Raw genomic sequence first — 55784 nt, forward strand, 5'->3', positions numbered from 1 at the left:
AAACTCGGTCCGCAGTAAGTGTGTAAATGGCTGACTGGTTTTAGTAGACCAGTCAGCCATTTTTGTTTTATTGTGTTCTGAAATGATTGCGCTATCATTTGGTTGTGTAAGCAAAGGCGATGTTCTCGCCTCGCTATAAAAGACTACCCGCGACAAGAATAACGAGTGGGGGCAGAGTGAATATCAACCGAGTCAGTGTGACATCGCTTGCCTTGTCAGGCACTTCATTGCTCGGTGCTCTTGGCATTCGCAGACCCCGCATTCTGCGCGCGATCAGCTTTTCTGAACGCTTATCTTTAGTCATCCCGCTTGCCATGGTCAGCTCCCTTATCGGAACGCTGAGGGTTGCCAGGACCTGTCATTTGTCCAGTGGTGAGTCGATCAGGTGCTCTTTATTGCAACCAGTGGCGAAGCGTGGAGAGGCGTCCGCGTGTGTATCGGTGACTCACCGCGCAGGTATGGAGATGGATGAGTTGACCGTCGGTTTACGTTGAATAACAGAACGCGGGCAGAGCATCGCTCTGTTCGCATGCCTTAGCCTGAGTGAGTATAAGAAGGAGTGAGTCATGCAGTTGATTGAACACCAGGACTCGCCTCGTTACATCCGACTTCATGCTGACGATAACGTCGCAATCGTTGTAAACGAGCAAGGTGTTGCAGCCGGTGGCCAGTTTCCAGACGGTCTCGTGACCATTGAGGCCGTTCCGCAAAGTCACAAGGTAACGCTGGTCGATATCCCTGAAGGCGGCGCTGTTCTGCGCTATGGCACAGTGATCGGGTATGCCTTGAAGCCCATTCCGCGTGGCTCCTGGGTGAAGGAAGAGCTGCTTAGCCTGCCTTCGCCGCCCCCGCTGGACAACCTGCCGCTGGCAACTGATGTACCGCCTACCCAGCCTCCGCTGGAAGGTTTTACCTTTGAGGGTTTCAGAAACCCGGACGGTAGCGTCGGGACGCGCAATATCCTGGGTGTGACCACCACGGTTCAATGTGTGACCGGTGTGCTTGATCATTGCATCGAGCGTGCCCGCAAGGAGCTGCTGCCCAAGTATCCGTATGTGGATGATGTCATCGCATTGACTCACAGCTATGGTTGCGGTGTAGCGATCAACGCCCCCGATGCTGTCGTACCCATTCGTACGCTGCGTAACATCAGTCGTAATCCCAACCTCGGTGGCCAGGCACTTGTCATCAGCCTGGGATGTGAAAAGCTTCAGGCCAGCCAGATCATGCCGGACGATGAATTGCCCTCTGGTATCGATGAAGAGGAATGGCTGTTCCGCCTCCAGGATTCCAATACCGGTTTCAGCGGTATGGTCGAGCAGATTCTTGGCATGATCGAGGATCGCCTGAAGGTACTCAATGAGCGCCGTCGTGAGCCATGTCCGGCTTCCGATCTGGTGGTTGGGATGCAATGCGGCGGCAGTGACGCGTTTTCCGGGGTAACAGCCAATCCGGCATTGGGTGTTGCGGCTGACCTGCTAGTGCGTGCAGGGGCTACCGTGATGTTCTCGGAAAACACCGAGGTGCGCGACGGTATCCATCTGCTGACCTCGCGGGCGGCTACACCTGAAGTCGCCAAGGCCTTGGTTCGTGAAATGGATTGGTACGACCGCTATCTGGATCGCGGTATGGCAGATCGCAGTGCGAACACCACGCCCGGTAACAAGAAGGGTGGCCTGAACAACATTGTGGAAAAAGCTATGGGCTCGATTGCCAAGTCGGGCTCCAGTGCCATTGCAGGCGTCGTATCACCCGGTGAGCGCGTTAAGGGCAAAGGACTTTATTACTGCGCAACACCTGCCAGTGACTTTATCTGCGGTACGCTTCAACTGGCTGCCGGTATGAACCTGCACATCTTTACTACAGGTCGCGGAACGCCTTATGGTCTGGCCATGGTGCCTGTCATCAAGGTAGCAACACGCACCCAGCTGGCCGAGCGCTGGCCGGATCTGATCGACGTAGACGCCGGTCGGGTGACATCGGGCCGAATGACACTGGAAGAATTGGGTTGGGAGATTTTCCATCTCTACTTGGATGTTGCCAGTGGCCGCAAAAAGACATGGGCTGAACACCACAAGCTGCATAACGATCTGACACTGTTCAATCCGGCTCCAGTGACCTGATGGCTAAGTGAAGTACAAAACAGCGGAGCTTGGTGCTCCGCTGTTTTTTGCCTATCAGGATAAGCGCCTGGTTCGGGACAGCGAATTGAAAGGGCGTCCCTCATGCCAGGACGCTAGCTAGGTATAAGGCAAGCTGACCTCTCTGCTCCAACGCATGACTAGCCCCGTCTAGTCAAATCAGTCCAAGGCCCTGATCTGGACTTTCGCAACGCCATCAGAAATCAAGCCGATTGAACTGGCCGCATTGCGTGACAGATCAATAATCCGTCCACGTACGTGAGGGCCACGGTCATTGATGCGTACGACTGCACGCTTTCCGTTGCTCAGGTTGGTCACCTCGACTCGCGTGCCGAAGGGCAGCGTACGATGAGCGGCTGTCATCTCCGAAGGATTGTAGCGTTCTCCGCTGGCAGTGCGGCGTCCGGCATGGCGTTTGGCGTAGTAAGAAGCGAGGCCGGAGTCCTGGTAACCATGAACAGCAGCAGGTGACATGGGTGAAGAATAAGGCTCTCGGTTGGCACACCCGGCAAACAGTATGGTGAGCGATAGAAGAGCAATGCGTAGGCTCCATGACATATCGAAAGCTTCCTGGCGATTTGATATCAGATTGGCTATATGACTCTCTTGAGTTCAAGCCGTTTCGCTGTAATTACGTGCTGAAACACATTCCAGGACTAGTCCGACATTCAGCCCTGAAGATTGTATAAGCGTGCGTAATCTATAGGCGCAGGCCAAGTCCATCGCTCAGAAAGCTCGACTGCTTCGCATCGGCTGAAAAAGAAAAATGAAGAAAGAAGAAGTAGATTCGTGAGTGGCATAGCCATGACGCAAGGTTGCGTCATGGCTATCGGAGGAGGTTAACCTTCCAGCTTTTTCTTCAGCAATTCGTTGACTTGCTGAGGATTGGCCTTGCCTTTGGAGGCCTTCATCGCCTGGCCTACGAAGAAGCCAAACATCTTTCCGCGCTTGGCCTCATCACTGGCACGGTACTGCTCGACCTGGGCGGCGTTGGCTGCCAGGACTTCATCTAGCATGGACTCAATAGCGCCGGTGTCGGTTACCTGCTTGAGCCCCTTCTTTTCAATGATCTCATCGGCAGAACCTTCGCCAGCGGCCATGGCTTCGAACACCATCTTGGCGATCTTGCCGGAAATGGTGTTGTCCTTGATACGCAGGATCATGCCGCCCAAATGCTCAGCGGAAACTGGCGAGTCGGCGATATCCAGATCCTGCTTGTTGAGCAGGCTGGAAAGCTCGCCCATGACCCAGTTGGCGGCCAATTTGGCATCGCCGCTGACCTGTTGGACCTGCTCGAAATAATCGGCCATTTCACGGCTGGAGGAGAGGACCGTCGCGTCATACGTAGATAGGCCAAAGTCACGCTCGAAGCGCTCACGCTTCTGCTGCGGCAGCTCTGGCAGCAGGCTGCGGGTCTCTTCAAGGAAGCTTTCTTCGATCACCACGGGCAGCAGGTCGGGATCAGGGAAGTAGCGGTAGTCATTTGCCTCTTCCTTGCTGCGCATGGAGCGAGTCTGGTCTTTATTCGGGTCATACAGGCGGGTTTCCTGAACAACCTTGCCACCATCTTCGATGAGCTCGATCTGGCGCTGGACCTCATAGTTGATCGCCTTCTCGATGAAGCGGAAGGAGTTGACATTCTTGATCTCGGCGCGCGTCCCGAACTCGGCCTGGCCTTTCGGGCGAACCGAAACGTTACAGTCGCAACGCAGCGAGCCTTCGTTCATGTTGCCATCACAAATGCCCAGGTAACGCACCAGTGCATGAATAGCCTTTACATAGGCGACGGCCTCCTTGGCGCTGCGGATATCCGGCTCGGAAACAATCTCCAGAAGCGGCGTGCCGGCGCGGTTCAGGTCGATGCCCGTCATGCCCTGGAAGTCCTCGTGCAGGCTCTTGCCGGCGTCTTCTTCCAAGTGTGCACGGGTGATGCCGATGCGCTTGACGGTACCGTCGTCCAACGTAATGTCTAGGTGGCCCTTGCCTACGATAGGCAATTCCATCTGGCTGATCTGATAGCCCTTGGGCAGGTCAGGGTAGAAGTAGTTCTTGCGCGCAAAAACGTTACGCTGGCCAATATGTGCGTCGATGGCCAGGCCAAACTTGACGGCCATGCGCACTGCTTCCTGGTTGACTACCGGCAGTACGCCGGGCATGCCCAGGTCGATCAGGCTGGCCTGGGTATTGGGTTCGGCACCAAAGGTGGTGGAGCTGCCAGAAAATATCTTCGATTTCGTGGAGAGCTGTGCGTGAATTTCCAGCCCGATCACGGTTTCCCATTGCATGTGAGTCGTCCTCTGCCTTCTATTCCAGGAACCCAGTCGGGGCTTTCGTATGCCAATCAGTCGTTTTTTGGAACTGGTGGGCAATATTGAGCAGGCGGCCTTCCTGGAAGTAGGGGGCCAGCAGCTGTACGCCAACGGGCAGGCCGTCGACAAAGCCGGCCGGCATCGAAAGACCAGGAACGCCAGCAAGGTTGGCGGTGATGGTATAGATATCCATCAGGTATTCAGCCACGGGATCGTTGTTCTTCTCGCCGAGTTTCCACGCCACGCTGGGCGTCGTCGGGCCGAGAATGACGTCCACATCATTGAAGGCGGTCATGAAGTCGTTCTTAATCAGGCGGCGGATACGCTGTGCCTTCAGGTAGTAGGCATCATAGTAACCGGCAGAAAGTGCATAAGTGCCCACCATGATCCGGCGGCGAACCTCATCACCAAAGCCTTCTGCGCGGGAGCGTTTGTACAGATCGGTCAGGTCTGCCGGGTCTTCACAGCGATAACCGAAACGTACACCGTCATAGCGCGACAGGTTGGAAGACGCTTCCGCCGGTGCGATCACGTAATAGGCAGGAATCGCGTGCTGCATGTTTGGCAGGCTGATGTCCTTGACGGTTGCGCCCAGCGCCTTCAACGCTTCTACAGCCTTGAGCGTAAGATCTGCGATACGGCTGTCCAAGCCCTCACCGAAATACTCTTTCGGCAGGCCAATGCGCAGGCCTGCAAGAGGCTTTTCCAGACTGGCCAGATAGTCATCGACCGGTTGGTCTACGCTGGTGGAATCCTTGGGGTCGAAGCCAGCCATCGCCTGCAGGAGCAGAGCGCAGTCTTCGGCGTTGCGGGCCAGCATGCCGCCCTGATCGAGGCTGGAGGCATATGCAATCATGCCCCAGCGGGAGACGCGCCCATAGGTGGGCTTGAGGCCAGTCAGGTTGGTCAGCGCCGCAGGCTGGCGGATCGAGCCGCCGGTATCGGTACCGGTTGCAGCCGGGACGAGGCGAGCCGCTACTGCCGCCGATGAGCCACCTGAAGAACCGCCTGGAATACGAGAGGTATCCCAGGGATTCTTGACCGGGCCGTAGTGGCTGGATTCGTTGGCCGAGCCCATCGCGAACTCGTCCATGTTCAATTTACCCAGGCTCACAACGCCTGCATCGGCCAGCTTTTGAACCACGGTAGCGTTATAGGGCGCGATGAAGTTGTCGAGCATCTTCGAACCACAGCTGGTGCGAATGCCCTGGGTGCAGAAGAGGTCTTTGTGTGCGATCGGTGCCCCTAGGAGCGCGCCGGTTTCGCCCGCTGATCGGCGCTGATCGGCGATTTTGGCCTGCTCAATGGCCTGTGTTTCCGTCACGGTGATAAAGCTGTTGAGCTGTGGATCAACCCGGGCGATGCGGTCCAGCAGGGTGCGAGTCAATTCCTCGGCAGAAAATTCCTTTGCCGATAGCGCACGGCTGATCTCGGCCAGGGTCAACGTATGCATAGGGGTGTCCTTCATTACTCAATCACCTTGGGTACCAGGAACAGGCCGTTTTCGACCGCCGGGGCGATAGTCTGGTAGGCGTCACGCTGATTGGTTTCGGTGACTTCGTCGGGTCGCAGGCGTTGTACGGCTTCCAGCGGATGCGCCAGAGGTTCGACGTTATCGGTATTGACGGCCTGCATGCGATCAATCAGGCCGAGGATGTCATTCAACGTCCCGGTGGTCCGTTCAATATCGGCATCGTTAAGGCCTAGTCTGGCCAGGTGAGCGATCTTTTCGACGTCGGAGCGTTCGAGCGCCATCGGATTCTCCAGCAATATCGGGGCTTGACCATGGCGAAAGTCATAAATCGAGAGATTTGCACGGTAGGCGGTCAAGCACCGCGTTAAGAAAGGCCTAAGAGGGCCGCAGAAACGAGCAATCTAGCACATCACCGCCTTGCTCAAAATCCCTGCCGTTGTTAGAGTCTGCCGCAATTTTTCCCACGCGTTTCATCTGCGTGCCTGACGCCACCGCCTAGGGTCACTTCATGTTCAAAAAGTTGCGTGGCATGTTTTCCAGCGATCTGTCGATCGACCTGGGTACAGCCAATACCCTCATTTATGTCCGGGATCGCGGTATTGTCCTTGACGAGCCATCCGTTGTTGCCATTCGTACGCATGGCAATCAGAAGAGTGTAGTTGCCGTCGGTACCGACGCCAAACGCATGCTGGGTCGTACGCCTGGCAATATTTCTGCGATCCGACCGATGAAGGATGGTGTGATTGCAGACTTCAGCGTTTGTGAAAAAATGTTGCAGTACTTCATCAACAAAGTGCACGAGAACAGCTTTCTCCAGCCAAGTCCCCGTGTACTTATCTGCGTACCGTGCAAGTCCACCCAAGTCGAGCGCCGTGCCATTCGCGAATCGGCTCTGGGCGCTGGCGCCCGTGAAGTCTTCCTGATCGAAGAGCCGATGGCAGCTGCCATTGGCGCAGGTCTTCCGGTTGAAGAAGCGCGTGGTTCGATGGTAGTGGACATCGGTGGCGGCACCAGCGAGATCGCCTTGATCTCCCTAAACGGTGTTGTCTATGCCGAGTCCGTACGCGTAGGCGGTGACCGCTTCGATGAAGCGATCGTGACCTATGTCCGCCGCAACTACGGCAGCCTGATCGGTGAATCTACCGCTGAGCGCATCAAGCAGGAAATCGGTACGGCCTACCCGGGCGGTGACCTGCGTGAAATCGACGTCCGCGGCCGCAATCTGGCTGAAGGCGTACCGCGCAGCTTTACGTTGAACTCCAACGAAGTGCTGGAAGCCCTGCAGGAATCGCTGGCGACCATCGTCCAGGCGGTCAAGAGCTGCCTGGAGCAGTCCCCGCCGGAGTTGGCTTCGGATATTGCCGAGCGCGGTCTGGTCCTGACCGGTGGTGGTGCTCTGCTACGTGATTTGGACAAGCTCCTGGCGCAGGAAACCGGCCTGCCGGTGATCGTGGCGGAAGATCCTCTGACGTGTGTTGCCCGCGGTGGCGGCAAGGCGTTGGAGATGATGGACCGTCACGCTATGGATCTTCTTTCCACCGAATAAGTCGCATGCATGAATATCAGGGCCTGCATGGCGGGCCTTGATGTTGTCATGATTGACGCTTCGAGGACGAGACCATCAAGCGTATATTTTCCAAGGGTCCTTCGCTTGGCGTCCGTCTGCTGGCTCTGGCTGTTCTGTCTGTCAGCCTGATGGTGGTAGATGCCCGCTTCGATTATCTGAAGCCGGTGCGCAGTGAAATGGGCCTGGTGCTTACACCATTCTATTGGGCAGCCGATCTTCCGGTTCGTGCCTGGCAAGCCGTGCGCGATCAGTTTTCCAGCCGTACTGAGATCATGGCTGAAAACGAGCGCCTCAAGGCTGAAGCACTGCTTATGCAGCGTCGCCTGCAAAAGCTGGCGGCTTTGACCGAGCAAAACGTACGACTTAGAGAATTGCTCAACTCTGCCGCCCTGGTAGACGACAAAGTGCTGGTCAGCGAGCTGATTGGCGTCGATCCGAATCCATTTACTCACCGTATCCTGATCGACAAAGGCGCGAAGGATGGGGTCTTTATCGGCCAGCCGGTGTTAGACGCCAGTGGGTTGATGGGGCAGGTGGTCGAAGTCATGCCCTATGCCGCCCGTGTCCTGCTGTTGACGGACGTCACCCATAGCATTCCTGTTCAGGTCAACCGCAATGGTTTGCGTGCTATCGCCATGGGAACTGGTAACCCTGAGCGTCTTGAACTGCGCCATGTGGCCGATACCGCCGATATCAAGGAAGGCGATCTACTGGTCAGCTCTGGCTTGGGGCAGCGGTTTCCTGCGGGGTACCCGGTCGCAACCGTGACTGAAGTAGTGCATGACTCAGGGCAACCGTTTGCCATCGTGCGAGCTGTACCCACTGCCAAGCTGAACCGCAGTCGCTATGTGCTATTGGTCTTCAGTGATCCACGTACACCTGAGGAACGGGCCTACGATGCTGCCCGGGCCCAGGAAGAAGCGGATCGCAAAGTGTCCCAGGAGCAGCAGGGAACAACGCCAGCGGCAACCTCGCCCGCCCAGGTTAATAATCCCGCTCAGCCAGCCAGTGGTAATAACAAGACACCGGCGACCAACGCGGCGGCTCCGGCTGCTCAGTCGGCTAAACCCCAGACTCAGCCCGCGAAGCCTGCCGCCAAGCCGCAGGCCAGCCAGGCCCCGGCTGCCTCGACACAACGCGCCCAGGAGGCCCGTTAATGGCCTTTCGGATCGGCCATAACGGCTGGGTTATCTGGCTGACATTGTTGGTGGGGCTGTTGCTTTCGGTTGCGCCAATGCCGGACTTCATGGAAATCGGGCGACCCTTATGGCTGTCCATGTTCTTGACGTTCTGGACGTTGGCGCTGCCTCACCGGGTAGGCCTGAGTACGGCCTGGGTTTTCGGATTGGCAGAGGACGTACTGTACGGAAATCTGCTTGGCCAGAATGCCCTGATTCTGAGTCTGGTAGTTTTTCTGGTGCAATCATTACAACAGCGGCTTCGCGTCTTTCCCATTTGGCAGCAGGGCTTTGTGCTGCTGGTCGTCTATGGCATCTCGCAGCTGGTTCAGCTCTGGCTGAACACGTTGACGGGTAATCGTCCACCCACACTGGTATTTCTTGCACCTTCCTTGGTCAGCGCCTTGCTCTGGCCTTGGGTATATCTGGTGCTACGTGATTTGCGAACGCGTTTCAATGTAAGTTGACGTGGCGTTGGCGGCTGATCTGCTGACGTGAGCGTTTCAAGGAGCCTTCTATGCCACGTCTGTATCTTGCTTCCGGATCTCCACGCCGTCGTGAGTTGCTTGAGCAAATCGGTGTGCCGTTCGAACGTCTTTCGGCCGAAATTGATGAGGCCGTGCTGCCTGGCGAGACGGCAGATGCCTATGTCGAACGTCTTGCCAGAAGCAAGGCACAGGCAGGTCTGGCACTTTTGTCTGGTGACACGGTTGATTGCGTCCTGGGAGCCGACACTAGCGTCGTGTTGGATGGGCATATTCTGGGCAAGCCGGAAAGCCGCGAGCATGGCATGGACATGTTGGTTCGCTTGAGCGGCAAGACGCATACCGTTCTGACCGCAGTTGCCGTAGCCAGTAAAAATCTGTGCCTAGCGCGCGTCGTGTCGAGCGAAGTAACGTTCAGGCCTATCAGTGAAGACGAGCGTCAAGCCTATTGGGCAAGCGGTGAGCCGGCCGACAAGGCAGGCGGTTACGGAATCCAGGGGCTAGGCGCTGTCTTTGTTCAACATATAGCGGGAAGCTATAGCAGCATCGTCGGACTCCCCCTTTGTGAAACAGCGGAGCTGTTATCAACGTTTGGCATACCATGCTGGCAGCCCAATGTACCTCGTTGAAAAGGTTAATACCCTAGATAGCGCCGATACCGATAAGCTGCAAGACACCTCGAATAATGGATAAGTCTATGAGCGAAGAAATCTTGATCAACATCACCCCGATGGAGTCTCGGGTGGCGGTTGTTGAAAACGGCGTTCTGCAAGAGGTTCATATCGAACGCACGATGCGCCGGGGCATTGTAGGCAATCTGTATCAAGGCAAGGTTGTCAGAGTCCTGCCTGGGATGCAGGCGGCCTTTGTGGATATTGGGCTGGCCAGGGCCGCCTTTATTCATGCTGCCGAGATTTCTACCCGCGAGGGCAGTGCTGTCGAAAGCATCAGTGCCCTGGTTCATGAGGGGCAAAGTCTGGTCGTTCAGGTCACGAAGGATCCGATCGGAACCAAGGGGGCGCGCCTGACGACGCACCTTTCAATTCCCTCACGCTATCTGGTGTACATGCCCAAGACCAATCATGTGGGCATCTCGCTGAAAATCGAGGATGAAGCCGAGCGTGAACGGCTCAAGAACATCGTTGAAAAGTGCATCGCCAACGAGTGTATCGAGGAAGCCGGTGGCTTTATTCTTCGTACGGCGGCGGAGGGCGCGCGTGAAGATGAAATCAAGGCGGATATCCGCTACTTGCGGCGGCTGTGGGCTCAGATTCATTCTCAGATGAACAAGGTGCCTGCGCCTACGACCATCTATGAAGACCTTGACCTTCCATTGCGTACCTTGCGGGATCTGGTCAGTCCGCGTAGCGAAAAGATTCGTGTGGACTCGCGGGAAAATTTCCAGCGAATTGGTCAGTTCGTGTCCGAGCTGATGCCTGAAGTATCTGATCGCCTGGAGCATTATCCTGGCGAGCGTCCAATTTTCGACTTGTATGGCGTCGAGGATGAAATCCAGAAGGCGCTTGAGCGAAAGGTCATGCTCAAGTCGGGCGGGTATCTGATCATCGATCAGACCGAGGCGATGACTACGATAGACGTGAATACAGGTGCATTCGTAGGGCACCGTAACCTGGAAGAGACGATCTTCAAGACCAATCTTGAGGCAGCTACGGCAATCGCCCGGCAGTTACGGCTGCGAAACCTGGGCGGCATCATCATTATCGATTTCATCGATATGGAAGATGAAGAACATCAGCGCCAAGTGCTTCGCAATCTGGAGAAGCAGCTGGAGCGCGATCACGCCAAAACCAACATCATTGGCATTACTGAGCTTGGTCTCGTCCAGATGACTCGCAAGCGCACACGTGAGAGCCTGTCGCAGGTCCTGTGTGAGCCTTGTCCGGCGTGCCAGGGACGTAGCATGCTGCGGACGGCTGAAACTATCTGCTACGAAATCTTCCGTGAAATTTTGCGCGAAGCACGCGCTTACCAGGCAAACTCCTATCTCGTGTTGGCCAATCAGAAGGTGGTAGACCGTCTTCTTGATGAGGAGTCAGGCAATGTAGCGGACCTGGAAGCTTTTATCGGTCGAACGATCAAGTTTCAAGTCGAACCTATGTACTCCCAGGAGCAATATGATGTTGTACTGCTGTAAGCCGCTGAGTTTAGGCTGATGGCAGGGTTGGGCCGCTTCATCGGAACACTCCTGCGCCTTGGTTTCGGTCTGTGTGCTCTGATCCTGATCTTGCTGGCGCTTTATGTCAGCGTAGGGCGCCAACTCATGCCGGGCGTTGCCGAGTATAGAGCCGACGTTGAGGTGCGCTTGAGCAGTGCCTTGAAGCAGCCTGTACGCCTGGGCGCCTTGAAGGGAAGCTGGCAAGGACTCAATCCTGTCATTGACCTGCAGGACCTGGAACTGGGTGAGGGCAGCCAGCCTCTGCATCTGGAGCGAATCAGGGTTGTGCCGAATATGTTCCAGAGCCTCCTGCACTGGCAGCCCATACTGAGTTATGCCAGCCTCGACGGTGTACGACTCGAGTTGCTGGAAGAAGCGGATGGGCGCTGGCGTATCGCAGGACTGCCCCAGCGTGATGATGAGCAAGAGCCTTTTGATCCCGCACCGCTTCTCAAGTGGCTGCCCTCGCTTGGGCGACTATCAGTACTCAATGGGCAGCTCAGCGTTTTATTCCATGAAGGAAAAGTGTTTACGCTGCGCTATGTCGAGGCAACGCTGTCTACGAGACGTAACGGCGATGTCCGTCTCGATGCGCGTTTGAATCTACCTGACGGGCAGCCCTTGGCCTTGGACGTCCAGGGGCAGGTCGATTCGGCGCATTGGCAGGACAGCCGATTCAAGAGCTATTTGAGCCTGCCCCAGACGGACTGGGCACAGTGGGTGCCACGTACTCTGACGCGGCAGTGGCAGCTGCATGAGTTACATGCAGGAGGAGAGGTCTGGCTTGACTGGGCTCATGGAGTGCCTCAAGACGCAGCCTTGCGACTCAATGCGGCTCGGCTGGTGGCTTCGTATGGTACCCGTGCGCCTGCTGGTCTTGATGACCTCGCCCTGAACCTTGCATTTACCCGCGAGAAAAACGGCTGGCGAGCCATCGGTTCCGATCTTGCGGTAAGCCTTGGGGAGAAGCGCTGGAGTGGTGTGACATTAGCGGTTCAGCGCAATGATGCAGCGGATCGCTGGCAGGTACGTGCCGACCGGCTCGATCTGGCACCATTGACGGCCGCCGTCCAGGCACTTGCGCCTTTACCTGAAAATGTGGCGTCAGCGTTATCGGCACTTAGTCCGCATGGTGCGCTACGTAACATCTCGCTGGACTACCAACCCCAGAAAAGTCTTGCTGATCGCCTCGCGTTTGCGGCCAACCTGGAAAAGGTAGGGTTCTCGGCCTATCACGGTGCGCCGGCTGTCGAGAATGCCAGTGGTAGTGCAACTGGCGGACTGCAGCATGGCGAATTGCGGCTGGATACCACCAACTTCTCGCTGCATCTGGCCACCCTGTTTCCTGAACCGTGGCAGTACCGTACAGCCAAAGCGCGCTTGAATTGGTCTTTAAGCGATGACAGCTTTACCTTGTCGAGTCCGTTGATGCGCGTCTCGGGTGAAGAGGGTGATGCCTCCGGTGACATGTTCATCCGGCTGGCGCGCAAGCCAGGCATTGAAAGCTACATGGACCTGCGTGTTGGGCTGCGCAATGGTGATGCGCGCTATACCGCCAAGTATCTGCCTACCCGGACACCTGCGATGAGTGGCCCTCTGGCTGACTGGCTCAAGACCGCGATCAAGGGTGGCCATATTGATGAAGGCATTTACCAGTATCAGGGCTCTCTGATGCACGATGCACCGCCGGGTGCACGTACCATGAGTCTTTTTTTTCGCGTCCACGACGCATTGCTTGCCTACCAGCCGGGTTGGCCAGAGTTGCGTGAGGCCAGCGGCGATATAGTCATTGAAGATGATGCCGTTCGCATTCAGGTACCGGAGGGGCGAATCCTGGATACCCAGGTCAGCAAGGCAAATGTCACCATCCCGCTGCGACATGATGGCAGTACGGTCCATCTGTATCTGAAAAGTGACTTGGACAGTAGTGTAAAGGACGGGCTCACGATCTTGCAGGAGACGCCGTTACCGACAGCCGAGACATTCAAGGGATGGCGGGGGGAAGGGGCTCTAAAGGGTAAGCTTGACCTGGATTTGCCTTTTGATCATGGGCTACCGCCCAAGGTGATTGTGGATTTCGTGGCTAATGGGGCCCGGTTACAGCTGGCAAATCCCATGCTCGATGTCACCAATATCCGCGGTGCGTTTCGCTATGACACGACACGAGGCTTGAGCGCACCGGATATCAAGGCGCAGGTATTGGGCAGTCAGGCCCACGGCAAGGCGTTCGCCGAAGGGAACCAGACCGATCCCAAGACCCGCCTCGTGGCTGAGGGCAAGGTAGCGCTCAGTCAGCTTACCCAATGGCTGGGTGTTGGAGGCCGGCCCTTGCCAGTGTCAGGCGATATTCCGTATCGCATGAGCCTGACCCTGGCAAACGAGGCCAGCGAAATCGTAGTAGCCTCGAATCTTCAAGGGGTAGCTATTGATCTGCCAGCACCGTTTGGCAAGGATCCGCAGACCGCCCATGACGGTTTTTTCAGTATGACACTCAATGGGCCCGAGCGTCGTTATGAGGCGACATATCAAGGCTTGGCGGATGCCGTTATCGTCGCACCGCCGGATCGCTTGACCGAGGCCCGTGGTGAGGTTGTTCTGGGAAATGGCACAGCCAATCTCGCGAGCGGTCAGGGAATCCGTGTTCGTGGCGTCCTGGATCGTCTCGTGCTGAGTGAATGGCAGGTCGCTATCGAAAAGTACGTTACGCCTGGTAAGGAACCGGCTACGCGCTCCGGTGGTGGGCCTGCCTCGCCCGACTCCATGCTCTCAATACTTGCGGGCGGGCAGCTCAAGGTAGTGCATTTCGAAGGTTTCGGTCAGACCGTCGAAAACCTCGCTGTTCAGCTGGAACCACAAAGTAATGTCTGGGTGCTTACGCTCGATAGCTCGGTCATTGCCGGCCAGGTACGGTTGCCGGAAGACCGCAAGGTACCCATTACGCTTGCGCTCAAACATTTGGACTTTCCCAGTCATGCGGCTCCGGCAGGGGGCGCCAAGCCCGTCGAAAGTCCTGATCCCCTGGCGAATATCGACCCGCATGGCCTGCCGGCAATGGACGTATCGATTGATACCCTTTCGCTGGGCGGTGAGCCTGTTGGCGCACAGCGACTCAGGATCCGGCCAACGACGGCAGGAGTGCGCTTTTCAGACCTGAACCTCTATCTGAAGGGGCTGAAGGTCGAAGGTACGATGGATTGGGAGGGGTTGCCGGGCACTACGCGTACACGGTATAGCGGTCGTCTCTCGGGTGACAACGTTGCCGATGTATTGCTGGCCTGGAAGTTTGCATCCAGTGTGACCAGTCGCGAGTTTCGTCTTGATGCCAACGTCAGCTGGCCTGGATCGCCAGCCTGGGCGGGGCTGAATCGTCTGTCCGGCACACTGGATGCCAGCCTGCGTAACGGACAGTTGCGTCAGGTTGAAGGCTCTGCATCAGCGCTCCGGGTGTTTGGCCTGCTCAATTTCGAGGCCATACGGCGGCGTCTGCGGCTGGACTTTTCCGATATTTTTGGCCGCGGCCTGAGTTACGACACGATTAGCGGGTTACTGGAGGCGCAAAACGGTGTTTTTCTAACCCGGAAACCCATCATTCTGGATGGTCCTTCTACCGATATGCAGATGCAGGGGACGCTGGACCTGGCTCATGATCAGGTCGATGCCCATTTGCAGGTTGGATTGCCCTTGACCAACTCGCTGCCTATCGCGGCATTGATTGCAGGAGCACCTGCCATAGGCGGAGCCCTGTTCATTGTGGATCGCTTGATTGGTGACAGGGTAACCCGCATGGCCAGTGTGAACTATCACATCCACGGGCCCTGGCAAAATCCACAGATGACACTGGGCAAGAAGTGAACCCTGCGCAAAGAAATGCGACTGTTCTGCCATGACAGAAGAAGTCGGTTGAGCGTAAGCGGATCCTCTGCGTAGCATAGACAAGTCAATACGAGGTGGGCTATGACGTTTACGGTAATCCAGATGGTCAGCCAAGACGACATAGAGGCCAATCTTGCTACGGCATACCGCCTGCTTGAGCAGGCGGCCAAGGCTGGAGCACAGCTGGCGGTCCTGCCCGAGAATTTCGTTGCGATCGGTCACTCCAATCCAGCCATGATCGGCCAGGCGGAGGCGCTAGGAGCAGGGCCAATCCTGCCTTGGTTAAGCTGTTCTGCTCGTGCATTGGGGCTCTGGATTGTCGCCGGGACATTACCGCTTCCTCCGGATGATCAGCCATATGCCAAGCCAAGGGCGTGCTGCCTGTTGATCAATGATCAAGGGGAGCGAGTAGCTCGTTATGACAAGCTGCATCTCTTCAATGCCCGTGTAGATGATCGGCAGGGTAGCTATAGAGAGGGTGATCACTATGCGGAAGGCCAGGATATCGTCGTGGCGGATACCCCTGTAGGGCGGCTTGGCTTGACGGTTTGCTATGACTTGCGTTTCCCTGAGTTGTACACCTCTCTACGTGAGGCCGGTGCCGAGTTGATTGCTGCGCCTTCGGCATTCACGGCTGTTACGGGAAAGGCTCATTGGGATATCTTGATACGTGCCCGGGCTATCGAAACGCAATGTTATATTCTGGCCGCTGCGCAGGGAGGTCTGCATCCACGAGGTCGGGAAACCTGGGGCCACTCCGCTATTATCGATCCTTGGGGGCGCGTCCTTGAAGAGTCGCCTACAGGGGAAGCTGTCATGATTGGACGGCGTGATATTGGCCAGCAACAAGCATTACGCGAACGGATGCCGATTGCTCAGCATCGTCGCTTTGGTTTTGCAACATCGCCCTTGCCAAGCCACGAATGACCACAATCGACTTGATTGGGCATTTCCATTAAGCACAACGCGCAAGACGCGCTAAGGTCAATAAAGAAGATCTGTGTTGTTTCAACGTGTTGTGCACGCCTTGCATAAGACCTTTCGGCTATTGGAGTAAGCATGAGCCAATACCTGACTTCTGTCAGTCAACATCTTCTCAATCCAGGTGGGCTTGAAATCGACAGCCTGCCAGTGGTTCTTCATCAACTGGCGGGACCAGGAATCGACGCCGCCGATCTGTATTTCCAGAGCATGATTTCCGAGTCTTGGCTGCTTGAGGACGGCATCGTCAAGGAAGGCGGCTTTCATATGGACCAAGGTGTTGGTGTCCGTGCTCAATCAGGTGAAAAGACCGGGTTTGCCTATAGTAACGCCATCACGCTGGATGCCTTGAGCCAGGCTGCCCAGGCTGCACGTTCCATCTCACGCAGTGGGGATAACGGCAAGGTTCAGGTATTCAGCCACATCGAGCCGGTACGGCTTTACCCCGAAGAAAACCCGCTGGATGTCTTGAGCCGTGCAGAGAAAGTCGAGCTGCTCAAAAATATTGACGTAGCCACGCGGGCTCTGGATCCCCGTATCCAACAGGTTACGGTCAGCCTTTCCGGTGTCTGGGAGCAGGTGCTTGTCGCCGCCAACGATGGAACGCTGGCGGCGGATGTACGCCCTCTGGTGCGCTTCAATGTCAACGTGGTCGTCGAGCAGAATGGTCGCCGGGAACGTGGCAACAACGGCGGTGGCGGACGCACGGATTATCGTTACTTTCTGCGTGAAGACCGTGCCATGAGCTACGCGCGCGAAGCGGTGCGGCAGGCCTTGGTAAATCTGGAGGCTGTTGCCGCTCCAGCGGGCACGCTACCGGTTGTGTTGGGCTCGGGATGGTCTGGCGTCCTGTTGCACGAAGCTGTAGGTCATGGCCTGGAAGGTGATTTCAACCGCAAGGGCAGTTCGGCTTATAGCGGACGTATGAACGAGCGTGTAGCTTCATCGCTATGCACCATTGTCGATGATGGCACTCTCCCTGATCGCCGTGGTTCGGTATCGGTCGATGATGAAGGCACGCCAGGTGCCTACAACGTGCTTATCGAGAATGGAATCCTCAAGGGATACATGCAGGACAAGCTCAATGCCCGGCTTATGGGAGTGGCACGTACCGGCAACGGGCGCCGTGAATCCTATGCACATCTACCCATGCCTCGCATGACTAACACCTATATGTTGGCGGGTGAAAGCGACCCGGCAGAAATCATCGCCTCGGTCGAGCATGGCCTGTATTGCGCCAGCCTGGGGGGCGGTCAGGTCGATATCACCAGCGGTAAATTCGTCTTTACGACCAATGAGGCTTACCTGATCGAGAACGGCAAGGTGACCCGGCCGGTGAAGGGCGCCACGCTGATAGGAAACGGTCCGGAAGTCATGACTCAGGTATCAATGGTCGGCAATGACCTGTCGCTGGACAACGGTGTTGGCACGTGCGGGAAGGAAGGTCAGTCAGTTCCGGTTGGCGTAGGCCAGCCAACTCTGAAAATTGATGCCATCACAGTAGGAGGAACGGGTGCCTGACAGGCAGGCAAGGGCCGCGTATTAACGCAGGCCCCGCTTGGTATCATCCAGTTCACGGATGTACTTGAACAGTTTACGTGCCGCTGACGGCGGCTTGTTATGCGACTGCTCGTGTTGGGCGTGACGGATCAACTGGCGCAGGTGCTGGCGGTCAGCGTCCGGGTAGTCTTCGACAAAAGCCTGCAGGACCTCGTCGCTACCACCCAGCAGACGATCCCGCCAGCGTTCAAGGGCGTGAAAGCGCTCGTTGTACTGGCGGGTCGAGGAATCGACTTGTTCGATCATGGCCATGATCGCATCAAGATCCTGATCGCGCATCAGTTTGCCCAGGTACTGGGTATGTCGCTTCCGGGCGACGTTGGCTTTGTGCTTGGGAGCCTCGGCCAAAGCGCGGCGCAAAGGCTCGGTCAAGGGGAGGCGGTCAAGCAGGTCAGGGCTCATCCCGGCGAGGCGCGCGCCAAGGTCCTGCAGGGCATGCAATTCGCGCTTGATCTGCGATTTGCTCTTCTCTCCGGAGAAGGAGTCGTCGTCAAGAAAATCAGACATGAGGGTGGTCCATAACTAAAGGTCGCCATCATAACGAGTTGAAGGTCGGTTGTCCGGTCCGCCGGGCTGCCAACGCTGTATAGGAGAGAAGCATGAATCAATCCGTGGAAGCTGTCGGCCCGGCTGCCTTACCTGCCTTGCGTGAACAGGTCGAGCGCATTTTGGCGGAGGCGCGTCAGCAGGGTGCCACTGCTTGTGAGGTCTCGGTATCTGTTGAGCAGGGGTTATCTACAACCGTTCGCAAGGGCGAGGTTGAAACGGTTGAGTTCAATCGTGATGAGGGCTTCGGTATTACCTTGTACGTAGGACACCGCAAGGGCTCGGCCAGTACGTCCGCAGCGGGCGAAAATGCTATCCGTGAGACCGTAGCCGCGGCTCTTGCCATTGCCCAGCACGCTTCCGAAGACGAATATTCAGGCTTGGCCGATCCGGAAAAAATGGCCAAGAGCCTACCTGACCTGGACCTGTTCCATCCCTGGAGCATTACGCCTGACGAGGCGATCGAGAAAGCGCTTATTTGCGAGTCAGCGGCCTTTGCAGCCAATCCCAAAATCACCAATGCTGATGGGACAAGCCTCAACACTCATCAGGGTTGCCGTATCTATGGCAACAGCCATGGCTTTATCGGTGGGTATGCCAGCAGTCGACACAGCCTGAGCTGCGTCATGATTGCGGAAAGTAATGGCCATATGCAGCGCGATTATTTTTACGACGTCAATCGTGTGGCTGAAGAGCTGATGGACCCTGTCTATATTGGTCAGCGCGCAGCAGAACGGGCGGTGAGTCGCTTGGGGGCTCGTCCGGTTCCGACGGCCCAGGTTCCTGTGCTGTTTGCGCCTGAACTGGCCTCAGGATTGTTCAGTAATTTCCTGGCCGCTATTTCTGGCAGCAACCTCTATCGGAAGACGACCTTCCTGGAAGGCGCAATGGGGCAGCAGCTCTTCCCTGAGTGGTTATCTGTCGATGAGCGTCCACTAATTCCTAGGGCATTGGGTAGTGCATCGTTCGACAATGAAGGACTGGCGACCTATGCCAAGCCCTTTATCGATAAGGGTGAGTTGGTTTCCTATTTGCTGGGCACCTATTCCGCCCGCAAACTGGGGATGCAAAGTACAGCCAATGCCGGAGGCGTGCATAACCTGTTTGTCAGTCACGGCAGTGATGACCAGGCGGCCCTGATCCGTCGCATGGGCAAAGGACTTCTCGTAACCGAACTCATGGGGCAGGGGGTCAATCTGGTAACAGGCGACTACTCACGGGGCGCTGCCGGTTATTGGGTCGAAAACGGCGAAATACAGTTTCCGGTGCAGGAAGTCACTATTGCGGGGCGTCTTCAGGATATGTTTCGCAACATCGTTGCGATCGGTTCGGATGTAGATCATCGCGGTGGTATTCGAACCGGATCGGTGCTGATTGAGTCCATGACTCTGGCCGGACGTTGATTCAAACTTTTGCGCCTGCCAAACAAACTACTGTAGGCAGGCGTAAAACGTCGCTTTCGTTTGTCGAATCTGTTAGATATGTTATTGATAAAGAATCTCATTTCTTATGAAGTCTGGTTTTATGGGGTGACAGGTCTTTAATTCTGTCCAGTTAACCCATAGCTAATAACTTTCAGCGTCAAGCCTCACTGGCGCGCTTCACTCAGCAGTAAACACGTGAACGTTCGAGCAACACGGGTCTGCCCTTAGGCAGACGATAGTTATTCTCACATCAGGAGACGACATCATGCCTCATACGCTTCCAGCTTTACCCTATGCCTACGATGCACTGGAACCTCACATCGATGCGCAGACAATGGAAATTCACCATACCAAGCATCATCAGACCTACATCAATAATCTGAATGCTGCGCTCGAGGGGACCGGCCTTGAGTCCTTGCCGGTAGAAGAACTGCTGACTCAACTGGACAAGCTGCCTCAAGATAAGCGTGGTGTGGTAGTAAACAACGGCGGCGGACATGCCAACCACTCTCTGTTCTGGACCGTTATGACTCCGCAAGGCGGTGGTAACCCGGAAGGTGAATTGGCTCAGGCGATCGATTCCCAGTTGGGCGGTATGGACGCATTCAAAGAAGCCTTCACCAAGGCTGCGGTGTCTCGCTTTGGCAGTGGCTGGGCATGGTTGAGCGTGACGCCTGAAAAGAAACTGGTTGTTGAAAGTACACTCAACCAGGACAGCCCCATCATGAATGGCAATACGCCTATTCTGGGCCTGGACGTATGGGAGCACGCATACTACCTGCGTTATCAGAACCGTCGTCCGGAATACATTGGTGCCTTTTACAACGTAGTCAATTGGCCTGAAGTTGCTCGTCGCTATCAGGCAGCAATGGCCTAACTGGGTACAAGCGTCGTGATCTTCGCGGTGTAAGGGATTCTTGCACCGCGTCTTCCAGTCCTGTCTTTCTTACCTTGGCAGGTTTATGCGCTCAATACAGGCCTTTCTCTCAAGCTATCTCGGATTGACGTTGTGTCTTATCCTGCTTTGCATTGGGATCACATTTCATCAACTTGATGCACTCCAAGCGTTATTTCAAACATCGTCCATGCAGAATGCGCTCAAAGGCGGCATGCTTTGCGCATTAGGGACTGCACTCGGGGCGCTTCCTGTCCTTGCGCTTTCCCGTATCTCCGAGCGTCTATCCAATACCATGTTGGGCTTTGGCGCAGGCGTCATGCTTGCGGCTACTGCCTTTTCCCTTCTATTGCCTGCATTGGATGCAGGGGGCTCGCTAGGGTATTCCAAGTGGGGCAGTGGAGCGGTAGTCAGCTGTGGAATCATGCTAGGCGTGCTTGGCATGCTAGGGTTGGAGCGTGTCATGCCGGAGCAGGAGTTAGAGCAGCGTGATTCTATTTCCGCCGTAGAGCCGCGAATCCTACTGTTCGTTGCAGCCATTATTCTTCATAACATTCCCGAAGGGATGGCTGTCGGTGTAGCCGCAGGTGGTGCTGTTGAAGGGGCAGAGAGTCTGGCGCTTGGGATCGCCCTGCAGGACTTTCCGGAAGGGATGGTGATTGCGCTGGTGTTGGCTGGAGCGGGCGTAAACCGGTATAAAGCGGTGGGCATTGGCGCAGCCTCAGGGCTGGTTGAGCCGCTTTTCGCAGTCATTAGCGCTTGGCTGGTCAATTTCAGTCAGATGATGCTGCCTTGGGGGCTGTCGCTGGCAGCAGGTGCCATGTTGTTTGCCGTAACCCACGAAGTCATTCCTGAGGCGCACCTTAAAAAGGGTCACCGCAGTGCTGCCACCGTCGGGCTCGGCATTGGTTTTTGTCTGATGATGGTAATGGATACCGCATTAGGGTAGGGGAGCGTAGGCGATCATTCGCCTTCGTCGAACCGGTTGTTGATCAATTCAATCAATGCCTGCAAGGCTTCTTCGCTCTGTTCGCCTTCCGTTGCCAAGTGAAGCATCGTGCCTTTGCCAGCAGCCAGCATCATGACAGACATGATGCTTTTCCCATCGATTGTGCTTTCAGGGCTTCTACCGACTCTGACTTCGCACGGAAAGCGCCCAGCCACACCGACGAACTTGGCCGCTGCGCGTGCATGCAGCCCTAGCTTATTGATGATGGTGATTTCTTGGGCGGGCATTACGTTGAGTGTCCTTAATCGCTATTGTCCAGGTAGGTCGCGGTGGCGAATCTGGACTTTTTTCAGTTTTGATTTGAGAGCTGTTCCCAGTCGCTGGGCAATGTAAACCGAGCGGTGGTGGCCTCCCGTACAGCCAATCGCAATCGTTACATAAGAGCGATTGTTAGCGGCGAAATTGGGCAGCCATTTAGACAGGTAATTATAGATGTCTTGGTAGAGCTCTTCGACCTCGGTTTGCTCCTCCAGATACTCGATCACGGGTTGATCCAGACCTGAAAGCTCCCTGAGCTCTGCTTTCCAATAGGGATTGGGCAGGAAGCGGATATCGAAAACCATATCTGCATCAACCGGGAGGCCCCGTTTGAAACCGAACGACTCGATTAGAAACGCAGTGCCAGGCTCGGGTGCATTGAGCAAGCGTAGCTTGATCATGTCCTTGAGCTGATAAAGATTCAGATGAGTGGTGTCGATCTTCAGGTCAGCCAGATCGGCAATAGGCATCAGCAGCTGACGCTCATCCTCGATGGCTTCAGCCAGCGAACGATACTCGCTCGTAAGCGGATGACGACGGCGGGTTTCCGAGAACCGTTTGAGCAGTGTCTGATCATCTGCATCCAGATACAGCACATCGCAACGGATATGGCGTGATCTGACTTGCTCAAGCAGCTCGGGAAAGCGTTGTAGCTGGCTAGGCAGGTTGCGGGCGTCGATAGACAGGGCTATCTGAGACTGAGCCCCTTCGGATTCAGTCAGGGCGCGCTCGGACAGGTCCGGTAAAAGACCGGCAGGTAGATTATCGATGCAATAAAAGCCGTTGTCTTCCAGCACATCTAGTGCTGTGCTTTTGCCAGATCCGGAGCGTCCACTGACGATAATCAGATGCATGTTAATGACCGCTTTGGGCGTCGATAACTATTTGATAGAGCCCATTGCTAGTAGTTGCATGGCGCAGTCGGTCGCGGATTTCAGCCTTATCCAGCATGGCTGCAATCTGGCGCAACAACTCCAGATGCTGCTCGGTAGCAGCTTCGGGTACGAGCAGGACGAAAATAAGGTCTACTGGCGCTCCGTCGAGTGAGTCGAAGTCTACCGGTGTTTGCAGGTGGCACAGCACACTAATAGGCTCCTTGGAGCCACTCAGGCGGCAGTGAGGAATAGCTATTCCATTGCCGAAACCGGTCGACCCTAACTTTTCTCGGGCCATGAGGCTTTCGAAAATCGAGTGAGCGTCTTGCCCTGGCAAGTCAGTCGCAGCAATTTCAGAAATCTGCTGAAGCACGCTTTCTTTACTGACCCCTGGCACGCTCACGTGTGAGCGGCCAGGGGTCAGAATGGTTTCTAATCGAATCATAGGGTGATGTTAAGTCTCAACGGACGCCCAACCCTTGCTGCCTCTCGAGCTGTTTCTCTTTGTGTTTGATCAACTGGCGGTCGAGTTTATCGGTGAGAAGGTCGATGGCAGCGTACATGTCTTCATGTTCGGCATTTGCAACGACAGACGCACCTGCAACATGCAAGGTGGCTTCAACTTTCTGTTTCAGTTTATCGACCTGCATGATTACCTGAGCACTGGTAATGCGATCGAAGTGGCGTTCAAGTCGGGCGAGCTTTTCTCCAACGTAGCTGCGAAGGGAGTCGGTAACATCCAGTTGATGCCCACTGATGTTGACTTGCATACCGCGTTCTCCTTATTGCCGTGGTGTAACAGGCAGGCATTAGGCCTGCCGAAGAAACACTGTTGAGCGATAAGCGCCTCTTTCCCCCGCGCTCGCAGTCCGCTCGTGGCGAGCCGCCTAAGTCTAGACCAGCCTTTTCCGTTCACTCGATGGAGCAATGCCCAGCGACTCACGGTATTTGGCTACAGTCCGACGCGCGACCTGTATGCCTTGTGACTCCAGTAAACCAGCGATCTTGCTGTCGCTCAATGGCTTTTTTGCATTTTCGGCAGCAACAAGTTTTTTGATGATGGCGCGAATGGCGGTCGACGAGCATTCACCGCCCTCAGCCGTGCTTACGTGACTGGAGAAGAAGTATTTCAATTCGTATATGCCACGAGGCGTGTGCATATACTTTTGGGTGGTCACACGAGAAATTGTGGACTCGTGCATGCCAACCGCCTCGGCAATATCGTGAAGTACGAGTGGTTTCATGGCTTCTTCGCCATACTCTAAAAAGCCACGCTGATGCTCGACGATTTGCGTCGCAACCTTCATCAGGGTCTCGTTACGGCTCTGCAGACTCTTGATGAACCAGCGAGCTTCCTGCAACTGGTTACGCATGAAAGTGTTATCTGCACTGCTGTCGGCACGTTTCACGAAACCGGCATATTGTGAGTTTACGCGTAGCCGCGGCACCGCCTCCTGGTTCAGCTCAACCAGCCAACGGTCATTGTGTTTGCGCACGATGACATCAGGAACCACGTACTCGGCTTCACCTGATTCGATCTGGGAGCCTGGTCGGGGGTGCAGGCTTTGAATCAGCTCGATTACGTCGCGTAACTCATCTTCCTTGATCTTCATGCGGCGCATGAGTTGGCTGTAATCACGGCTGCCTAGGACGTCCAGATAATCTGTGACCAAGCGCTTGGCTTCCGCCAGCCGTGGTGTTTTGCCTGGAAGCTGATTGAGTTGCAGCAGCAGGCATTCCTTGAGATTACGTGCGCCTACGCCTGCCGGTTCGAACTGTTGAACACGGCGTAAAACTACTTCGACTTCATCAATCTCTACCTCAAGCTCAGGATCTAGCGAGGCGTGTATGTCTTCGAGTGATTCTTCGAGGTAGCCATCATTATTGATGCCGTCGATGATCGACATGGCGACCATGCGATCCACGTCCGACATCGGGGCCAGATTCAGTTGCCAGAGAAGATGGCTCTGCAGACTTTCACCTGTCGATGTTCTGGATGTGAAATCCCATTCATCGTCGTCAGAGCTCGGAAGGCTGCTCGCGCTTGTCTGATAGATATCTTCCCAGGCGGTATCGACGGGAAGCTCATTGGGGATACGGTCACTCCATTCGGACTCGTCCGACTCAGAGGTCTCTATCGAGGGAGCCGTATCCTTGAACGTAACCTCCTGGCTACCAGGATTCGATAGCTCCTCGCCATCGGCAAGCGGGTCGCTGTGATCAAAATCATCGCCTTCTTCTTGCCGCTCGAGCATGGGGTTGGATTCCAGGGCTTCCTGAATTTCCTGCTGGAGATCAAGCGTCGAAAGTTGAAGCAATCGAATGGCCTGTTGCAGCTGAGGAGTCATGGTCAGCTGCTGGCCCATCTTTAAAACTAACGATGGTTTCATGGCTGCGGGCTTAGCACCTTAATCTACAGACGCGAACTGCGCCACGGAGCCCACCAGATAATTTGGTAGGGATGAGCAAATTATATGCCTGGTTTTTACCCTTTTGCCTAGAGGCGGAATTCGTGCCCCAGATAAACTTCCTTAACCAGGTCGTTGGCCAGCACGCTTTCGGCATCGCCTTCAGCAATCAGCTGTCCGTCATTCACAATATAAGCCATCTCACAGATTGTGAGGGTTTCCCGAACATTGTGATCCGTGATCAAAACGCCAATGCCTTTGGCTTTCAAGTGGCGAATGATTTGCTTGATATCACCCACTGAAATAGGGTCGACACCGGCAAAGGGCTCATCCAGCAGAATGAACTTGGGCGCCGTGGCTAGGGCGCGAGCAATCTCGACGCGACGACGTTCCCCACCCGACAGGCTCATGCCTAGGTTGTCACGAATATGGGTGATGTGAAATTCTTGAAGCAGCGACTCGAGCGCCTGGGTGCGTCCGTTTCGGTCCAGGTCCTTGCGTGTTTCAAGGATGGCCATGATGTTGTTGGCCACGGTCAGCTTGCGGAATATCGATGCTTCCTGGGGGAGATAACCGATACCTGCCTGCGCTCTGCCGTGCATAGGCAGGTTGGTGACATCCTGGTTATCGATCAGTACACGGCCATGATCGGCGTTGACCAACCCTACGATCATATAAAAGCATGTCGTCTTGCCCGCACCGTTAGGTCCGAGCAGTCCCACGATCTGGCCGCTTTCGATGGTCAGGCTGACATCCCGGACCACTTGGCGACCCTTATAGCTCTTGGCCAGATGCTGGGCTTTGAGCAGTACTGTCATTGAGCTTGCCCCGGCTGCTGGTCTTTGTTCTTGGGCTGGATGACCATGTCGATACGCGGTCTTGGTGTGGTGATCTTGTTACCGTTTGCACGGCCAGCATTCACGATCTGGCGCTGGGTGTCGTAAACGATCTTTTCGCCTTCGAACGTATTGCCTTGCTGTTCAACGCGTGCCTGGTCGATCAGTACGATTCGGTTTTCATCCGCATAGTACTGGATAGTCAGGCCGTAAGCCTTCACCGTATCTTTGTCCGCAGATGGCTTCTGCTCATAGTGAGCCGGCTTGCCAACGGCAGTTGCAACCTTGATGTTGCCGTTGTTGTCCTGGGTGATGGTCACGGTGTTACCCGTGATCTTCATCGTGCCTTGGGTAATGATGACGTCGCCTCGATAAACCGCTACGTTCTGCTTGTCATCGAGTTCGGCACTGTCGGCCTGTACCCGGATGGGCTGGTTGCGGTCAGAAGGCAGAGCCCAGGCGTTAACGCTTCCGAACGTAGCGCCCAGGGTTAAAAGAAGGGGTAGAGATTTAACGAACCTCATGCTGGCCTCTTACATTGGACAGCAGGAGCATTCTGCCGTCATTCAGGTACGCTTTCATGCCTTTCGCTGTGGTCACGCTATTAGCGGCCTCAATCTTAACGGCTTGCTCAGTCTGCGCATAATTTTTGTCAGGAAAAACAGTCATTCGCGTCGTCGTCATCACGATAGGGCGGCCCTTTTCGTCTGTACGCTCGACCCTTACATCATCGATCAACTCAGCCTGTGTACCTTTTGGCGCCACCTCGGCCCTTGCGCTGCGAACATGCCAGGGCAGGTCAGTACCGCGGTATGCCAGCATATCGGGTTTCGAAACCAGTGTGACATCGGTGGCCTGAACGTGATCAAGCCGTTCGGCTGTCATCTCGTATTGTACCTTTCCATCGGCACGGTACTGGATCGTTTTGACATTTGTTGCATAGGCATCAATGGCATTATCGGTCTGGGCATTGCCTGCCGGGTCATCGATAAACCGTTGCGGCAAGAGGTTCCAGTAACCGATAGCGACCAGCGCCAGGGCAATCAGGACATAAAGTACAGGTTTACGCAGTGTACGGAACATGACAAAAGGCCTGCAAAAGCATTGTAGTCAAACGGCGGCATAAAGCACGGCAAAGGCTCTTTACCATTTGAAACGTAAAGCATTTATGAGTGCCATCACTGCCATGCAGCAGCAATGATGGGCTGTCTCTCGATATGAGCTGCATTCACATGACGCCTGCGCGAAGCAGGTCGTGCATGTTCAGTGCCCCCAGAGGGTAATCTTTCTCGTCGACCACAACCAAGGCGCTAATCTTGTGATCTTCCATGACTTTCAATGCCTCGGCTGCCAGCATCTGTGGGCGTGCCGTACGACCATGCTCCGTCATGACGTGGTCTATGGTCGTTGAGCGTACGTCAATTCCGCGATCAAGCGCACGCCGAAGGTCCCCATCAGTAAAAATACCTGCCAGTCGGCCATCAGGCTCCGTGACGACGGTCATGCCAAGCCCTTTTTGGGACATCTCAAGTAATGCACCGCTAAGCGAAGTGCCTCGTGGCACTTGAGGTAATTCCTTCCCGCTATGCATGACATGCTCGACCTTGAGAAGCAGGCGTCGGCCCAGAGCGCCGCCGGGGTGAGAAAAGGCAAAATCTTCAGCCGTGAAGCCTCGTGCATCGAGCAAGGCAATGGCAAGCGCATCCCCCAGAACCAGACTGGCAGTGGTGGAGGAGGTCGGTGCAAGATTCAGCGGGCAGGCTTCCTTGGCAACGCCTGCGTCCAGGTTGACAGTAGCTGCCTGGGCCAGAGGTGACTGGGGATTGCCTGTCATACTGATCAACGTGATTCCCAGTCGCTTGATAAGTGGCAAGAGCGTCACTATTTCAGGGGTAGAGCCAGAGTTGGACAGGGCCAGCACAATGTCCGCCTGGGTAATCATCCCCATGTCGCCGTGGCTTGCTTCGGCGGGATGGACGAAAAACGCGGGTGTGCCTGTGCTTGCCAGCGTGGCCGCAATCTTATTGCCGATATGTCCGGACTTTCCCATGCCCAGTACAACGATGCGGCCCTTGCAGTCCAGCATCAGTTCACAGGCTTTGACAAAGCGATCATCTATACGCCCACGCAATGCGTTCACGGCTTCCACTTCATAGCTGATGGTACGATTTGCGGATTCGATGAAATTTGCAGCGTGGGTCATTTGTCTACCAGTTTGCTGGGCAGCAGATTGATTGAAAACGCAGAATTATAACGACAATCAATCCCCCCTCCTATGAAAACGATTGAATTATGTTCATGTTGGGGAGGTAGCGCTGAAATGTTATGCTATGTCCTTGTCGAATAGGCCCTTAAAAGTGCCTTGGATGCTATTCGATGCGTCTGCCAGGAGGGCTGTAAGCTAGGAGTTTAGATGAACACCGATAGCGAGTATGCGGTCGAGCTTAAAGGCGTTACCTTCAAGCGAGGCGAGCGTACCATCTACGAGAATGTTGATATCCGCATCCCGCGTGGCAAGGTGACCGGTATTATGGGGCCTTCAGGGAGCGGCAAGACAACGCTGTTACGCTTGATTGCAGCCCAGTTGCGCCCTGAAAAGGGTGAGGTATGGGTTAACAATCTCAATCTTCCCACGCTGTCTCGAAGTGACCTGTTCAATGTGCGTAAGCAGATGGGCGTTCTGTTTCAGAGCGGTGCACTGTTTACAGACCTTGATGTTTTCGAAAACGTGGCCTTTCCTCTCCGGGTTCATACCAAGCTGCCTGAGGAGATGATCCGGGATATCGTCCTGATGAAACTTCAGGCGGTCGGTCTGCGGGGCGCTATCGAGTTGATGCCCGATGAGCTGTCCGGAGGCATGAAACGTCGGGTGGCTCTGGCTCGGGCGATTGCATTGGATCCTCAGATCCTGATGTATGACGAGCCTTTCGTGGGACAGGACCCCATTGCCATGGGCGTACTGGTGCGCCTGATTCGTCTGCTCAATGATGCACTGGGATTGACCAGTATCGTTGTGTCACATGATCTGGCCGAGACGGCAAGTATCGCTGACTATCTTTACATTGTCGGGGATACACAGGTGCTGGGCCAAGGAACCCCCGCAGAGCTCAAGGAGTCGTCTGATCCACGAGTGCTTCAGTTCATAAAAGGTACCCCGGATGGCCCGGTACCCTTCCATTTCGCAGCGCCTGACTATAGCGAAGATCTTTTGGGGAGGCGCTAATGCGTCACATTTCACTGCTTGAGCGCATCCGCTTATTGGGGCGCACAGGCCTGGATGTATTGGCTGCAGCCGGTCGTTCTGTTCTTTTGCTATTGCAATCCTTGTTTGGCCGCTCCGGCGCAGGCAAGGGTGGACAGTTGCTGATCAAGCAGCTCTATTCGGTAGGGGTTTTATCGCTACCCATCATCCTGGTTTCCGGTCTTTTCATCGGTATGGTTATAGCACTTCAGGGCTATAACATTCTGGTTACCTATGGTTCGGAACAGGCGGTTGGGCAGATGGTGGCGCTTACCCTGTTGAGAGAGTTGGGCCCTGTAGTTAGTGCGCTTCTGTTCGCAGGTCGCGCAGGTTCCGCGTTAACGGCTGAAATCGGCAACATGAAGTCGACAGAGCAGTTGTCCAGCCTCGAAATGATCGGTGTTGATCCGCTCAAATATATAGTGGCTCCGCGCCTGTGGGCGGGCTTTATTTCCTTACCTCTGCTCTCGGCCATCTTCAGTGTTGTAGGTATCTGGGGCGGTGCGATGGTTGCGGTTGACTGGCTCGGCGTCTACGACGGCTCGTTCTGGAGCAACATGCAGAACAGCGTCCAGATGGCGGATGTCATCAATGGCATGATTAAAAGCCTTGTATTTGCCTTTGTGGTGACCTGGATCGCCGTGTTCCAGGGGTACGACTGCGACGCCACTTCCGAAGGGATCAGCCGCGCGACGACCCGAACAGTTGTCTATGCCTCTCTGGCAGTGCTGGGTCTCGACTTTCTTTTGACTGCTTTGATGTTTGGAGATATCTGATGCAAACCCGCACCCAGGAAATTGGTGTCGGCCTGTTTCTGCTCGCTGGCTTGCTGGCTCTCTTGCTGTTGGCTTTGCGAGTGAGTGGCTTGAGCGTTGGCGAGCACAATGACACCTATAAAGCGTATGCCTATTTCGACAATATCGCCGGTCTGACCGTACGTGCAAAAGTCACGATGTCAGGCGTCACGATTGGCCGAGTCACCGCAATCGATCTGGATCGTGATAGCTACCGTGGTCGAGTGACCATGCAGATCGACCAACAGGTCGATAACATTCCGGTCGATTCCACCGCCTCCATCCTGACAGCAGGTCTGTTGGGTGAAAAATATATTGGTATTAGCGTGGGAGGGGATGAGGAGGTTGTCAAAGATGGCGGAACTATTCGTGATACCCAGTCGTCGCTGGTATTGGAAGATCTGATCGGCAAATTCCTGCTCAACACCGTCAACAAAGATTCGTCTGGCGATAAGTAAGAAGGACACGACATGCTCAAATTATTGCGAAACAGCGTTCTGGCCTTGCTGGCCGTAGTGCCATTGCTGGCCTCTGCAGCGCCTTCGGCTCACGATGTCATTCAACAGACTACAGATAAGTTGCTGTCTGATCTGCAAACCAACAAGGAAACATATCGGAGCAATCCAGATGCTTTCTATAACTCTTTGAACGAGATCCTTGGTCCGGTCGTTGATGCCGAAGGTATCTCCCGCAGCATCATGACCGTAAGGTACAGTCGTCAGGCATCGCCTGAGCAAATGGCTCGCTTCCAGGAGAACTTTAAGCGAAGCCTGATGCAGTTCTATGGTAACGCACTGTTGGAGTACAACAATCAGGGTATCAAGGTTCTGCCAGCAACTGACAATGATCCCGAGCGTACTAGCGTAGGCATGGAAGTACGTGATAGCCGCGGAACTGTCTATCCGGTCTCCTATACTATGGTAAATATCAATGGCAGTTGGAGAGTGCGTAACGTAATCATCAACGGCATTAATATCGGTAAGCTGTTCCGTGATCAGTTTGCCCAGTCCATGCAGGCCAACGGCAACAACTTGGACAAGGTTATCGATAGCTGGGCTAATACCGTGGCGCGTGCCAAAAACTCTCCTGAAGCTCAAAAGGCCCAGGCTGGCTCATGAGTACGCAGGCGCATCTAGGAGAGAAGGTGCCGGGCGTCATGATGCTGTCTGGTCTTCTCGATCATCAGGCGACGGTAGCGCTGCGTCAGGAAGGGCAGCGCTATATACAGCAGAGCAGTACCGATGTGATCGTGATCGACTGTGCTGGTGTCGAGCGCTCCAACAGTGCAGGGCTTTCCTTGTTGCTGTCCTTTCAACGTGATGTGTTGCAGGCTGGCAAAAAACTTGAGGTTTGGAATTTGCCTGCAGATATGAAGCAGATCGCAAGTGTGTCCGGTTTGCTGGACATTCTTCCTCTCTCTCATTGAATATCCCATCGCCCTCTATCTGCAACCTTGGGGTTCGCAGTTGGGGGGCTTTTTTGTATTATGTCTGGCTGCGGAATAGGCTGCCAGGAGGTTGAACATGCAGGCTGAAGAAGTTAAACGCTTATTGGAAGCGCAACTGCCGGAAACTCAGGTTGAGGTAGAAGGCGAGGGCTGCAACTTCCAATTGAACCTGATTGGCGATGAATTGGCTGCTATGAGCCCAGTAAAGCGCCAGCAGCAAGTCTATTCCCATCTCAATGCATTGATCGCTGATGGCAGCATCCATGCAGTCACTATGAAATTCTATACGCGCGCCGCTTGGGCTGAACGGGCTTGAGTTCGGCGCCGCCGAGATACCTATGGATAAATTGATTATTACCGGTGGCGCCAGCCTAAACGGAGAGATCCGTATTTCAGGCGCAAAAAACTCTGCCCTGCCGATCTTGGCTGCCACCTTGCTTGCGGATACGCCTGTAACTGTTTGCAATCTGCCGCATCTGCATGACATCACTACCATGATCGAATTGTTCGGTCGTATGGGGGTGCAGCCGGTTATCGACGAAAAGCTCAACGTTGAAGTAAATGCTTCGACTATCAAGACGCTTGTAGCGCCCTATGAGCTGGTCAAGACCATGCGAGCCTCTATTCTGGTGCTGGGTCCGATGCTGGCTCGTTTCGGCGAAGCCGAAGTCGCACTGCCCGGCGGATGTGCCATTGGCTCGCGTCCGGTCGATTTGCACCTGCGCGGCCTTGAGGCGATGGGTGCCCAGATTGAAGTCGAGGCAGGCTATATCAAAGCCAAGGCTCCAGCGGGCGGCCTGCGTGGCGCACATTACTTCTTTGATACCGTCAGTGTAACCGGTACTGAAAACGTTCTGATGGCGGCAACGCTGGCCAAAGGACGTAGCGTCATCCAGAATGCTGCACGTGAGCCGGAAGTCGTGGATCTGGCCAATTGCCTGATCGCCATGGGAGCCCATATTGAAGGTGCCGGTACCGATACCATTACGGTAGAAGGTGTCGAGCGTCTGGGTGGCGCCCGTTATTCCGTACTGCCCGACCGTATCGAGACGGGTAGTTATCTGGTTGCGGCGGCGGCTACCCGTGGTCGCGTCAAGCTCAAGGATACTGATCCTTCCATTCTCGAAGCCGTTCTGCTCAAGCTGGAAGAGGCAGGTGCCCACGTTTCTACTGGATCCAATTGGATCGAGCTGGACATGAAAGGGAATCGACCCAAGGCAGTCAATGTGCGTACTGCACCGTACCCTGCATTCCCAACAGATATGCAGGCGCAGTTCATCTCCATGAACGCTGTGGCAGAAGGCACAGGAACGGTCGTTGAAACGATCTTTGAAAACCGCTTCATGCACGTCTATGAAATGACTCGCATGGGCGCTCAGATCGCTGTGGAAGGTAATGCTGCCATCGTAACCGGCATTCCTCACCTGAAGGCTGCCCCCGTAATGGCTACTGACTTGCGTGCATCGGCCAGCCTGGTAATCGCTGCGCTGGTAGCGGAAGGCGATACCCTGATCGACCGTATCTACCATATCGATCGGGGTTATGAGTGCATCGAGGAAAAGCTACAACTTCTGGGTGCTAAAATTCGCCGTGTTCCGGGTTAAGGGCTCATGCTGACTATCGCGCTTTCAAAAGGCCGAATCCTGAACGATACGCTGCCGCTTCTTGCGGCGGCGGGTATCGTCCCAACTGAAGACCCCGATAAAAGCCGCAAGCTGATCATCCCCACAAGTCTGGATGATGTGCGCTTGTTGATCGTACGTGCGACTGACGTGCCGACCTACGTTGAGCAAGGCGCAGCTGACTTGGGTGTTGCGGGAAAGGATGTGCTTATGGAGCACTCTGGCCAAGGACTCTACGAGCCGCTGGATCTGCAGATCGCCAAATGCCGGCTGATGACAGCGGGTGCAGTAAATGCTCCAGAGCCACGTGGCCGCATCAAGGTAGCGACCAAGTTTGTCAATATCGCCAAACGTTACTATGCCGAGCAGGGACGTCAGGTCGATATCATCAAGCTCTATGGCTCCATGGAGCTTGCACCGCTAGTGGGGCTGGCTGACAAGATCATTGACGTGGTCGATACAGGTAATACCTTGCGCGCCAATGGGCTTGAGCCACAGGAGCTGATTGCCCATGTTAGCTCTCGATTGATCGTCAACAAGGCTTCGATGAAGATGCAGCACGCGCGTATCCAGGCGCTGATCGATGTGCTGCGTGCTACGGTCGAAGAGCGACACCAGGCCTGACCTTTCGCACGGCTGATGCCGTGCCTGCCTATCCGTGTCATAGCCAATTTTCTCAGGTACCCGCACGGCAGGGCTGATACTCTAGCGGTGCCTGAGACTAGCCATTGATAAGAGGCTTCGCTATGACCGCACCGATTACGCTTCGCCGACTCGACGCTGCCGATCCTGATTTCGCGCGTCATCTGGATCATCTGCTGAGCTGGGAAAGTGTTTCTGACGCTGGCGTCAATCAGCGAGTCCTGGAGATTATCGAGGCTGTTCGCACCCGAGGGGATGAAGCTCTGGTGGAGTTCACACAGCGCTTTGATGGCGTCCAGGCTAGCTCAATGTCTGATCTGATTCTGCCTCGCGAAAGACTTGAGTTGGCTCTTACGCGCATTACCGATGAGCAGCGAAATGCTCTTGAGCATGCAGCAGATCGTGTTCGCAGCTATCACGAAAAGCAAAAGCAGGACTCCTGGCGTTATACGGAAGCGGATGGCACCGTTCTTGGGCAGCAAGTGACGCCGCTTGATCGGGCTGGGTTATATGTACCTGGCGGCAAGGCTTCCTATCCCTCTTCGGTGTTGATGAACGCCATTCCTGCCAAGGTTGCCGGTGTTGCTGAAGTTGTAATGGTCGTGCCAACGCCTCGCGGTGAAATCAACGAGCTGGTGCTCGCTGCTGCGTGCATTGCAGGCGTGGACCGCGTTTTTACTGTGGGTGGTGCGCAAGCAGTAGCGGCACTGGCTTACGGTACGCAAAGCGTCCCTCGTGTGGACAAGATCGTAGGGCCAGGCAATATCTATGTTGCAACGGCCAAGCGTCATGTCTTCGGACAGGTGGGTATCGACATGATTGCCGGGCCCTCCGAGATTCTAGTGGTCTGTGATGGCCAGACTGATCCAGACTGGATCGCCATGGATCTGTTTTCTCAGGCTGAGCATGATGAAGATGCCCAGTCGATTCTTGTCAGTCCTGATGCCGAGTTTCTGGACAGGGTTGCTGAAAGTATCGCTCGTCTTCTGCCTACAATGGAGCGTGCTGAAATCATCCGAACGTCCTTGGAAGGAAGAGGTGCTCTGATTCATGTTGCCGATCAGGCTCGGGCCTGCGAGGTCGTCAATCGCATTGCGCCTGAGCATTTGGAGCTCTCTGTAGCTGATCCTGAAGCCTGGTTGCCGGGCATTCGCCACGCGGGCGCGATCTTCATGGGGCGCTATACCGCTGAGGCACTGGGGGATTATTGTGCAGGGCCCAACCATGTTCTACCCACGTCCGGCACTGCACGTTTCTCTTCTCCTTTGGGCGTGTATGACTTCCAGAAGCGCTCGTCCTTGATCTTTTGTTCCGCGGATGGCGCTTCAGTGCTGGGGCGTACCGCCTCGGTGCTTGCGCGTGGGGAGTCCCTGACAGCTCATGCGCGCAGCGCTGAATACCGGATCAAGGAGTGATGTCATGAGTCGATTCTGGAGTCCCTTCGTCGAGAAGCTGGTGCCGTATGTACCTGGCGAGCAGCCCAAGATTGCCAATCTGGTAAAACTCAACACCAACGAAAACCCCTACGGCCCTTCGCCCAAGGTTATTGATGCGATACGGGCTGAGCTGGGCGAGGGCTTGCGGCTGTATCCTGATCCCAATGGGGATCGGTTGAAGCAGGCGGTAGCAGAGTATTATTCAATCAATGTCGAGCAAGTGTTTGTAGGCAATGGTTCGGATGAAGTGCTTGCCCATATCTTTCACGGCTTGTTTCAGCACAAGGCGCCCTTGCTGTTCCCGGATATTTCGTACAGCTTCTATCCAGTGTACTGTGGATTGTATGAGATTCCATTCGAAGCGTTGCCACTGGATGAACACTATCAAATCAATCTGGAAGACTACATCCGGCCTAACGCCGGTATTATTTTCCCCAATCCTAACGCGCCTACAGGGTGTCTGGTAGGGTTGGGGCACATCGAGTCGCTTCTGCAAAAGAACACGGACTCGGTTGTGGTGGTTGATGAAGCCTATGTGGATTTTGGTGGCGAGACTGCTATTTCACTGGTGGGTCGTTATCCAAATCTGCTAGTGACTCAAACGCTCTCCAAGTCTCGCTCCCTGGCAGGCTTGAGGGTTGGGCTGGCAGTAGGTCATCCCGATCTCATCGAAGCATTGGAGCGGGTCAAGAACAGTTTCAATTCATACCCGCTTGATCGGTTGGCGCTGGCAGGCGCCGTCGCAGCCTTTGAAGACAGGGACTATTTCAGTCAAACGTGCGGAGCAGTGATTGAAAGCCGAACGGTGCTGGTAGCCGAATTGGAAGCACTGGGTTTCCATGTGCTGCCCTCTGCTGCAAATTTCGTGTTCGCTCAGCACCCTTCGTATGAGGGGGCTGAATTGGCGGCTGCACTGCGTGAAAGACGCGTCATTGTGCGTCATTTCAATAAGCCTCGAATCGATAAGTTCTTGCGTATCACAATTGGTACGCCAGAACAAAATGCTGTTTTGATCGAGGCGTTGAAGGACTACGGACTCGCCTGATGGAAGAAAAAACGGCGCCTATGGGGCGCCGTTTTTTTGTGTTGACTCATCAGAAGAGGGCTCGGATGACGTGCTGGTATCAATGGGTGGCCTTAAGCCTATGATTCCGGTCAGTTTAAGCGGCTTTCCATTGCGAAGCACTTCTATCGAGATCTTGTCTCCGGGTCTGCTGCGTGCGACCTGATTCATGGACTGGCGACCATCGATCGCAGGTTCGTTGTCCAGCTTAAGCAGAATGTCGCCTGGCTGCAGGCCGGCACGTTGTGCCGGACCGTTGGGGTAAACCCCAGAAACGACAATGCCGTCCTGATTAGGCAGGTTGAACGAGGCGGCAAGCTCTGGGGAAATACGTTCTACCTCAACCCCTAGCCAGCCGCGGATTACCTGGCCGTGGGCAATGATTGATTGCATGACGTCCATGGCCAGTTTGATGGGAATGGCGAAGCCGATACCCTGCGAGCCACCGGATAAAATCGCTGTGTTGATACCAATCAGATTGCCGTTGGCATCTACCAGTGCCCCACCAGAGTTACCCAGGTTAATGGCTGCATCTGTCTGGATGAAATCCTCATAGGTATTTAGCCCCAGCTGGTTACGGCCTGTGGCACTGATAATACCCATGGTCACCGTCTGACCTACGCCGAACGGGTTGCCAATAGCCAGTGCCACATCCCCGATGCGAATGGCTTCCGAATGGCCGATGGAGATGGCCGGAAGACTATCCAGATCAATCTTGAGAACAGCCAGATCTGTATCGGGATCGCTTCCTATCAGATGCGCCACCGTCTGCCGGCCATCCTGTAACGCTACGACAATGGTATCGGCGTCAGAGGTGACATGGTTGTTGGTTAGCAGATAGCCTTCATGGCTCATGATCACTGCCGAACCCAGGCTCAGCTCTTCGTTACTCTTTGGTGGATTCTTATCAAAGTAGGGTTTGAATAAGGGGTCATCCTGAATTGGCGCGCTGGGCTTCTTAGGATGCTTGGTCGAACGTAGTGAAACTACGGCCGGAGCTGCCTTGCTGGCGGCATCAGCATAAGAGACCGGGCCTTGAGTGCGAGGGGAGGTCTCAGTCGTCTGCTCGAAATGTACCTGCTGCTTGGGCAAGCCTACCCATTCAGGAAATCGAATGACTACCACCGCTGCCAGCAGGATGCCTACCACGATGGGCCAGCAGTAGGAGCGCAAGGCCTTTAACATTATTACCAATCCTTGTTGCGAGGCCTGTGTACGGCCGATAAGGTGCGGCCATTATACGGAGCTGCCTTTGTCTATAAAGACATGCGAACCGATTGGTAGAGCCTGTTTAATGGAGAATATAACCATGACCATAGCCTTGACGACACTGCTGGATGAGGCGAACCGCTATCTTGATGCTGCTGCAATCAAGGATTACTGCCCCAATGGCCTGCAAGTGGAAGGTCGCGCTACGGTGGCTCGTATCGTTAGCGGTGTGACCGCAAGCCAGGCGTTGTTGGATGCCGCGATAGAGGCAGGGGCCGACATGGTGCTTGTGCACCATGGCTACTTCTGGAAAAGCGAGGATCCGCGTGTCATCGGAATGAAGCAGCGTCGACTCAAGACCTTGATCATTAATGACGTGAGCCTGGTGGCTTATCACCTGCCGCTCGATTTGCATCCTGTGGTGGGTAATAACGTTCAGCTGGCCGAGCGCTTGGGTATCACGGTTGAGGGAGGGATCGAGCCAGGTAATCCACGCTCTATCGTTTTGCAAGGGACACTAAGTGAACCGCGTACCGCTGCCGAGTTTGCAGCTCATATCAAGCATGTTCTAGGGCGCGAACCTCTCGTAATCGAGGGTGATCGCCCCATCAAGCGGATCGCCTGGTGTACAGGGGGAGCCCAAGGTTATATCGATCAGGCTATCGCCGCTGGTGTTGATGCCTATCTTACAGGTGAAGTATCGGAGCAGACCGTTCACAGTGCGCGTGAAAATGGCATTAGTTTTTTTGCGGCTGGCCATCATGCGACCGAGCGTTACGGCGTTCAGGCTTTGGGAGAGTATCTTGCAGGACGTTTTGGCATAGAGCATGTCTTCATCGACAGTTCGAATCCGGCTTGAATATATATATAGAACACTTGGTTCTAAGCAGGCTCCTGAATAGAAGAGTTATGCTGTGGTATCGTGAGTGTTCGTCCACGGCCCGCTGGCCGTCCCTCCGCAATTCCGTGAGTAGCCATGCTCGATAAACTGACTCATTTGAAACAGCTCGAGGCGGAAAGCATCCACATCATTCGTGAGGTGGCCGCCGAATTCGACAACCCTGTGATGCTGTACTCCATCGGTAAAGATTCCGCGGTAATGCTGCATCTGGCGCGTAAAGCCTTTTTTCCCGGCAAGTTGCCGTTTCCTGTTCTGCACGTCGATACAGGCTGGAAATTCAAAGCCATGTACGAGTTTCGTGATCGCATGGTCAAGGAAATGGGGCTGGATCTTCTGATTCACCAAAACCCAGAAGGCGTCGCTCAGGGAATCAATCCCTTTACACATGGTAGCGCCAAGCATACCGATGTGATGAAGACTCAAGGCCTCAAACAGGCACTGGACAAATATGGCTTCGATGCTGCCTTTGGCGGCGCCCGTCGCGATGAAGAAAAGTCTCGTGCCAAGGAGCGCGTCTATTCGTTCCGTGACACTAAACACCGCTGGGATCCAAAGAACCAGCGCCCGGAGTTGTGGAGCATCTACAACGGCAACATCAATAAGGGCGAATCGATTCGGGTCTTCCCACTTTCGAACTGGACCGAGCTGGATATCTGGCAATACATCTATCTGGAAAGTATCCCGATCGTTCCGCTGTACTTTGCGGCAGAGCGGGACGTAATCGAGAAGAATGGCACGCTCATCATGATTGACGACGAGCGTATTCTCGAACACCTTTCCGACGAGGAAAAAGCACGTATTCAGAAGCAGCAGGTCCGCTTCCGTACCCTGGGTTGCTATCCACTTACCGGGGCGGTCGAGTCTTCTGCGGCTACGCTACCCGATATCATTCAGGAAATGCTGCTGACTCGGACCTCCGAGCGTCAGGGTCGAGTCATTGATCATGATGCGGCGGGGTCAATGGAAGAGAAGAAACGTCAGGGGTATTTCTAATATGTCGCATCAATCCGAACTGATTAGTCAGGACATCCTGGCATACCTGGCCCAGCACGAGCGCAAGGAGCTACTTCGCTTCCTGACGTGCGGCAACGTAGATGATGGCAAGAGCACCCTGATCGGTCGCCTGCTGCATGATTCCAAGATGATCTATGAAGATCATCTTGAGGCAATTACTCGCGACTCCAAGAAAGTCGGTACCACAGGCGAGGAAGTAGATCTGGCGCTGCTGGTGGATGGCTTGCAGGCCGAGCGTGAGCAGGGCATCACTATTGATGTGGCGTATCGTTATTTTTCTACGGCCAAGCGCAAGTTCATCATCGCCGATACCCCTGGTCATGAGCAGTACACTCGCAATATGGCGACCGGTGCGTCCACCTGTGACCTTGCGATCATCCTGATCGACGCACGTTACGGTGTGCAAACCCAGACACGTCGCCACAGTTTTATTGCATCGCTGCTCGGCATCAAGCATGTTGTGGTTGCGGTGAACAAGATGGATCTGCTGGGCTTTGACGAAGCGGTTTTCAACCGGATCCGCGAGGACTACCTGAGCTTTGCCGAGCGCATCAATCTGGGCGCCAAGGACATACACTTTGTCCCGATGTCAGCGCTCAAGGGCGATAACGTGGTCAATCGCAGCGAGCAAACGCCCTGGTATACCGGCAAGCCGCTGATGGAAATTCTGGAAACCGTCGAGATCGCAGCCGATCGCAATGTCACCGACATGCGCTTTCCGGTCCAGTACGTAAACCGTCCAAACCTGAACTTCCGCGGATTTGCCGGTACTCTGGCCTCTGGCGTGGTGCATAAGGGTGATGAGGTTGTTGTGCTGCCATCAGGCAAGGGTAGCCGCGTGAAATCCATCGTCACGTTCGAGGGCGAGCTGGAGCAGGCTATTCCTGGTCAGGCCGTTACGCTGACGCTTGAAGATGAAATCGATATCTCCCGTGGAGATCTGCTGGTTCATCCAGATAATCGACCCCACGTGACGGATAGCTTCGAAGCCATGCTGGTTTGGATGGCTGAAGAGCCCATGCTGCCTGGCAAGAAATACGATATCAAGCGTGCAACCAGCTATGTCCCCGGCTCTCTGCCCAGCATCGTGCATACGGTTGATGTAAACACGCTGGAAAAAGGTCAGGCCAGCCAGCTCAAGCTGAACGAGATTGCGCGGGTCAAGGTCAGCCTGGATGCCCCTATCGCTCTAGACAGTTACGAGCGCAACCGTACCACGGGTGCCTTCATCGTTATCGATCGGCTTACCAATGGTACGGTCGGCGCAGGCATGATCATCGCGGATCCCAAGGTGGGCGGTACTGCCGATCAGCATGGCCATCAGCTACATGTCTCCACTGAGGAGCGCGCGGCTCGGTTCGGCCAGCAGCCTGCTACGGTGCTCTTTACAGGTCTTTCCGGCGCAGGCAAGAGCACGCTGGCGTATGCAGTCGAGCGCAAGCTGTTCGATGCCGGACGTGCGGTGTATGTACTGGATGGGCAGAACCTGCGTCATGACCTTAACAAGGGGCTTCCGCAGGATCGTGCAGGGCGTCGTGAGAATTGGCTTCGGGCGGCCCATGTGGCCCGTCAGTTCAATGAAGCCGGCCTATTGACCCTTGCCGCATTCGTAGCGCCGGACGCCGAAGGGCGTGAGCAGGCCAAGACGCTGATCGGTCCTGAGCGGGTCATTACAGTGTACGTTCAGGCCTCTCCGCAGGCATGTCGTGAACGCGATCCTCAGGGGCTGTATGCGGCTGAGGGTGACAACATCCCGGGTGAGTCCTTCCCCTACGATGTGCCGCTAAACGCCGACCTGATAATCGATACGCAAAGCCTTTCCATTGAGGAAGGAGCCAGGCAGGTAATCGCCTTGCTGCGGGCCAGAGGTCATATCTAGGTGTTAATAAAAAGCCCGGCTATTGCCGGGCTTTTTATTTATCTTTTCAACGATGATTCTTAAGGCTGTAGGCCTCATCCAGCCCGCTGTCAGTATCGCCCTTTGGCGCGTAGTCCTTGGGCGCCTCTGCAGGACCGTCCAGACGGTCGCGTGGTGATGGGTAGTTGTCATGGCTATGCAGGGCCGCTTGTAGGCGCTGGCGTGTCAACTCGTCCAGAGCCAGGCGATCCGCACCTTCGGAAAGGTGACGCTGCACATCCTGGTAATTCTGGGTGAGTTTTTTCACAAGTCCTGCCGTTGTGCTGAAGTGGCTAGTGACCTCATGTTGATAACTGTCAAAGCGCTGCTGAAGCTCGTCAAGCTGGCGTTGTACTCGGTTGGGCGCGGTGCCAGGCATCAGGCGCGCAATCAGAAAGCCGATGCCTATACCAACGAGCAGGGCAATAACAGGCATTAGCCAAATAGTCAGGGACTGGTCCACGAATCTTCCTCTCTGAACGTCTTTTGCATTACGGTAACGGCTTCTTGCTGCGCTTGTACACTGTCCCATGTTAAATAGTGAGCGCAGTCAACGAGCTAGACGAGTCGACCCGATAGAGGGTCACGGAGTTCAGGTGTGTCTACACGAGAAAATCCAGTTTCGATCGAAGGGCCTTCAGGGCCACTCGAAGCCTTGCATCTTGATCAGCCTGACGCCCGTGGCGTAGCGATCATCTGCCATCCGCATCCCCTGTTTGACGGGACTATGCACAATAAGGTCATTTCTACGCTGCAACGTACTGTAAGGGATGCAGGCTTTTCCACGCTACGTTTCAACTTTCGAGGCGTAGGACAAAGCGCTGGAAGCTACGGTGAGGGAGCAGGTGAGATTGATGATGCCTATGCGGCTGCACAGTGGTTGATAAGGCAGCACCCAGGGGTACCTTTAACCGTCATGGGGTTTTCATTCGGTGCCTGTGTGGCGGGATGCCTAGCAGGGCGTCTGGAAGGAGACGGGCAGGCATTGACTCGTCTGTTCATGCTGGCTCCTTCTGTCGAACGCTTCGATATTGAAGGTAAGCTACCGCTGCGCTGCCCTTTGACGGTCATTCAGCCCGAGGCCGATGAAGTCGTCACGCCGGAAAAGGTCTATGCCTGGTCTGAAGCGTTGCAGCAGCGCCATGAGTTGATCAAAGTCCCTGAATGCAGCCATTTCTTTCATGGCAAACTGACCGACCTCAAAGCGCTGGTCCAGCCTCGACTGGACTGATTAAGCCGTTGCGTCCGAAGACGCCGTAATTGGCGGCCATGCCTGATACTGGCCGCCCTAGATGAGAATGCACCATACGCCATGACCACACGTATTCTGACCGGTATTACCACAACCGGTACTCCTCACCTTGGTAATTATGCAGGCGCTATCCGTCCTGCCATTGTAGCCAGTCGCTCGGCCGATACCGACTCGTTTTATTTCCTGGCGGATTATCACGCCTTGATCAAGTGCGATGATCCGTTGCGTATTCAACGCTCTCGCCTTGAAATTGCTGCTACATGGCTGGCGTGTGGTCTTGACCCTGAAAGGGTCACGTTCTATCGCCAATCCGATATTCCGGAAATACCGGAGTTGACATGGCTGTTAACCTGCGTCACCGCCAAAGGCTTGCTCAACCGCGCTCATGCTTACAAGGCCTCCGTTGACAAGAACGTCGCTGCTGGCGAAGACCCGGATGCTGGCGTCACGATGGGGCTATACAGCTACCCGGTCCTGATGGCAGCAGACATCCTGATGTTTAACGCTCATCAAGTACCGGTAGGTCGGGACCAAATCCAGCACGTTGAAATGGCACGTGACATCGCTCAACGCTTCAATCATCTGTTTGGTGCCGGCAAGGATTTCTTTGAGCTGCCTGAAGCGCTTATCGAGGAGACGGTTGCCACTCTGCCGGGGCTGGATGGTCGCAAGATGTCCAAAAGCTACGATAACACGATCCCACTTTTTGGGACCACCAAGCAGCTCAAGGAGGCGATTGCCCGTATCGTCACTGATTCGCGAGAGCCGGGCGAACCCAAAGATCCGGGCAGCGCTCATTTGTTTACGCTTTATCAGGCATTTGCTACAGCCGAGCAGACGGCCGAGTTCCGTCATGATCTGCAGGGTGGTCTGGCTTGGGGGGAGGCCAAGCAGCGTCTGTTCCAGCTTTTGGAGGCAGAGCTGGGCGAGGCAAGAGAGCATTACAATGCATTGATTGCCAAGCCAGACGACATTGAAGACGTTCTTCTGGCCGGTGCTACCAAGGCGCGTAAGATAGCTACACCGTTCCTGGGTGAGTTGCGCGAGGCTGTGGGGCTTCGCTCCCTGAATGCCCAGGTCAAGACTGAAAAGACCAAGAAAAAGGCCGCGAAGCGGGCGCGTTTCGTTAGCTTCCGCGAACATGATGGTACTTTCCGCTTCAGACTACTGGCCGCCGATGGCTCTCAACTGCTGCTTTCTCGCGCCTTTGCGGATCCAAAAACCGCTGGGCAGATGACGCAGCGCCTCCAGAGCGAGGCTGGGCAGCTGGAAATCAAGGCAGAAGAGCTATGCTTCACGGTATGGCTGGCTGGCGAGCCTGTGGCAGAAAGCCCGGACTTCGCTAATGCCGATGAGCGTCAACACGCTGTTGATGCCTTGCGTGAAGCATTGGTGGAAATGACTGCCGAGTAATGGCGCCTATCGCCGAGGCGGGCGGCTTAAGCCGCTTGCCTCGTTAATTGTCAACTTGGAAGCTCGCCGCTAAAGTGAGCTCCCCTTCGAATCTATGCAGCCTGTCATGACACCCTTAGAGCGCTACAAGGCCGATCTGGAACGTCCCGACTTTTTTCATGACCCTGCTCAGGAGCAGGCGGTAAAGCATCTTCAGCGGCTTTATGATGACCTGGTTAGCCAGGCAGACAGCAAGCCTGGGTTGCTAGGCCGTCTTTTGGGTAAAAAGCCCGCTGGCCCTGTAAAGGGGCTTTATTTCTGGGGCGGGGTAGGGCGCGGCAAGACCTATCTGGTTGACACCTTTTATGACTCACTTCCCTTCGACAAGAAGATGCGTACCCACTTTCATCGGTTCATGAAGAGAGTGCATGAGGAGTTGAAGACGCTAAAAGGTGAGAAGAACCCATTGACCATCATTGGTCGGCGCTTTGCGGATGAAGCTCGTGTCATCTGCTTTGACGAGTTTTTCGTATCGGACATTACCGACGCCATGATTCTGGCAACGCTGCTGGATGAGCTGTTCAAAAACGGCGTGTCGCTAGTGGCAACTTCCAATATCGTCCCTGATGGGCTTTACAAGGATGGATTGCAGCGCGCCCGCTTCCTGCCTGCGATTGAATTGCTGAAGCAGCACACCGAAATCGTCAATGTCGACAGCGGTGTGGATTATCGTTTGCGTGCGCTGGAGCAGGCTGAGCTTTATCACTGGCCGTTAACGGAGCAGGCCGAGACGGAAATGGCCAAAAGTTTCAAGGCGCTTACGGTGGAGTGCGGTAGTGCATCAACTGGTGAGCCGTTGGTTATCGAGAACCGGGAGATCAAACCACGCAAGACGTGCGACGATGTAGCCTGGTTCGAGTTTCGAGAGCTCTGTGACGGTCCTCGTAGCCAGAACGACTACATTGAGCTGGGTAAGATCTTCCAGGCGGTACTGGTTTCCAACGTCGAGCAGATGAATGCAACGAAAGACGATATGGCGCGTCGCTTCATCAACCTGGTCGATGAGTTCTACGACCGTAACGTTAAATTGATCCTGTCGGCAGAAGTTGAGCTTAAGGATCTGTATGCAGGTGGACGGCTCGAGTTTGAATTTCAGCGTACGCTGAGCCGTTTGCTGGAAATGCAATCCCACGAATATCTGTCGAGAGCGCATAAGCCATAAAATTCAGGGGGGTCGCAAGAGCGGCCCTGCTGCTATCTGGAACTGGCTGCATCCAATCCGGTTCGAATACCGTAATGGTAACGACAGGAGTCAATGTGGCTACTTCACCTTTCAATGAGTGGGACGGCACGCCCGCCGCTGCGCGCAAACAGCAGATTGAGCTGGCCAAGCAGGTCAGGCTGGAGGATGACTTTCCTTCGCTGCGTCTGATTGCTGGCGTGGATGTAGGCTTTGAGGAGGAGGGCACCGTGACCCGTGCTGCGGCCATCCTGCTCAATGCTGAAACATTGGATCCCATTGCTCAGGCGGTAGCTCGTATCCCCACCAATATGCCTTACATTCCAGGGTTGCTTTCCTTTCGGGAGCTGCCTGCGGTTCTGCAGGCCTTATCGGAACTGCCTGAAACCCCGGACCTGATCTTTTGCGATGGTCACGGGATTGCTCACCCAAGGCGCTTGGGTATTGCTGCCCACTTGGGGGTCGTTACAGGACTGCCAACGATAGGGGTTGCGAAAAAAATCCTGACGGGAAGCCATGAGCCTTTGGCAGAAACGCGGGGCTCTCAAGTGGACCTGCTTGCCAAGGGAGAGTTGATTGGCACTGTTTTACGCAGCAAGGACAAGGTAAAGCCTCTGATCGTGTCGCCCGGTAATCGGGTCAGTTTGAAAACAGCACCGGAACTGGTTATGGCGTGCGTGCGTAAACACCGTCTGCCCGAGCCGACCCGATTGGCTGATCGACTGGCTTCTCGGCGAGACAAGTCTTCTCAGACATCAGGTCAGCTTGAGGATCAGAGTGATTTATTCTCGTAGCGTAAGCGCTTTCTTGAGGGAAAGCGCTTTTCCGTTAGGGCGCTGGATTGGGTTGGATTTTATGAATGGCCTCAATGCCTGCGACCACTTCCTCCGATAGCGTCAGATTTATGCTGTCGAGATTGCTTTGAAGCTGCTCCAGAGAGGTCGCTCCAATGATATTGCTGGTAACAAATGGACGGCTGGTAACGTAAGCCAGTGCCATTTGTGCAGGATCAAGGCCGTGCTGCTTGGCTAGCTGAACGTATTGTTCGGTAGCTCGCATCGTTTCAGGGTTGTTGTAGCGAGTGAAGCGGCTGAACAGTGTCAGGCGTGCGTGTTCCGGCTTTGCGCCGTTGGCATACTTTCCGGTCAGCATGCCAAATGCCAGTGGCGAATAGGCCAGGAGCCCGCATTGCTCGCGGATAGCGATTTCCGCCAAACCTACTTCAAAGGATCGGTTCAGGAGGTTGTAGGGGTTCTGAATGGTGACTGCACGTGGCCAGCCGCGCTCTTCCGCCAGTTGAAGAAAGCGCATCGTGCCCCATGGTGTCTCATTGGAAAGTCCGATATGGCGAATCTTTCCCGCCTGGACCTGCTCATTCAAGACTTCAAGCGTTTCCTCAAGCGGCGTAAACGTCTTGTCGTTATGGACATAGCCCAGCTTGCCGAAAAAATTGGTTTCTCGGTCCGGCCAATGTAATTGATAAAGATCAATGTAGTCCGTTTGCAGACGTTCAAGGCTACCTTCCAGCGCCGCGACAATGTGCTGCCGGTTGTGCTTGAGGTTGCCGTCACGGATGTGGGAAATGTTATTGCCCGGCCCTGCAACCTTGCTGGTCAGGATCCATTGGTCACGGTTGCCTCGTTTCTTGAAGTAATTTCCGATAATGCGCTCTGTCTGGCCATAGGTCTCTGGTCGCGGCGGGACAGGATACATCTCGGCGGCATCCATGAAATTGATGCCATGTTCCGCTGCCCGGTCTATTTGAGCAAAAGCTTCATCCTGAGTGTTCTGCTCTCCCCAGGTCATGGTGCCCAGGCAAAGTTCGCTGACGCTGATAGTGGTTCGTCCAAGACTACGATACTTCATTTAATTTCCTTTCTTGATGTGATAACAGTTGATATTTTCACAGTAATCGTCATAATTCCGCAGCTTTATTGACAGGGGATGCCTAGCCTGTCGATTTTCGCCGTAGCGGACGCGCTGACCCGAGCCCCCGATTAGCGTCTGTTTCCGGCTGCCCTTGACTTGTCAAGGATCGTACTGTTCTGTAAGATTTGCCGTCTTTTTTCAGGCGGCCCTGAGGCCATAACGAATGAAAACCTTCACAGCAAAACCGGAAACTGTTAAGCGCGACTGGTATGTCGTCGACGCTGCCGGCCAGACCCTGGGTCGTCTGGCTACTGAAATTGCTAGCCGTCTGCGTGGCAAGCATAAGCCGGAATACACTCCTCATGTTGATACTGGCGACTATATCGTCGTTATCAATGCCGAGCAGGTTCGTGTAACTGGCGCCAAAACTACCGACAAGATGTACTACCACCATTCCGGCTTCCCGGGTGGTATCAAGTCGATCAACTTCGAAAAGCTGATCGCTCGTGCTCCTGAGCGCGTTATCGAAACCGCAGTCAAAGGTATGCTGCCGAAGAACCCACTGGGTCGCGACATGTATCGTAAGCTGAAGGTTTACAAAGGTAGCGTTCATCCGCATACCGCTCAGCAGCCTCAAGAACTGAAGATTTAAACGGGATAGTACATAATGTCGGCGACTCAAAATTACGGTACTGGCCGTCGTAAGACAGCTACCGCTCGCGTTTTCCTGCGTCCGGGCACTGGCCAAATTTCCATCAATAATCGTAACATCGACGTATTCTTCGGTCGTGAAACAGCTCGCATGGTGGTTCGTCAGCCGCTTGAGCTGACTGAAACCCTCGAGAAGTTCGACGTGTACGTAACTGTTGCGGGTGGCGGTGTTAGCGGCCAGGCCGGTGCTATTCGTCACGGTATCACTCGTGCTCTGATCGAATACGACGAAACCTATCGCAGCTCTCTGCGCAAGGCGGGTTATGTCACTCGTGACGCGCGTGAAGTTGAGCGTAAGAAAGTCGGTCTGCGTAAAGCGCGTAAGCGTCCGCAGTACTCCAAGCGTTAAGCTCCAGCAGCTTCGCTTGCAAAACCCAGTCTCTTTCGAGACTGGGTTTTTTTTTGCCCTGCGTCTGTTGCCTAGCTATGTTTGGGCAGGTTTGGCTAAAGCATATGAATAGGTTCTCTCGTTGAATTTAAGTATCCTCTGCCTTCGCGTGACATGGCTTGGGTGGTGGTGGCCGAAGGGGCTTTGAATGAGTGATGGGGGTGTCAATCAGGGGCGTCGCCGACTATTGGTGGCGGCAACCTCGGTAATAGGCGCAGTGGGGGTCGCTGGCGCCGCTATCCCGTTTATTAAATCATGGTCTCCAAGTGCCAAGGCGAAAGCCGCTGGCGCTCCGATAAGGGTCAATATTTCCAAGTTGGAGCCGGGGCGGCAAATTGTCATTGAATGGCGTGGTCAGCCTGTTTTTGTACTCAGACGTGGCGCAGATGCATTGGAGCGCCTGTCGAGGTTGGAAAATCAGCTGGCTGACCCTGATTCTCATGACTCAATACAGCCCGATTATGTAAACAGTCGCTTGCGTTCAATCAGGCCGGATGTGCTGGTCGTGGTAGGTGTTTGCACTCATCTGGGCTGCTCTCCCATCTTTAGGCCGGAAGTTGCTCCTGCTGACCTCGGAATGGAGTGGTTGGGAGGATATTTCTGCCCGTGTCATGGCTCGCGCTATGACCTGGCTGGAAGGGTGTACAAGGCACAGCCTGCGCCGCTCAACCTGGCGGTTCCGCCTTATGCTTACGAGTCTGAGCATATTATTGTGATAGGTATGAGTCAAAAGGAGGCGGGATGAGCAGGTTGAAGGCTTGGCTAAATGCTCGGTTTCCTGCTTCGCGTCTATGGAGCGAGCACCTAAGCCACTATTACGCACCCAAGAACTTTAATGTCCTTTATTTTTTTGGATCCCTGGCCTTGCTTGTCCTGTTCAACCAATTGGTAACAGGCATTTGGTTGGCGATGAGCTATACCCCCACGGCAGCAGGTGCCTTTGCTTCAATTGAATACATCATGCGCGATGTCGATTACGGCTGGCTCATTCGTTATCTGCATTCAACAGGCGCCTCAGCTGTTTTTATTGTTGTCTACCTGCATATGTTTCGAAGCCTGCTCTATGGGTCTTACCAAAAGCCGCGCGAGTTAGTCTGGGTCTTTGGCATGTTGCTGTATCTTCTGCTCATGGCCGAGGCGTTCATGGGATACCTGCTGCCTTGGGGGCAGATGTCTTATTGGGGGGCTCAGGTAATCATCGCTCTGTTTGGCGCCATTCCTGTGGTGGGCGAAGACCTGGCGCAATGGATACGCGGCGATTACCTAATTTCAGGTATTACGCTCAATCGCTTCTTTGCGCTGCATGTTATCGCGCTGCCACTACTGCTGGTCGGGTTGGTGGTGCTGCATATTCTTGCTCTGCACGAAGTGGGCTCCAATAATCCGCTGGGGGTGGATATCCGGAAAAGCCTTGATGAAACGGGTAAGCCGCTTGATGGTATTCCCTTTCATCCGTATTACACCGTCAAAGACCTAATGGGTGTGGCGGTCTTTCTCTTTATCTTCTGTAGCGTGGTTTTCTTCTTTCCTGAAGGTGGTGGTTATTTTCTGGAGAGATCGAATTTTGAAATTGCCGATCCGCTGAAGACGCCTGAGCATATCGCTCCAGTTTGGTATTTCACGCCTTTTTACGCGATGCTTCGAGCTGTGCCTGACAAGCTGGCCGGCATCATGATTATGGGAGCAGCTATTGCCGTCCTATTCGTGGTGCCCTGGCTAGATCGCAGTCCTGTAAAGTCGATGCGCTTCAAAGGATGGATGAGCCGATTGGCGCTGTTGCTCTTTTGTATGGCCTTTGTAGCGCTTGGCGTACTAGGGGTTCTTCCCCCTACGTCTGAACGGATTTTTCTATCTCGCTTGGCTACTGTGCTGTACTTTGGCTATTTCGTCTTCATGCCGTTTTACACCCGTGTCGAGCGGGTAGGTCTGGTACCTGAGAGGGTAGTAAGGTGATGCTGTTCAGGCTAATGGCATTGCTGGTGCTCACGTGTATGCCATTAGCCCTGAAGGGGGCGGAAAATGTTCCGTTTGAGAAGGTTCGCGTTGACCTTTCTGACAAGGCCGCCCTTCAGGAAGGGGCGCGCACCTTTGTTAATTTTTGTATGGGGTGTCATGGCGCCCAGTATCAGCGTTATGAGCATGTAGCTAGGGACCTTTCCATTCCTGAGGATGTTCTACAAAAAACACTGATTTTTACTGAGGCCAAGCCAGGCGATCACATGACTTCAAGTATGCGTGCTGAGGATGCAATGGGCTGGTTTGGCGCCGTACCTCCTGATTTGACGCTGGTGGCTCGCGTTCGAGGGGAAGACTGGCTGTATCACTATCTCAAAGGATTTTATGAAGATCCCTCCAGGCCCTGGGGCGTGAACAACCTCGTATACCCCAATGTAGCCATGCCAAATGTCCTGGGCGCTTTGCAGGGCCGTCAGGCCTGTCTGCCTGTAGAAGAGAATAGCGCAGGCAGTTGCAGGGAGCTTGTTGTCATTTCAGGGACAGGATCGCAAACCGCTGAGCAGTTTGACCAAACGGTTCGCCATCTTGTGGCTTTTCTAGCGTATTCAGCGGACCCGAATAAAGAAAAGGCTGAGCGGATTGGCGTTTATGTTCTGGCGTATCTGGCAATTCTTTTTGTATTTGCCTACCTGCTCAAGCGAGAATATTGGAAAGACGTCCAATGATGTCTGTTTTTAGTGGGATCTGTGCCGTGAGGTGCGATCGTTTGCCCTGTTTGGGGCTGCACAGCGAAGAAGTGTATGGCTAATGTAACGCGTCTCACCTGTTTTTCTGACTCTAGGGATCCGTACTCGCATCGTGTTCGCCTTGTGCTTGCCGAGAAGCAGGTCGATGTGGAGGTTAAAGATATCGATCCTGCCAGGTATCCGGCAGCACTGGCTGATGCGAATCCCTACAGAACGCTACCTGTTCTGCAGGATCGTGATCTTGTGTTATATGACTCGACCATCGTGCTGGAGTATTTGGAGGAGCGTTATCCCCATCCTCCGCTATTGCCGGCTTACCCTGTTGCTCGAGCACAGATGCGATTGCTCATGCATCGCATCCAGAAGGATTGGTGCGACAACGCTGATCTCATCATGAGTCAGCAAAAAGGAAGTGGTGATGTTCAGCAGGTCCGCCGGCAGCTCGTCAGCAGTCTTACTTCGGTTGCTCCTCTTTTTGCAGACAAGAAATTCTTCTTAAATGAGGAAATGAGCTTGGTTGACTGCTATTTATTGCCTTTGCTCTGGCGTTTACCTGGCCTGGGTGTTGAGTTGCCGCGACAAGCCAAGCCGATTTTTGATTATATGGATCGCCATTTCGTCCGCGATACCTTTCAGGCGAGCTTGTCGCCAGTTGAGCGCGAGATGCGCTGATAGGAGGAACATAATGAATTCAAGCCGTCCCTATTTGATTCGGGCGCTGTATGAGTGGATCGTGGATAACGATTGCACACCGCATATCCTGGTCAATGCGGACTATCCGAATGTGCTGGTTCCGCCGGGCTATGCCAGTGACGGTCAGATTGTTCTCAACGTTGCGCCAGGAGCTATTCGCCAATTGCACATGGATAACGAAGCCGTGAGTTTCGATGGGCGGTTTGGTGGTGTAGCCCATAGTCTCTATGTGCCCACCCAAGCTGTTCTGGCTATCTATGCGCGCGAAAATGGGCAGGGGATGGTGTTTGATCTGGAGCCTTCTTCTCCAGATGATGATCCCAAGGGTAAGCCGGAAGGTTCTGCGCCTAAGTCCGCACCAGGCAAGCCGCAAGGGCGGCCTAGCCTGAAAGTAGTCAAGTAAAACGAAACCGCCCACATCAGTGGGCGGTTTTCATTCAGCGCTTCAGTGAGGCGGGTAGATGAGGTTGCAGCGTAGTCAACAGTGCCTTGAAGCACTTGGTGTTGCCTGCTACTACATGACCTTTTTCAAGGTAGTCATGGCCGCCATTGAAGTCGCTGACCAGACCACCAGCTTCTTGAATCAGTAGCGCACCTGCTGCCATATCCCACTCGGATAGCCCCATTTCCCAGAAGGCGTCGAATCGACCAGCGGCCACATAAGCTAGATCCAATGCAGCAGATCCCGCGCGGCGAATACCTGCGGTTTGGGTGCTCAGGGTGCGGAACATGCCTAGATAATTATCCAGGTAGTCCATATTGCTGGAGCGATACGGGAAGCCAGTGCCGATCAATGCACCCTCAAGGCTTTTACGAGTGCTGACACGCAAGCGTCGGCCATTGAGAGCGGCGCCACGTCCGCGACTGGCGGTAAATTCTTCCTGACGAACCGGGTCCAATACAACGGCATGCTCGATGCGGCCGCGATACTTGCACGCGATGCTGACAGAGAAGTGCGGGACGCCATGAATGAAGTTGGTGGTTCCATCCAGCGGATCGACGACCCACAGATAATCAGCGCCATCACCCTGACCTTCGATGAGTCCGGACTCCTCGCCTAGAAAGCCGTGGTTGGGGTAAGCCTTGCGTAAAACGTTGAAAATAGCTTGTTCGGCGGCCCGGTCGACCTCGGTCACGAAATCGTTGGCGCCTTTTTCGTCGATAGCGATGAGGTCCAGGCGCTCGATTGAGCGAAAGATCAATTCACCGGCACTACGAGCTGCGCGCAGCGCAATGTTCAGCATGGGCTGCATGAGAAACCACCTGGTTGTAAAAGAAAGCCGGTTATTCTAGCAGAAAAGAATGCAGAGAGCGGTTGCCTTGTCGGCATGAATGGTTTTGCGCAAAGGGGTCCGGTAAGATTCGCACCTTTAAAGAGGGGGTGCTACTTGCTCGAGAACATACGCGTTGTCCTAGTTAACACAAGCCATCCTGGCAATATTGGCGGTGCGGCTCGCGCCATGAAGAACATGGGATTGAAGCGGCTGTATCTGGTGCAGCCTGAGCAGTTCCCCCATGGCGATGCCGTAGCGCGCGCATCCGGTGCCACGGATGTGCTGGATAATGCTTGTGTTGTCGAAACTCTGGAAGATGCGCTGACAGGGTGCAGCGTTGTTCTGGGAACCAGCGCAAGGGATCGCCGTATCCCCTGGCCGCTGCTCGATCCCTGTGAGTGCGCACAAACGTCGCTGCAGCATGCCGAGGTGGGTGGGGAGGTGGCGCTGGTATTTGGTCGCGAATATGCAGGTCTGACGAATGAAGAGCTTCAGCGCTGCAATTTTCATGTTCATATTCCTTCTGATCCGGAATTTGGCTCTCTGAATCTTGCGGCTGCGGTACAGGTGCTCGTCTACGAGGTACGCATGGCATGGTTGGCCCTTCAAGGGCAGCCCACCAAGATGAACAAGGTCGAAAGTACGGCCATGCTCAATACCCAGCTGGTCACTGTTGAGGAGTTGGAGCTGTTCTATCGCCATCTCGAGGAAACGCTTATCGATATTCGTTTTCTCGATCCCGAGAAGCCTCGCCATCTCATGTCTCGCCTACGCAGGCTTTATGGGCGCAGTGCAATCACCAAGCTGGAGATGAATATCCTTCGTGGTGTTCTGACCGAGACGCAAAAGGTTGTTCGTGGCGAAAAATGCAAAACTGATGATGTCTGAAGGCCAGTTTTAGCCGAGTGCGCCAACGCCTCTGGTCGGCTTTAATGGTTGACTGAATCGATAGGGCTTATAGTTGACTTAAATAGTCAGGAATTGTATACTTGACCTATCTAAAGTACATCCTGGTTTTGCCATGAGACTGACAACCAAAGGACGATACGCCGTCACCGCCATGCTTGATCTGGCGCTGCATGCGCAGCGTGGACCGGTCTCCCTGGCTGACATCTCTGAGCGCCAAGGTATATCGCTTTCCTATCTTGAGCAGCTGTTTGCCAAGTTGCGCCGTGGCACTTTGGTAACCAGTGTGCGTGGACCGGGCGGTGGTTATCAACTGTCGCGCGATATGCAGGACATTCATGTCGCTCAGGTCATCGATGCCGTAAACGAGTCTGTCGATGCTACCCGCTGTCAGGGGCAGGGCGATTGCCACTCCGGTGACATATGCCTGACGCATCACTTGTGGTGCGATCTGAGCGAGCAGATTCATACGTTTCTCAGCGGTATCACGCTAGCGGATCTAGTCGCGCGTAATGAGATACAAGCTGTAGCGAACCGTCAGGACAAGCGAGTGTGCAATAGCCGAACTCGTGCCTCGGACATTGAAAAGATTGAAGCGTCCGCTATTGAGTGAGCCGGCCGCCAGCCTGATATAGGAGTTACCGATGAAATTACCGATTTATCTTGATTACTCTGCAACTACTCCAGTCGATCCACGTGTCGCTCAGAAAATGAGCGAGTGTCTCTTGGTGGATGGTAACTTTGGTAATCCAGCCTCGCGCTCGCACATGTTTGGCTGGAAGGCTGAAGAGGCGGTCGAGAATGCTCGCCGTCAGGTTGCCGAGCTGGTGAATGCTGATCCACGTGAAATCGTTTGGACATCCGGTGCGACCGAATCGGATAACCTGGCGATCAAAGGTGTGGCTCACTTCTATCAGAGTAAGGGCAAGCACATCATTACGTCGAAGATCGAGCACAAGGCCGTATTGGATACGACTCGCCAGCTCGAGCGCGAAGGTTTTGAGGTGACTTACCTAGAGCCAGGCGAAGATGGCCTGATCACGCCGGATATGGTTGAAGCAGTATTGCGTGAGGACACCATTCTGGTTTCCCTGATGCACGTCAACAACGAGATCGGCACCATCAATGATATCGCTGCGCTGGGTGAGCTTACGCGTGCCCGTGGCATCCTGTTCCATGTGGATGCTGCTCAGTCAACCGGTAAGGTTGAGATCGACCTTGAGACGCTGAAAGTTGACCTCATGTCCTTCTCGGCACACAAGACCTATGGTCCGAAAGGTATTGGTGCGCTTTATGTTCGTCGTAAGCCGCGCGTTCGTCTTGAGGCGCAGACCCATGGCGGCGGTCACGAGCGTGGTATGCGTTCCGGTACGCTGGCGACTCACCAGATCGTCGGGATGGGCGAGGCCTTCCGAATTGCTAAGGAAGAGATGGCGCAGGAAAACGTTCGTATCAAGGCGCTGAGCGATCGTTTCTACAGCAAGCTTCAGGATATGGAAGAGCTGTATGTAAACGGCAGTCTGGTTTCACGCGTACCGCATAACCTGAACTTGAGCTTCAACTATGTAGAGGGTGAATCCCTGATCATGGCGCTCAAGGATCTGGCGGTATCGTCGGGCTCCGCCTGTACTTCGGCCTCGCTTGAGCCTTCCTATGTGCTGCGCGCGTTAGGCCGTAACGATGAACTGGCTCATAGCTCCATTCGTTTCACCTTTGGCCGTTTCACGACCGAAGAAGAAGTTGATTACGCCGCCGAGAAAGTGCGTGATGCAGTAACCAAGCTGCGTGAACTTTCTCCGTTGTGGGATATGTACAAAGAGGGCGTTGACCTGACCACAGTTGAATGGCAGGCACACTAAACCGCTCCTGATGAGTGAGGATTGAGAAATGGCTTACAGCGATAAAGTAATCGATCACTACGAAAACCCGCGTAACGTTGGCAAATTCGATGCCGAAGATCCTGACGTCGGAACAGGCATGGTTGGTGCTCCGGCGTGTGGTGATGTCATGCGTCTGCAGATCAAGGTCAACGATCAGGGCATCATCGAAGATGCACGCTTCAAGACCTATGGCTGTGGCTCTGCCATCGCTTCCAG

Annotated in this window: 58 protein-coding genes (1 of these 58 running past the window's edge); 40 read left to right on the plus strand and 18 right to left on the minus strand. The window is 54.7% G+C overall.

The annotated features are described in order from the left end of the window. Nucleotides 1–566 precede the first annotated feature (566 nt). Nucleotides 567–2123, plus strand: a complete 1557-nt coding sequence (gene garD, locus PLU01S_RS10070; protein WP_074827861.1) for a galactarate dehydratase — start codon at nucleotides 567–569, stop codon at nucleotides 2121–2123. Nucleotides 2124–2300: 177 nt separating this feature from the next. Here the strand turns inward: garD and PLU01S_RS10075 are convergent, their stop codons facing one another. The 4 genes from PLU01S_RS10075 to gatC all read right to left on the minus strand — a co-directional run bounded on the left by PLU01S_RS10075 (nucleotide 2301) and on the right by gatC (nucleotide 6205). Continuing rightward, a complete protein-coding gene (locus PLU01S_RS10075; RefSeq protein WP_010797264.1) occupies nucleotides 2301–2699 on the minus strand; it encodes a septal ring lytic transglycosylase RlpA family protein in 399 nt (132 codons plus the stop codon). A gap of 281 nt (nucleotides 2700–2980) precedes the next feature. After that, nucleotides 2981–4426 carry an Asp-tRNA(Asn)/Glu-tRNA(Gln) amidotransferase subunit GatB gene (gene gatB / locus PLU01S_RS10080; RefSeq protein WP_074827863.1) on the minus strand — a complete coding sequence of 482 codons (1446 nt, stop codon included), beginning with the start codon at nucleotides 4424–4426 and terminating at the stop codon, nucleotides 2981–2983. A 19-nt stretch (nucleotides 4427–4445) separates the two neighbouring features. Next, entirely contained in the window at nucleotides 4446–5903 is a 1458-nt protein-coding gene (gene gatA / locus PLU01S_RS10085) for an Asp-tRNA(Asn)/Glu-tRNA(Gln) amidotransferase subunit GatA (protein ID WP_074828182.1), read from the minus strand. A gap of 14 nt (nucleotides 5904–5917) precedes the next feature. Further along, entirely contained in the window at nucleotides 5918–6205 is a 288-nt protein-coding gene (gene gatC, locus PLU01S_RS10090) for an Asp-tRNA(Asn)/Glu-tRNA(Gln) amidotransferase subunit GatC (RefSeq protein ID WP_010797267.1), read from the minus strand. 227 nt (nucleotides 6206–6432) lie between these two features. Between gatC and mreB the strand changes: the two genes are divergently transcribed. The 8 genes from mreB to tldD all read left to right on the plus strand — a co-directional run bounded on the left by mreB (nucleotide 6433) and on the right by tldD (nucleotide 17705). Then, nucleotides 6433–7470, plus strand: coding sequence for a rod shape-determining protein MreB (gene mreB / locus PLU01S_RS10095; RefSeq protein WP_010797268.1), 1038 nt, complete (start codon nucleotides 6433–6435; stop codon nucleotides 7468–7470). A 119-nt stretch (nucleotides 7471–7589) separates the two neighbouring features. Next, nucleotides 7590–8648 (plus strand): rod shape-determining protein MreC, encoded by a 1059-nt coding sequence (gene mreC, locus PLU01S_RS10100; protein ID WP_233432213.1) that lies wholly within the window; start codon nucleotides 7590–7592, stop codon nucleotides 8646–8648. Next, complete coding sequence (mreD, locus tag PLU01S_RS10105; protein WP_010797270.1) at nucleotides 8648–9136, plus strand: rod shape-determining protein MreD; 489 nt, start codon at nucleotides 8648–8650, stop codon at nucleotides 9134–9136. The genes mreC and mreD overlap by 1 nt, the downstream gene beginning before the upstream one ends. A 50-nt stretch (nucleotides 9137–9186) precedes the next feature. Continuing rightward, nucleotides 9187–9783, plus strand: coding sequence for a Maf family protein (locus tag PLU01S_RS10110; protein WP_074827868.1), 597 nt, complete (start codon nucleotides 9187–9189; stop codon nucleotides 9781–9783). Between the two features lie 68 nt (nucleotides 9784–9851). After that, nucleotides 9852–11309, plus strand: a complete 1458-nt coding sequence (gene rng / locus PLU01S_RS10115; protein ID WP_010797272.1) for a ribonuclease G — start codon at nucleotides 9852–9854, stop codon at nucleotides 11307–11309. 18 nt (nucleotides 11310–11327) lie between these two features. Further along, on the plus strand, nucleotides 11328–15182 hold the full coding sequence (locus tag PLU01S_RS10120) for a YhdP family protein (protein ID WP_074827877.1): 3855 nt from the start codon (nucleotides 11328–11330) through the stop codon (nucleotides 15180–15182). Between the two features lie 102 nt (nucleotides 15183–15284). Continuing rightward, nucleotides 15285–16130, plus strand: a complete 846-nt coding sequence (locus PLU01S_RS10125) for a carbon-nitrogen hydrolase family protein (RefSeq protein ID WP_074827880.1) — start codon at nucleotides 15285–15287, stop codon at nucleotides 16128–16130. Nucleotides 16131–16262: 132 nt separating this feature from the next. After that, entirely contained in the window at nucleotides 16263–17705 is a 1443-nt protein-coding gene (gene tldD / locus PLU01S_RS10130) for a metalloprotease TldD (protein WP_010797275.1), read from the plus strand. Nucleotides 17706–17726: 21 nt separating this feature from the next. Here tldD and yjgA read toward each other — a convergent pair whose 3' ends face one another. Next, nucleotides 17727–18251, minus strand: coding sequence for a ribosome biogenesis factor YjgA (yjgA, locus tag PLU01S_RS10135; RefSeq protein WP_074827883.1), 525 nt, complete (start codon nucleotides 18249–18251; stop codon nucleotides 17727–17729). Nucleotides 18252–18343: 92 nt separating this feature from the next. Between yjgA and pmbA the strand changes: the two genes are divergently transcribed. From pmbA to PLU01S_RS10150, 3 genes are all read left to right on the plus strand, one after another. Continuing rightward, a complete protein-coding gene (pmbA, locus tag PLU01S_RS10140) occupies nucleotides 18344–19693 on the plus strand; it encodes a metalloprotease PmbA (RefSeq protein ID WP_074827886.1) in 1350 nt (449 codons plus the stop codon). Between the two features lie 286 nt (nucleotides 19694–19979). Beyond that, nucleotides 19980–20591, plus strand: coding sequence for a superoxide dismutase (locus tag PLU01S_RS10145; RefSeq protein WP_019365678.1), 612 nt, complete (start codon nucleotides 19980–19982; stop codon nucleotides 20589–20591). A gap of 85 nt (nucleotides 20592–20676) precedes the next feature. Beyond that, complete coding sequence (locus tag PLU01S_RS10150; RefSeq protein ID WP_376748337.1) at nucleotides 20677–21558, plus strand: ZIP family metal transporter; 882 nt, start codon at nucleotides 20677–20679, stop codon at nucleotides 21556–21558. A gap of 14 nt (nucleotides 21559–21572) precedes the next feature. Here the strand turns inward: PLU01S_RS10150 and PLU01S_RS10155 are convergent, their stop codons facing one another. From PLU01S_RS10155 to PLU01S_RS10195, 9 genes are all read right to left on the minus strand, one after another. After that, nucleotides 21573–21845, minus strand: coding sequence for an HPr family phosphocarrier protein (locus PLU01S_RS10155; RefSeq protein ID WP_010797280.1), 273 nt, complete (start codon nucleotides 21843–21845; stop codon nucleotides 21573–21575). Between the two features lie 21 nt (nucleotides 21846–21866). Next, nucleotides 21867–22730: an RNase adapter RapZ gene (gene rapZ, locus PLU01S_RS10160; RefSeq protein WP_010797281.1), complete on the minus strand. Its 864-nt coding sequence runs from the start codon at nucleotides 22728–22730 to the stop codon at nucleotides 21867–21869. Between the two features lies 1 nt (nucleotide 22731). Then, complete coding sequence (gene ptsN, locus PLU01S_RS10165; RefSeq protein ID WP_010797282.1) at nucleotides 22732–23196, minus strand: PTS IIA-like nitrogen regulatory protein PtsN; 465 nt, start codon at nucleotides 23194–23196, stop codon at nucleotides 22732–22734. Nucleotides 23197–23212: 16 nt separating this feature from the next. After that, complete coding sequence (gene hpf / locus PLU01S_RS10170; RefSeq protein ID WP_010797283.1) at nucleotides 23213–23521, minus strand: ribosome hibernation-promoting factor, HPF/YfiA family; 309 nt, start codon at nucleotides 23519–23521, stop codon at nucleotides 23213–23215. Nucleotides 23522–23644: 123 nt separating this feature from the next. Next, entirely contained in the window at nucleotides 23645–25141 is a 1497-nt protein-coding gene (locus PLU01S_RS10175) for an RNA polymerase factor sigma-54 (RefSeq protein WP_074827893.1), read from the minus strand. 107 nt (nucleotides 25142–25248) lie between these two features. Further along, a complete protein-coding gene (gene lptB / locus PLU01S_RS10180) occupies nucleotides 25249–25977 on the minus strand; it encodes an LPS export ABC transporter ATP-binding protein (protein ID WP_010797285.1) in 729 nt (242 codons plus the stop codon). Then, on the minus strand, nucleotides 25974–26519 hold the full coding sequence (gene lptA / locus PLU01S_RS10185) for a lipopolysaccharide transport periplasmic protein LptA (protein WP_010797286.1): 546 nt from the start codon (nucleotides 26517–26519) through the stop codon (nucleotides 25974–25976). The genes lptB and lptA overlap by 4 nt, the downstream gene beginning before the upstream one ends. Then, on the minus strand, nucleotides 26506–27078 hold the full coding sequence (gene lptC / locus PLU01S_RS10190; protein ID WP_010797287.1) for an LPS export ABC transporter periplasmic protein LptC: 573 nt from the start codon (nucleotides 27076–27078) through the stop codon (nucleotides 26506–26508). The genes lptA and lptC overlap by 14 nt, the downstream gene beginning before the upstream one ends. A gap of 145 nt (nucleotides 27079–27223) precedes the next feature. Next, the gene (locus PLU01S_RS10195) at nucleotides 27224–28198 is read right to left on the minus strand and encodes a KpsF/GutQ family sugar-phosphate isomerase (protein WP_010797288.1); all 975 of its coding nucleotides are present in this window, start codon (nucleotides 28196–28198) and stop codon (nucleotides 27224–27226) included. Between the two features lie 210 nt (nucleotides 28199–28408). On the opposite strand from PLU01S_RS10195, the gene PLU01S_RS10200 reads away from it, so the two are divergent. From PLU01S_RS10200 to hisC, 10 genes are all read left to right on the plus strand, one after another. Continuing rightward, on the plus strand, nucleotides 28409–29218 hold the full coding sequence (locus PLU01S_RS10200) for an ATP-binding cassette domain-containing protein (protein ID WP_074827898.1): 810 nt from the start codon (nucleotides 28409–28411) through the stop codon (nucleotides 29216–29218). After that, on the plus strand, nucleotides 29218–30012 hold the full coding sequence (gene mlaE / locus PLU01S_RS10205) for a lipid asymmetry maintenance ABC transporter permease subunit MlaE (protein ID WP_010797290.1): 795 nt from the start codon (nucleotides 29218–29220) through the stop codon (nucleotides 30010–30012). The genes PLU01S_RS10200 and mlaE overlap by 1 nt, the downstream gene beginning before the upstream one ends. After that, a complete protein-coding gene (mlaD, locus tag PLU01S_RS10210; RefSeq protein WP_019365671.1) occupies nucleotides 30012–30488 on the plus strand; it encodes an outer membrane lipid asymmetry maintenance protein MlaD in 477 nt (158 codons plus the stop codon). The genes mlaE and mlaD overlap by 1 nt, the downstream gene beginning before the upstream one ends. A 12-nt stretch (nucleotides 30489–30500) precedes the next feature. Continuing rightward, nucleotides 30501–31148, plus strand: a complete 648-nt coding sequence (locus tag PLU01S_RS10215) for an MlaC/ttg2D family ABC transporter substrate-binding protein (RefSeq protein ID WP_074827900.1) — start codon at nucleotides 30501–30503, stop codon at nucleotides 31146–31148. Then, a complete protein-coding gene (locus tag PLU01S_RS10220) occupies nucleotides 31145–31456 on the plus strand; it encodes an STAS domain-containing protein (protein WP_074827902.1) in 312 nt (103 codons plus the stop codon). Before PLU01S_RS10215 ends, PLU01S_RS10220 begins: the two co-directional genes overlap by 4 nt. Before the next feature lie 97 nt (nucleotides 31457–31553). Next, complete coding sequence (locus PLU01S_RS10225; protein WP_010797294.1) at nucleotides 31554–31793, plus strand: BolA family protein; 240 nt, start codon at nucleotides 31554–31556, stop codon at nucleotides 31791–31793. Between the two features lie 22 nt (nucleotides 31794–31815). Continuing rightward, the gene (murA, locus tag PLU01S_RS10230; protein ID WP_010797295.1) at nucleotides 31816–33081 is read left to right on the plus strand and encodes a UDP-N-acetylglucosamine 1-carboxyvinyltransferase; all 1266 of its coding nucleotides are present in this window, start codon (nucleotides 31816–31818) and stop codon (nucleotides 33079–33081) included. A gap of 6 nt (nucleotides 33082–33087) precedes the next feature. After that, nucleotides 33088–33723 (plus strand): ATP phosphoribosyltransferase, encoded by a 636-nt coding sequence (gene hisG, locus PLU01S_RS10235; protein ID WP_074827904.1) that lies wholly within the window; start codon nucleotides 33088–33090, stop codon nucleotides 33721–33723. A 122-nt stretch (nucleotides 33724–33845) separates the two neighbouring features. Further along, nucleotides 33846–35156: a histidinol dehydrogenase gene (hisD, locus tag PLU01S_RS10240; protein ID WP_074827905.1), complete on the plus strand. Its 1311-nt coding sequence runs from the start codon at nucleotides 33846–33848 to the stop codon at nucleotides 35154–35156. A 4-nt stretch (nucleotides 35157–35160) separates the two neighbouring features. Then, nucleotides 35161–36222, plus strand: a complete 1062-nt coding sequence (gene hisC, locus PLU01S_RS10245) for a histidinol-phosphate transaminase (protein WP_074827909.1) — start codon at nucleotides 35161–35163, stop codon at nucleotides 36220–36222. 18 nt (nucleotides 36223–36240) lie between these two features. Here the strand turns inward: hisC and PLU01S_RS10250 are convergent, their stop codons facing one another. After that, complete coding sequence (locus PLU01S_RS10250; protein ID WP_074827911.1) at nucleotides 36241–37425, minus strand: S1C family serine protease; 1185 nt, start codon at nucleotides 37423–37425, stop codon at nucleotides 36241–36243. A gap of 124 nt (nucleotides 37426–37549) precedes the next feature. Here PLU01S_RS10250 and PLU01S_RS10255 point away from each other — a divergent pair, with 124 nt between their 5' ends. The 3 genes from PLU01S_RS10255 (at nucleotide 37550) to cysN (ending at nucleotide 41243) form a co-directional block, all read left to right on the plus strand. Continuing rightward, a complete protein-coding gene (locus tag PLU01S_RS10255; RefSeq protein ID WP_074827915.1) occupies nucleotides 37550–38308 on the plus strand; it encodes a Nif3-like dinuclear metal center hexameric protein in 759 nt (252 codons plus the stop codon). 117 nt (nucleotides 38309–38425) lie between these two features. Next, a complete protein-coding gene (cysD, locus tag PLU01S_RS10260; protein ID WP_074827918.1) occupies nucleotides 38426–39343 on the plus strand; it encodes a sulfate adenylyltransferase subunit CysD in 918 nt (305 codons plus the stop codon). Between the two features lies 1 nt (nucleotide 39344). Next, nucleotides 39345–41243 (plus strand): sulfate adenylyltransferase subunit CysN, encoded by a 1899-nt coding sequence (cysN, locus tag PLU01S_RS10265; protein WP_074827922.1) that lies wholly within the window; start codon nucleotides 39345–39347, stop codon nucleotides 41241–41243. A gap of 46 nt (nucleotides 41244–41289) precedes the next feature. Here the strand turns inward: cysN and PLU01S_RS10270 are convergent, their stop codons facing one another. Continuing rightward, nucleotides 41290–41724: a Z-ring associated ZapG family protein gene (locus PLU01S_RS10270; protein WP_074827924.1), complete on the minus strand. Its 435-nt coding sequence runs from the start codon at nucleotides 41722–41724 to the stop codon at nucleotides 41290–41292. A 135-nt stretch (nucleotides 41725–41859) separates the two neighbouring features. Here PLU01S_RS10270 and PLU01S_RS10275 point away from each other — a divergent pair, with 135 nt between their 5' ends. The 4 genes from PLU01S_RS10275 (at nucleotide 41860) to nfi (ending at nucleotide 45939) form a co-directional block, all read left to right on the plus strand. Beyond that, complete coding sequence (locus PLU01S_RS10275; protein ID WP_074827927.1) at nucleotides 41860–42492, plus strand: alpha/beta hydrolase; 633 nt, start codon at nucleotides 41860–41862, stop codon at nucleotides 42490–42492. An 81-nt stretch (nucleotides 42493–42573) separates the two neighbouring features. Then, nucleotides 42574–43926: a tryptophan--tRNA ligase gene (locus PLU01S_RS10280; protein WP_074827929.1), complete on the plus strand. Its 1353-nt coding sequence runs from the start codon at nucleotides 42574–42576 to the stop codon at nucleotides 43924–43926. A 106-nt stretch (nucleotides 43927–44032) separates the two neighbouring features. Then, a complete protein-coding gene (gene zapE, locus PLU01S_RS10285; protein WP_037030784.1) occupies nucleotides 44033–45127 on the plus strand; it encodes a cell division protein ZapE in 1095 nt (364 codons plus the stop codon). Nucleotides 45128–45201: 74 nt separating this feature from the next. Then, nucleotides 45202–45939, plus strand: coding sequence for a deoxyribonuclease V (gene nfi / locus PLU01S_RS10290; RefSeq protein ID WP_173869115.1), 738 nt, complete (start codon nucleotides 45202–45204; stop codon nucleotides 45937–45939). Between the two features lie 34 nt (nucleotides 45940–45973). Here nfi and PLU01S_RS10295 read toward each other — a convergent pair whose 3' ends face one another. Next, nucleotides 45974–47011, minus strand: a complete 1038-nt coding sequence (locus tag PLU01S_RS10295) for an NADP(H)-dependent aldo-keto reductase (protein WP_074827938.1) — start codon at nucleotides 47009–47011, stop codon at nucleotides 45974–45976. 226 nt (nucleotides 47012–47237) lie between these two features. Between PLU01S_RS10295 and rplM the strand changes: the two genes are divergently transcribed. From rplM to PLU01S_RS10330, 7 genes are all read left to right on the plus strand, one after another. Next, complete coding sequence (rplM, locus tag PLU01S_RS10300; protein ID WP_010797309.1) at nucleotides 47238–47666, plus strand: 50S ribosomal protein L13; 429 nt, start codon at nucleotides 47238–47240, stop codon at nucleotides 47664–47666. Nucleotides 47667–47681: 15 nt separating this feature from the next. Beyond that, nucleotides 47682–48074, plus strand: a complete 393-nt coding sequence (rpsI, locus tag PLU01S_RS10305) for a 30S ribosomal protein S9 (protein ID WP_010797310.1) — start codon at nucleotides 47682–47684, stop codon at nucleotides 48072–48074. Nucleotides 48075–48261: 187 nt separating this feature from the next. Next, nucleotides 48262–48858: a ubiquinol-cytochrome c reductase iron-sulfur subunit gene (gene petA, locus PLU01S_RS10310; RefSeq protein ID WP_074827943.1), complete on the plus strand. Its 597-nt coding sequence runs from the start codon at nucleotides 48262–48264 to the stop codon at nucleotides 48856–48858. Next, complete coding sequence (locus tag PLU01S_RS10315) at nucleotides 48855–50066, plus strand: cytochrome b (protein ID WP_074827947.1); 1212 nt, start codon at nucleotides 48855–48857, stop codon at nucleotides 50064–50066. Before petA ends, PLU01S_RS10315 begins: the two co-directional genes overlap by 4 nt. After that, nucleotides 50066–50794 carry a cytochrome c1 gene (locus tag PLU01S_RS10320; protein ID WP_139208861.1) on the plus strand — a complete coding sequence of 243 codons (729 nt, stop codon included), beginning with the start codon at nucleotides 50066–50068 and terminating at the stop codon, nucleotides 50792–50794. Before PLU01S_RS10315 ends, PLU01S_RS10320 begins: the two co-directional genes overlap by 1 nt. Nucleotides 50795–50869: 75 nt before the next feature. After that, nucleotides 50870–51487 (plus strand): glutathione S-transferase N-terminal domain-containing protein, encoded by a 618-nt coding sequence (locus tag PLU01S_RS10325; protein WP_074827950.1) that lies wholly within the window; start codon nucleotides 50870–50872, stop codon nucleotides 51485–51487. Nucleotides 51488–51500: 13 nt separating this feature from the next. Then, nucleotides 51501–51911: a ClpXP protease specificity-enhancing factor gene (locus PLU01S_RS10330; RefSeq protein WP_074827954.1), complete on the plus strand. Its 411-nt coding sequence runs from the start codon at nucleotides 51501–51503 to the stop codon at nucleotides 51909–51911. Nucleotides 51912–51945: 34 nt separating this feature from the next. Here the strand turns inward: PLU01S_RS10330 and suhB are convergent, their stop codons facing one another. After that, nucleotides 51946–52761, minus strand: a complete 816-nt coding sequence (gene suhB / locus PLU01S_RS10335) for a type III secretion system regulator SuhB (protein ID WP_010797316.1) — start codon at nucleotides 52759–52761, stop codon at nucleotides 51946–51948. Nucleotides 52762–52896: 135 nt separating this feature from the next. Here suhB and trmJ point away from each other — a divergent pair, with 135 nt between their 5' ends. From trmJ to iscU, 4 genes are all read left to right on the plus strand, one after another. Then, nucleotides 52897–53670 carry a tRNA (cytosine(32)/uridine(32)-2'-O)-methyltransferase TrmJ gene (trmJ, locus tag PLU01S_RS10340; RefSeq protein WP_074827957.1) on the plus strand — a complete coding sequence of 258 codons (774 nt, stop codon included), beginning with the start codon at nucleotides 52897–52899 and terminating at the stop codon, nucleotides 53668–53670. A gap of 133 nt (nucleotides 53671–53803) precedes the next feature. Further along, complete coding sequence (gene iscR / locus PLU01S_RS10345) at nucleotides 53804–54301, plus strand: Fe-S cluster assembly transcriptional regulator IscR (protein ID WP_010797318.1); 498 nt, start codon at nucleotides 53804–53806, stop codon at nucleotides 54299–54301. 31 nt (nucleotides 54302–54332) lie between these two features. After that, a complete protein-coding gene (locus PLU01S_RS10350; protein ID WP_010797319.1) occupies nucleotides 54333–55547 on the plus strand; it encodes an IscS subfamily cysteine desulfurase in 1215 nt (404 codons plus the stop codon). A 28-nt stretch (nucleotides 55548–55575) separates the two neighbouring features. Continuing rightward, a protein-coding gene (gene iscU / locus PLU01S_RS10355; RefSeq protein ID WP_019365648.1) for a Fe-S cluster assembly scaffold IscU crosses the window boundary here: on the plus strand, nucleotides 55576–55784 show its 5' portion. 178 nt of this gene lie beyond the right edge of the window; 209 of the gene's 387 nt are visible here — the first part of the coding sequence; the start codon lies at nucleotides 55576–55578; the stop codon falls past the right edge of the window.

It is taken from the genome of Pseudomonas luteola NBRC 103146 (genome assembly GCF_002091675.1).
Lineage (GTDB): Bacteria > Pseudomonadota > Gammaproteobacteria > Pseudomonadales > Pseudomonadaceae > Chryseomonas > Chryseomonas luteola.

Excerpts from the sequence above, each read along its gene's own strand:
- PLU01S_RS10195 (WP_010797288.1), bottom strand. The coding sequence starts at position 28,198 with ATGACCCACGCTGCAAATTTCATCGAATCCGCAAATCGTACCATCAGC.
- lptC (WP_010797287.1), bottom strand. The coding sequence starts at position 27,078 with ATGTTCCGTACACTGCGTAAACCTGTACTTTATGTCCTGATTGCCCTG.
- PLU01S_RS10200 (WP_074827898.1), top strand. The coding sequence starts at position 28,409 with ATGAACACCGATAGCGAGTATGCGGTCGAGCTTAAAGGCGTTACCTTC.
- mreB (WP_010797268.1), top strand. The coding sequence starts at position 6,433 with ATGTTCAAAAAGTTGCGTGGCATGTTTTCCAGCGATCTGTCGATCGAC.
- hisD (WP_074827905.1), top strand. The coding sequence starts at position 33,846 with ATGACCGCACCGATTACGCTTCGCCGACTCGACGCTGCCGATCCTGAT.
- PLU01S_RS10255 (WP_074827915.1), top strand. The coding sequence starts at position 37,550 with ATGACCATAGCCTTGACGACACTGCTGGATGAGGCGAACCGCTATCTT.
- ptsN (WP_010797282.1), bottom strand. The coding sequence starts at position 23,196 with ATGATTCGATTAGAAACCATTCTGACCCCTGGCCGCTCACACGTGAGC.
- PLU01S_RS10120 (WP_074827877.1), top strand. The coding sequence starts at position 11,328 with ATGGCAGGGTTGGGCCGCTTCATCGGAACACTCCTGCGCCTTGGTTTC.
- yjgA (WP_074827883.1), bottom strand. The coding sequence starts at position 18,251 with ATGTCTGATTTTCTTGACGACGACTCCTTCTCCGGAGAGAAGAGCAAA.
- cysN (WP_074827922.1), top strand. The coding sequence starts at position 39,345 with ATGTCGCATCAATCCGAACTGATTAGTCAGGACATCCTGGCATACCTG.
- PLU01S_RS10110 (WP_074827868.1), top strand. The coding sequence starts at position 9,187 with ATGCCACGTCTGTATCTTGCTTCCGGATCTCCACGCCGTCGTGAGTTG.
- suhB (WP_010797316.1), bottom strand. The coding sequence starts at position 52,761 with ATGCAGCCCATGCTGAACATTGCGCTGCGCGCAGCTCGTAGTGCCGGT.
- PLU01S_RS10320 (WP_139208861.1), top strand. The coding sequence starts at position 50,066 with ATGCTGTTCAGGCTAATGGCATTGCTGGTGCTCACGTGTATGCCATTA.
- PLU01S_RS10175 (WP_074827893.1), bottom strand. The coding sequence starts at position 25,141 with ATGAAACCATCGTTAGTTTTAAAGATGGGCCAGCAGCTGACCATGACT.
- petA (WP_074827943.1), top strand. The coding sequence starts at position 48,262 with ATGAGTGATGGGGGTGTCAATCAGGGGCGTCGCCGACTATTGGTGGCG.
- gatB (WP_074827863.1), bottom strand. The coding sequence starts at position 4,426 with ATGCAATGGGAAACCGTGATCGGGCTGGAAATTCACGCACAGCTCTCC.
- tldD (WP_010797275.1), top strand. The coding sequence starts at position 16,263 with ATGAGCCAATACCTGACTTCTGTCAGTCAACATCTTCTCAATCCAGGT.
- rng (WP_010797272.1), top strand. The coding sequence starts at position 9,852 with ATGAGCGAAGAAATCTTGATCAACATCACCCCGATGGAGTCTCGGGTG.
- PLU01S_RS10280 (WP_074827929.1), top strand. The coding sequence starts at position 42,574 with ATGACCACACGTATTCTGACCGGTATTACCACAACCGGTACTCCTCAC.
- cysD (WP_074827918.1), top strand. The coding sequence starts at position 38,426 with ATGCTCGATAAACTGACTCATTTGAAACAGCTCGAGGCGGAAAGCATC.
- PLU01S_RS10325 (WP_074827950.1), top strand. The coding sequence starts at position 50,870 with ATGGCTAATGTAACGCGTCTCACCTGTTTTTCTGACTCTAGGGATCCG.
- mlaD (WP_019365671.1), top strand. The coding sequence starts at position 30,012 with ATGCAAACCCGCACCCAGGAAATTGGTGTCGGCCTGTTTCTGCTCGCT.
- PLU01S_RS10125 (WP_074827880.1), top strand. The coding sequence starts at position 15,285 with ATGACGTTTACGGTAATCCAGATGGTCAGCCAAGACGACATAGAGGCC.
- iscR (WP_010797318.1), top strand. The coding sequence starts at position 53,804 with ATGAGACTGACAACCAAAGGACGATACGCCGTCACCGCCATGCTTGAT.
- nfi (WP_173869115.1), top strand. The coding sequence starts at position 45,202 with ATGGTAACGACAGGAGTCAATGTGGCTACTTCACCTTTCAATGAGTGG.
- PLU01S_RS10220 (WP_074827902.1), top strand. The coding sequence starts at position 31,145 with ATGAGTACGCAGGCGCATCTAGGAGAGAAGGTGCCGGGCGTCATGATG.
- mlaE (WP_010797290.1), top strand. The coding sequence starts at position 29,218 with ATGCGTCACATTTCACTGCTTGAGCGCATCCGCTTATTGGGGCGCACA.
- gatC (WP_010797267.1), bottom strand. The coding sequence starts at position 6,205 with ATGGCGCTCGAACGCTCCGACGTCGAAAAGATCGCTCACCTGGCCAGA.
- PLU01S_RS10075 (WP_010797264.1), bottom strand. The coding sequence starts at position 2,699 with ATGTCATGGAGCCTACGCATTGCTCTTCTATCGCTCACCATACTGTTT.
- zapE (WP_037030784.1), top strand. The coding sequence starts at position 44,033 with ATGACACCCTTAGAGCGCTACAAGGCCGATCTGGAACGTCCCGACTTT.
- hisG (WP_074827904.1), top strand. The coding sequence starts at position 33,088 with ATGCTGACTATCGCGCTTTCAAAAGGCCGAATCCTGAACGATACGCTG.
- lptA (WP_010797286.1), bottom strand. The coding sequence starts at position 26,519 with ATGAGGTTCGTTAAATCTCTACCCCTTCTTTTAACCCTGGGCGCTACG.
- garD (WP_074827861.1), top strand. The coding sequence starts at position 567 with ATGCAGTTGATTGAACACCAGGACTCGCCTCGTTACATCCGACTTCAT.
- PLU01S_RS10295 (WP_074827938.1), bottom strand. The coding sequence starts at position 47,011 with ATGAAGTATCGTAGTCTTGGACGAACCACTATCAGCGTCAGCGAACTT.
- lptB (WP_010797285.1), bottom strand. The coding sequence starts at position 25,977 with ATGACAGTACTGCTCAAAGCCCAGCATCTGGCCAAGAGCTATAAGGGT.
- rapZ (WP_010797281.1), bottom strand. The coding sequence starts at position 22,730 with ATGCATCTGATTATCGTCAGTGGACGCTCCGGATCTGGCAAAAGCACA.
- hpf (WP_010797283.1), bottom strand. The coding sequence starts at position 23,521 with ATGCAAGTCAACATCAGTGGGCATCAACTGGATGTTACCGACTCCCTT.
- mreD (WP_010797270.1), top strand. The coding sequence starts at position 8,648 with ATGGCCTTTCGGATCGGCCATAACGGCTGGGTTATCTGGCTGACATTG.
- PLU01S_RS10155 (WP_010797280.1), bottom strand. The coding sequence starts at position 21,845 with ATGCCCGCCCAAGAAATCACCATCATCAATAAGCTAGGGCTGCATGCA.
- PLU01S_RS10350 (WP_010797319.1), top strand. The coding sequence starts at position 54,333 with ATGAAATTACCGATTTATCTTGATTACTCTGCAACTACTCCAGTCGAT.
- PLU01S_RS10215 (WP_074827900.1), top strand. The coding sequence starts at position 30,501 with ATGCTCAAATTATTGCGAAACAGCGTTCTGGCCTTGCTGGCCGTAGTG.
- rplM (WP_010797309.1), top strand. The coding sequence starts at position 47,238 with ATGAAAACCTTCACAGCAAAACCGGAAACTGTTAAGCGCGACTGGTAT.
- PLU01S_RS10145 (WP_019365678.1), top strand. The coding sequence starts at position 19,980 with ATGCCTCATACGCTTCCAGCTTTACCCTATGCCTACGATGCACTGGAA.
- PLU01S_RS10150 (WP_376748337.1), top strand. The coding sequence starts at position 20,677 with ATGCGCTCAATACAGGCCTTTCTCTCAAGCTATCTCGGATTGACGTTG.
- PLU01S_RS10315 (WP_074827947.1), top strand. The coding sequence starts at position 48,855 with ATGAGCAGGTTGAAGGCTTGGCTAAATGCTCGGTTTCCTGCTTCGCGT.
- pmbA (WP_074827886.1), top strand. The coding sequence starts at position 18,344 with ATGAATCAATCCGTGGAAGCTGTCGGCCCGGCTGCCTTACCTGCCTTG.
- murA (WP_010797295.1), top strand. The coding sequence starts at position 31,816 with ATGGATAAATTGATTATTACCGGTGGCGCCAGCCTAAACGGAGAGATC.
- rpsI (WP_010797310.1), top strand. The coding sequence starts at position 47,682 with ATGTCGGCGACTCAAAATTACGGTACTGGCCGTCGTAAGACAGCTACC.
- PLU01S_RS10330 (WP_074827954.1), top strand. The coding sequence starts at position 51,501 with ATGAATTCAAGCCGTCCCTATTTGATTCGGGCGCTGTATGAGTGGATC.
- PLU01S_RS10250 (WP_074827911.1), bottom strand. The coding sequence starts at position 37,425 with ATGTTAAAGGCCTTGCGCTCCTACTGCTGGCCCATCGTGGTAGGCATC.
- PLU01S_RS10225 (WP_010797294.1), top strand. The coding sequence starts at position 31,554 with ATGCAGGCTGAAGAAGTTAAACGCTTATTGGAAGCGCAACTGCCGGAA.
- hisC (WP_074827909.1), top strand. The coding sequence starts at position 35,161 with ATGAGTCGATTCTGGAGTCCCTTCGTCGAGAAGCTGGTGCCGTATGTA.
- gatA (WP_074828182.1), bottom strand. The coding sequence starts at position 5,903 with ATGCATACGTTGACCCTGGCCGAGATCAGCCGTGCGCTATCGGCAAAG.